This window comes from Tomitella biformata AHU 1821 (assembly GCF_000524475.1).
In the GTDB taxonomy this organism is placed as follows: Bacteria; Actinomycetota; Actinomycetes; order Mycobacteriales; family Mycobacteriaceae; genus Tomitella; species Tomitella biformata.
The window spans coordinates 169,454-225,783 of record NZ_BAVQ01000036.1 but is presented as its reverse complement, the minus strand read 5'-3'; the positions used below and the strand labels follow the sequence as shown (position 1 = coordinate 225,783).

Annotated in this window: 54 protein-coding genes (1 of these 54 cut by a window edge); 16 read left to right on the top strand and 38 right to left on the bottom strand. The window is 69.9% G+C overall.

Annotation, left to right across the window (positions count from 1 at the left end; all coding sequences use genetic code 11):
* The 7 genes from TBIF_RS13125 to TBIF_RS13095 all read right to left on the bottom strand — a co-directional run.
* Positions 1-247: the 5' portion of a 3-carboxyethylcatechol 2,3-dioxygenase gene (locus TBIF_RS13125; protein ID WP_024795254.1), read on the bottom strand. The gene continues 620 nt to the left of window position 1, outside the view; the window shows 247 of its 867 coding nt (coding positions 1-247); its start codon is at positions 245-247; its stop codon lies beyond the left edge, outside the window.
* A gap of 117 nt (positions 248-364) precedes the next feature.
* A complete protein-coding gene (locus TBIF_RS13120) occupies positions 365-1,126 on the bottom strand; it encodes an SDR family NAD(P)-dependent oxidoreductase (protein WP_024795253.1) in 762 nt (253 codons plus the stop codon).
* Positions 1,127-1,176: 50 nt separating this feature from the next.
* Positions 1,177-2,091 carry an LLM class flavin-dependent oxidoreductase gene (locus tag TBIF_RS13115; RefSeq protein WP_024795252.1) on the bottom strand — a complete coding sequence of 305 codons (915 nt, stop codon included), beginning with the start codon at positions 2,089-2,091 and terminating at the stop codon, positions 1,177-1,179.
* Positions 2,088-3,239 carry a CaiB/BaiF CoA transferase family protein gene (locus tag TBIF_RS13110; protein WP_024795251.1) on the bottom strand — a complete coding sequence of 384 codons (1,152 nt, stop codon included), beginning with the start codon at positions 3,237-3,239 and terminating at the stop codon, positions 2,088-2,090. The genes TBIF_RS13115 and TBIF_RS13110 overlap by 4 nt, the downstream gene beginning before the upstream one ends.
* Positions 3,239-3,823, bottom strand: a complete 585-nt coding sequence (locus TBIF_RS13105; protein ID WP_024795250.1) for a PaaI family thioesterase — start codon at positions 3,821-3,823, stop codon at positions 3,239-3,241. The genes TBIF_RS13110 and TBIF_RS13105 overlap by 1 nt, the downstream gene beginning before the upstream one ends.
* A gap of 171 nt (positions 3,824-3,994) precedes the next feature.
* Positions 3,995-4,159, bottom strand: coding sequence for a hypothetical protein (locus TBIF_RS25695; protein WP_158506344.1), 165 nt, complete (start codon positions 4,157-4,159; stop codon positions 3,995-3,997).
* A 257-nt stretch (positions 4,160-4,416) separates the two neighbouring features.
* A complete protein-coding gene (locus TBIF_RS13095) occupies positions 4,417-5,625 on the bottom strand; it encodes an amidohydrolase family protein (RefSeq protein ID WP_024795249.1) in 1,209 nt (402 codons plus the stop codon).
* A gap of 199 nt (positions 5,626-5,824) precedes the next feature.
* On the opposite strand from TBIF_RS13095, the gene TBIF_RS13090 reads away from it, so the two are divergent.
* Positions 5,825-6,454, top strand: a complete 630-nt coding sequence (locus TBIF_RS13090; protein WP_024795248.1) for a TetR/AcrR family transcriptional regulator — start codon at positions 5,825-5,827, stop codon at positions 6,452-6,454.
* Positions 6,455-6,464: 10 nt separating this feature from the next.
* On the opposite strand, the gene TBIF_RS13085 is transcribed toward TBIF_RS13090, so the two are convergent.
* Genes TBIF_RS13085 through TBIF_RS13070 form a run of 4 tightly spaced genes read right to left on the bottom strand, consistent with a single transcriptional unit; the run spans position 6,465 to position 10,892 of the window.
* Positions 6,465-8,021 (bottom strand): class I adenylate-forming enzyme family protein, encoded by a 1,557-nt coding sequence (locus tag TBIF_RS13085; protein ID WP_038170990.1) that lies wholly within the window; start codon positions 8,019-8,021, stop codon positions 6,465-6,467.
* Positions 8,018-8,500: a MaoC family dehydratase gene (locus tag TBIF_RS13080; protein ID WP_024795246.1), complete on the bottom strand. Its 483-nt coding sequence runs from the start codon at positions 8,498-8,500 to the stop codon at positions 8,018-8,020. The genes TBIF_RS13085 and TBIF_RS13080 overlap by 4 nt, the downstream gene beginning before the upstream one ends.
* Positions 8,497-9,654 carry a thiolase family protein gene (locus TBIF_RS13075; RefSeq protein ID WP_024795245.1) on the bottom strand — a complete coding sequence of 386 codons (1,158 nt, stop codon included), beginning with the start codon at positions 9,652-9,654 and terminating at the stop codon, positions 8,497-8,499. Before TBIF_RS13075 ends, TBIF_RS13080 begins: the two co-directional genes overlap by 4 nt.
* Positions 9,651-10,892, bottom strand: a complete 1,242-nt coding sequence (locus tag TBIF_RS13070; RefSeq protein WP_024795244.1) for a Zn-ribbon domain-containing OB-fold protein — start codon at positions 10,890-10,892, stop codon at positions 9,651-9,653. The genes TBIF_RS13075 and TBIF_RS13070 overlap by 4 nt, the downstream gene beginning before the upstream one ends.
* Positions 10,893-11,164: 272 nt before the next feature.
* Here TBIF_RS13070 and TBIF_RS13065 point away from each other — a divergent pair, with 272 nt between their 5' ends.
* The 5 genes from TBIF_RS13065 to TBIF_RS13045 are packed head-to-tail and all read left to right on the top strand — an operon-like array spanning position 11,165 to position 16,554.
* On the top strand, positions 11,165-11,965 hold the full coding sequence (locus TBIF_RS13065) for an enoyl-CoA hydratase/isomerase family protein (protein ID WP_024795243.1): 801 nt from the start codon (positions 11,165-11,167) through the stop codon (positions 11,963-11,965).
* On the top strand, positions 11,962-13,143 hold the full coding sequence (locus tag TBIF_RS13060; protein ID WP_024795242.1) for an acyl-CoA dehydrogenase family protein: 1,182 nt from the start codon (positions 11,962-11,964) through the stop codon (positions 13,141-13,143). Before TBIF_RS13065 ends, TBIF_RS13060 begins: the two co-directional genes overlap by 4 nt.
* Positions 13,140-14,132 (top strand): acyl-CoA dehydrogenase family protein, encoded by a 993-nt coding sequence (locus TBIF_RS13055; protein ID WP_024795241.1) that lies wholly within the window; start codon positions 13,140-13,142, stop codon positions 14,130-14,132. The genes TBIF_RS13060 and TBIF_RS13055 overlap by 4 nt, the downstream gene beginning before the upstream one ends.
* A gap of 11 nt (positions 14,133-14,143) precedes the next feature.
* Positions 14,144-15,433, top strand: a complete 1,290-nt coding sequence (locus TBIF_RS13050) for an acyl-CoA dehydrogenase family protein (RefSeq protein WP_024795240.1) — start codon at positions 14,144-14,146, stop codon at positions 15,431-15,433.
* A complete protein-coding gene (locus TBIF_RS13045) occupies positions 15,430-16,554 on the top strand; it encodes an acyl-CoA dehydrogenase family protein (RefSeq protein ID WP_024795239.1) in 1,125 nt (374 codons plus the stop codon). Before TBIF_RS13050 ends, TBIF_RS13045 begins: the two co-directional genes overlap by 4 nt.
* Here the strand turns inward: TBIF_RS13045 and TBIF_RS13040 are convergent, their stop codons facing one another.
* From TBIF_RS13040 to TBIF_RS13010, 7 genes are all read right to left on the bottom strand, one after another.
* The gene (locus TBIF_RS13040) at positions 16,555-17,715 is read right to left on the bottom strand and encodes an acetyl-CoA hydrolase/transferase C-terminal domain-containing protein (RefSeq protein WP_024795238.1); all 1,161 of its coding nucleotides are present in this window, start codon (positions 17,713-17,715) and stop codon (positions 16,555-16,557) included.
* Positions 17,712-18,875 carry an acyl-CoA dehydrogenase family protein gene (locus tag TBIF_RS13035; protein ID WP_024795237.1) on the bottom strand — a complete coding sequence of 388 codons (1,164 nt, stop codon included), beginning with the start codon at positions 18,873-18,875 and terminating at the stop codon, positions 17,712-17,714. The genes TBIF_RS13040 and TBIF_RS13035 overlap by 4 nt, the downstream gene beginning before the upstream one ends.
* Positions 18,872-20,023, bottom strand: a complete 1,152-nt coding sequence (locus TBIF_RS13030; protein ID WP_200182768.1) for a thiolase family protein — start codon at positions 20,021-20,023, stop codon at positions 18,872-18,874. The genes TBIF_RS13035 and TBIF_RS13030 overlap by 4 nt, the downstream gene beginning before the upstream one ends.
* Positions 20,020-20,460, bottom strand: a complete 441-nt coding sequence (locus TBIF_RS13025; protein WP_024795235.1) for a Zn-ribbon domain-containing OB-fold protein — start codon at positions 20,458-20,460, stop codon at positions 20,020-20,022. Before TBIF_RS13025 ends, TBIF_RS13030 begins: the two co-directional genes overlap by 4 nt.
* Before the next feature lie 32 nt (positions 20,461-20,492).
* Complete coding sequence (locus TBIF_RS13020) at positions 20,493-21,608, bottom strand: acyl-CoA dehydrogenase family protein (RefSeq protein ID WP_024795234.1); 1,116 nt, start codon at positions 21,606-21,608, stop codon at positions 20,493-20,495.
* 192 nt (positions 21,609-21,800) lie between these two features.
* Positions 21,801-22,730: an acyl-CoA dehydrogenase family protein gene (locus tag TBIF_RS13015; protein ID WP_024795233.1), complete on the bottom strand. Its 930-nt coding sequence runs from the start codon at positions 22,728-22,730 to the stop codon at positions 21,801-21,803.
* Positions 22,727-23,833: an acyl-CoA dehydrogenase family protein gene (locus tag TBIF_RS13010; RefSeq protein ID WP_024795232.1), complete on the bottom strand. Its 1,107-nt coding sequence runs from the start codon at positions 23,831-23,833 to the stop codon at positions 22,727-22,729. Before TBIF_RS13010 ends, TBIF_RS13015 begins: the two co-directional genes overlap by 4 nt.
* A gap of 221 nt (positions 23,834-24,054) precedes the next feature.
* Between TBIF_RS13010 and TBIF_RS13005 the strand changes: the two genes are divergently transcribed.
* Entirely contained in the window at positions 24,055-24,726 is a 672-nt protein-coding gene (locus TBIF_RS13005; RefSeq protein WP_024795231.1) for an NAD(P)H-binding protein, read from the top strand.
* An 8-nt stretch (positions 24,727-24,734) separates the two neighbouring features.
* Here TBIF_RS13005 and TBIF_RS13000 read toward each other — a convergent pair whose 3' ends face one another.
* The 17 genes from TBIF_RS13000 to TBIF_RS12920 all read right to left on the bottom strand — a co-directional run bounded on the left by TBIF_RS13000 (position 24,735) and on the right by TBIF_RS12920 (position 42,870).
* On the bottom strand, positions 24,735-25,676 hold the full coding sequence (locus TBIF_RS13000) for a VOC family protein (protein ID WP_024795230.1): 942 nt from the start codon (positions 25,674-25,676) through the stop codon (positions 24,735-24,737).
* The gene (locus TBIF_RS12995) at positions 25,673-27,250 is read right to left on the bottom strand and encodes an AMP-binding protein (RefSeq protein WP_024795229.1); all 1,578 of its coding nucleotides are present in this window, start codon (positions 27,248-27,250) and stop codon (positions 25,673-25,675) included. The genes TBIF_RS13000 and TBIF_RS12995 overlap by 4 nt, the downstream gene beginning before the upstream one ends.
* 323 nt (positions 27,251-27,573) lie before the next feature.
* Positions 27,574-28,617, bottom strand: coding sequence for an enoyl-CoA hydratase/isomerase family protein (locus tag TBIF_RS12990; RefSeq protein ID WP_024795228.1), 1,044 nt, complete (start codon positions 28,615-28,617; stop codon positions 27,574-27,576).
* 53 nt (positions 28,618-28,670) lie between these two features.
* Positions 28,671-29,582 carry an LLM class F420-dependent oxidoreductase gene (locus TBIF_RS12985; RefSeq protein ID WP_024795227.1) on the bottom strand — a complete coding sequence of 304 codons (912 nt, stop codon included), beginning with the start codon at positions 29,580-29,582 and terminating at the stop codon, positions 28,671-28,673.
* A 12-nt stretch (positions 29,583-29,594) separates the two neighbouring features.
* Positions 29,595-30,770 carry an acyl-CoA dehydrogenase family protein gene (locus TBIF_RS12980; protein ID WP_024795226.1) on the bottom strand — a complete coding sequence of 392 codons (1,176 nt, stop codon included), beginning with the start codon at positions 30,768-30,770 and terminating at the stop codon, positions 29,595-29,597.
* Positions 30,771-30,774: 4 nt separating this feature from the next.
* A complete protein-coding gene (locus TBIF_RS12975; protein WP_024795225.1) occupies positions 30,775-31,359 on the bottom strand; it encodes a flavin reductase family protein in 585 nt (194 codons plus the stop codon).
* Positions 31,356-32,288, bottom strand: coding sequence for an alpha/beta fold hydrolase (locus TBIF_RS12970; protein ID WP_024795224.1), 933 nt, complete (start codon positions 32,286-32,288; stop codon positions 31,356-31,358). The genes TBIF_RS12975 and TBIF_RS12970 overlap by 4 nt, the downstream gene beginning before the upstream one ends.
* 11 nt (positions 32,289-32,299) lie before the next feature.
* Positions 32,300-33,517, bottom strand: coding sequence for a thiolase family protein (locus TBIF_RS12965; RefSeq protein WP_084611689.1), 1,218 nt, complete (start codon positions 33,515-33,517; stop codon positions 32,300-32,302).
* Between the two features lie 55 nt (positions 33,518-33,572).
* Positions 33,573-35,039 carry an aldehyde dehydrogenase gene (locus tag TBIF_RS12960; RefSeq protein ID WP_024795222.1) on the bottom strand — a complete coding sequence of 489 codons (1,467 nt, stop codon included), beginning with the start codon at positions 35,037-35,039 and terminating at the stop codon, positions 33,573-33,575.
* Positions 35,040-35,124: 85 nt separating this feature from the next.
* Positions 35,125-35,910: an enoyl-CoA hydratase/isomerase family protein gene (locus tag TBIF_RS25870; protein WP_024795221.1), complete on the bottom strand. Its 786-nt coding sequence runs from the start codon at positions 35,908-35,910 to the stop codon at positions 35,125-35,127.
* Between the two features lie 43 nt (positions 35,911-35,953).
* Positions 35,954-37,570, bottom strand: a complete 1,617-nt coding sequence (locus tag TBIF_RS12950; RefSeq protein WP_024795220.1) for a class I adenylate-forming enzyme family protein — start codon at positions 37,568-37,570, stop codon at positions 35,954-35,956.
* Positions 37,570-39,126: a class I adenylate-forming enzyme family protein gene (locus TBIF_RS12945; RefSeq protein WP_024795219.1), complete on the bottom strand. Its 1,557-nt coding sequence runs from the start codon at positions 39,124-39,126 to the stop codon at positions 37,570-37,572. Before TBIF_RS12945 ends, TBIF_RS12950 begins: the two co-directional genes overlap by 1 nt.
* A gap of 44 nt (positions 39,127-39,170) precedes the next feature.
* On the bottom strand, positions 39,171-39,683 hold the full coding sequence (locus tag TBIF_RS12940) for an aromatic-ring-hydroxylating dioxygenase subunit beta (RefSeq protein ID WP_024795218.1): 513 nt from the start codon (positions 39,681-39,683) through the stop codon (positions 39,171-39,173).
* 2 nt (positions 39,684-39,685) lie between these two features.
* Complete coding sequence (locus TBIF_RS12935; RefSeq protein WP_024795217.1) at positions 39,686-40,981, bottom strand: aromatic ring-hydroxylating oxygenase subunit alpha; 1,296 nt, start codon at positions 40,979-40,981, stop codon at positions 39,686-39,688.
* Positions 40,968-41,438, bottom strand: coding sequence for a Zn-ribbon domain-containing OB-fold protein (locus tag TBIF_RS12930; protein WP_024795216.1), 471 nt, complete (start codon positions 41,436-41,438; stop codon positions 40,968-40,970). Before TBIF_RS12930 ends, TBIF_RS12935 begins: the two co-directional genes overlap by 14 nt.
* Complete coding sequence (locus tag TBIF_RS12925; RefSeq protein ID WP_024795215.1) at positions 41,435-42,583, bottom strand: thiolase family protein; 1,149 nt, start codon at positions 42,581-42,583, stop codon at positions 41,435-41,437. The genes TBIF_RS12930 and TBIF_RS12925 overlap by 4 nt, the downstream gene beginning before the upstream one ends.
* Positions 42,580-42,870: a hypothetical protein gene (locus TBIF_RS12920; protein WP_024795214.1), complete on the bottom strand. Its 291-nt coding sequence runs from the start codon at positions 42,868-42,870 to the stop codon at positions 42,580-42,582. Before TBIF_RS12920 ends, TBIF_RS12925 begins: the two co-directional genes overlap by 4 nt.
* 326 nt (positions 42,871-43,196) lie before the next feature.
* Between TBIF_RS12920 and TBIF_RS12915 the strand changes: the two genes are divergently transcribed.
* The 8 genes from TBIF_RS12915 (at position 43,197) to TBIF_RS12880 (ending at position 51,456) form a co-directional block, all read left to right on the top strand.
* Positions 43,197-44,093: an alpha/beta fold hydrolase gene (locus TBIF_RS12915; RefSeq protein ID WP_024795213.1), complete on the top strand. Its 897-nt coding sequence runs from the start codon at positions 43,197-43,199 to the stop codon at positions 44,091-44,093.
* Between the two features lie 11 nt (positions 44,094-44,104).
* On the top strand, positions 44,105-44,947 hold the full coding sequence (gene hpaH / locus TBIF_RS12910; RefSeq protein WP_024795212.1) for a 2-oxo-hept-4-ene-1,7-dioate hydratase: 843 nt from the start codon (positions 44,105-44,107) through the stop codon (positions 44,945-44,947).
* Entirely contained in the window at positions 44,947-45,714 is a 768-nt protein-coding gene (locus TBIF_RS12905; protein ID WP_024795211.1) for an aldolase/citrate lyase family protein, read from the top strand. Before hpaH ends, TBIF_RS12905 begins: the two co-directional genes overlap by 1 nt.
* 102 nt (positions 45,715-45,816) lie before the next feature.
* Entirely contained in the window at positions 45,817-46,989 is a 1,173-nt protein-coding gene (locus TBIF_RS12900) for an acyl-CoA dehydrogenase family protein (RefSeq protein WP_024795210.1), read from the top strand.
* A 15-nt stretch (positions 46,990-47,004) separates the two neighbouring features.
* Entirely contained in the window at positions 47,005-48,033 is a 1,029-nt protein-coding gene (locus TBIF_RS12895) for an acyl-CoA dehydrogenase family protein (protein ID WP_024795209.1), read from the top strand.
* Entirely contained in the window at positions 48,030-49,181 is a 1,152-nt protein-coding gene (locus TBIF_RS12890; protein ID WP_024795208.1) for an acetyl-CoA acetyltransferase, read from the top strand. The genes TBIF_RS12895 and TBIF_RS12890 overlap by 4 nt, the downstream gene beginning before the upstream one ends.
* Positions 49,178-50,737 carry a class I adenylate-forming enzyme family protein gene (locus TBIF_RS12885; RefSeq protein ID WP_024795207.1) on the top strand — a complete coding sequence of 520 codons (1,560 nt, stop codon included), beginning with the start codon at positions 49,178-49,180 and terminating at the stop codon, positions 50,735-50,737. Before TBIF_RS12890 ends, TBIF_RS12885 begins: the two co-directional genes overlap by 4 nt.
* The gene (locus tag TBIF_RS12880; protein ID WP_024795206.1) at positions 50,734-51,456 is read left to right on the top strand and encodes a tyrosine-protein phosphatase; all 723 of its coding nucleotides are present in this window, start codon (positions 50,734-50,736) and stop codon (positions 51,454-51,456) included. Before TBIF_RS12885 ends, TBIF_RS12880 begins: the two co-directional genes overlap by 4 nt.
* A 140-nt stretch (positions 51,457-51,596) precedes the next feature.
* Here TBIF_RS12880 and TBIF_RS12875 read toward each other — a convergent pair whose 3' ends face one another.
* Entirely contained in the window at positions 51,597-51,950 is a 354-nt protein-coding gene (locus TBIF_RS12875; protein WP_024795205.1) for a nuclear transport factor 2 family protein, read from the bottom strand.
* 79 nt (positions 51,951-52,029) lie between these two features.
* Entirely contained in the window at positions 52,030-52,872 is an 843-nt protein-coding gene (locus tag TBIF_RS12870; protein ID WP_024795204.1) for an NAD(P)-dependent oxidoreductase, read from the bottom strand.
* 570 nt (positions 52,873-53,442) lie between these two features.
* Here TBIF_RS12870 and TBIF_RS12865 point away from each other — a divergent pair.
* Positions 53,443-54,876, top strand: coding sequence for an ABC transporter substrate-binding protein (locus TBIF_RS12865; protein ID WP_235174712.1), 1,434 nt, complete (start codon positions 53,443-53,445; stop codon positions 54,874-54,876).
* Between the two features lie 67 nt (positions 54,877-54,943).
* Here TBIF_RS12865 and TBIF_RS12860 read toward each other — a convergent pair whose 3' ends face one another.
* The gene (locus tag TBIF_RS12860; RefSeq protein WP_024795202.1) at positions 54,944-56,017 is read right to left on the bottom strand and encodes a DUF2889 domain-containing protein; all 1,074 of its coding nucleotides are present in this window, start codon (positions 56,015-56,017) and stop codon (positions 54,944-54,946) included.
* Positions 56,018-56,330 lie beyond the last annotated feature (313 nt).

Here is a 56,330-nt window from a genome sequence, read left to right as displayed (position 1 = left end):
CCGCGTCGTGCCCGGCCTCCGCCATGATCCCCCCGGAGAGCACCACCGCGACCGCCGGCACCAGCTGCCGGAAGGCGCGCCGGTGGTCGCCGCCGAAGAGCACGATGTAGTCCGGGTCGAACTCCGCCACCATGGCCGTCGCCCGCGCCAGCCCGGCCCGGAACGTCGTCCCCTGCACTCGCTCGACGTCTCGCTCCATGCCCGGGCCATGGCTCGCGCACACCACGAGCCGATCTTGATTCGTCACCGCATCCTCCTTGAGGGGCCTCGCCAACCGCGGCCACCAGGCATCTCCACCGACGGGCCCGCATGTGACACTGATGTTAGATCATCTGGGGGTATCCGTCGAGGGTGTGGGCGAAGGTCAACGCAGCATCAGGGTGCCGCCGTCGACCGCGAACACCTGGCCGGTCATGAACCTCGAGCCCTCCCCCGCGAGGAATGCCACCACGGGGACGAAGTCCCGCTCGATATCGCCGAGCTTGCCGCCGATCGGGACCGCCTTCGCCATGTGCGCGTCGTGCACGCTCAGCTGCTCCGGGGTCATGGCCGCCCGCGTCGTGTCGTACATCGGCGTCCAGATCGCGGGGGCGATCGCGTTGACCGTGATGCCATGCTGCGCCCACTCGAGGGCGATCGTCCGCGTCCAGGCGAGCACCGCGCCCTTGCTGGCCGCATAGGCGGGTTTCCCCACAAGGCCCTGGACCCCGGCCGCGGACGCGAAGTTGATGATGCGCCCGCCGGCGTCCCGCAGGTGCGCGAAGACGCCCTGGTTCGTCAGGAACGTCCCCGTCGCGTTGATCGACATCACCCGATCCCACATCTCCAGGGGAGTGTCCTCCCCCGAGGCGCCCGGCGCGATCCCCGCCGCGTGGATCAGCACGTCCAGCCCCCCGAGGGTGTCCACCGCGGCGGCGAGGGCCGCGTCCACGGACCCTTTCGAGGAGACGTCGCACTGCTGGAAGCCGGCGCCTGCGCCCCGCGCGATCTCGGCCCCGGCCGCGGCGTCGCGGTCGAGCGAGACCACTCGCGCGCCGAGCGTCGGCAGGGCCCGCACGAGGCCCGCGCCCATTCCGCTGGCGCCGCCCGTGACGATGATCCGCCGTCCGGTCAATTCCTGAGACATGTTGTGCTCCTTTGCAGTTGTGACAAAATGACGAATCGCCGAATCCGGGGCTAGGCCCCCGGGCGGAAGGCCGCGATGACCTCGCGGCCGAAGAGCTCGAGCGTCTCCGCCGTCCCGAAATCGTGGAACCGGACGATGCACTGCTCGACGCCCCGCTCCCGCTCCGCGGCGAATAGCGCGACCAGCTCATCGGGCGTGCCCACCAGCGCTTGGCCCCACCCCGACTCCGGCATCCGGCGCGTGGTCGCGGCGGCGACCTCCGCCCGCTCCGCCCCCGTGCGGGCCACGCCCACCGCGTACTGGGCAGAGATCCGCGCTGCGCCACGCAACCCCGACAGCTCCTCCAGCCGATCGCGCGCCGACGCCACACAGTTCCACCAGTCCGCGTGCCGGGCCACGAGGGGCATCGTCAGCTGCCTGCCGCCCCCGCCGATATGGACCGGGATCCGCGGCTGCACCGGAACCGGCAGCCCGTACGCGCCCCGCAGTTGGAAGTGCTTGCCGTCGAAATCGAAGGCGTCCCCCGCGAACATCAGCCGCAGGATCTCCAGGGACTCGCCCAGCGCCTCGGCCCGCTCCCGCCGGGTGGACCCGCCGAATCCGAACGCGTCGAGCTCCGCCTCCACCGACCCCCAGCCCAGGCCCAGGTCCAACCGGCCCCCGCTGATCTGGTCGACGGTGGCCGCCATCTTCGCCAACAACGCGGGATGCCGGAACGGGTTGCAGCCGACCAAGTGGCCGAGGCGGATCGTCGTCGTGGAGGTTGCGAGCGCAGTCAGCAGGGTCCAACTCTCCAGGCTCTCGGTGGGCCGCGCCCCGGGGACGAACAGGTGGTCCATCAGCCAGAACGAGCTGAACCCGGCACCCTCAGCCGCCACCGCCTGAGCACGCATCGAGTCCACATCCGTCTTGAACTGCGGCACGAACACCCCGAAGTCCAGTGCGTCGCATCCTGATGGCGTCATCGGATCGCTCCCTTCTGCCGCAGAGCGGCGATCTCCTCCGTGCTGAATCCGGCCTCGCCGAGCAGCGCGCCGGAATGTTGTCCGGGCGTAGGCGGCGGGCGCCTCAGCCGGCCCGGTGTCCGAGACAGCCGGGGCGTCGGGATCGGTTGTGTCACACCGAATCTCTCGACAAATGTGCCTCGCGACTGGTGGTGCGGGTGCGCCGGAGCCTCCACCAGGTCCAGGACCGGCGTGAAGCATGCCTCGGCCCCGGCGAAGCGCGTGCACCAGTGCTCCCGCGTCCCAGTTCGGAACACCGAGGCCAGCTTCGCCGTCAGCTCCGGCCACATCTGCTGGTCCAGTTGGCGGCCCCACTCCGGGTCCTCGAGGCCCAGGATCCGTCGCAACTCGGCATAGAACCGCGGCTCGATGGCGCCGATCGCCACGTGCTTGTGGTCCGAAGTCTCGTAGACCCCATAGAAGTGGGAGCCACCGTCGAGCATGTTGGTGCCGCGCGGCAGGTTCCACGTCCTGCTCTCGAGCTTCCAGCGCAGCGTCGTCGTCAGATGCGCGGCGCCGTCGACCATCGCCGCGTCGACAACCTGACCCCGGCCGGACCTCTGCGCCTCCAGCAGCGCCGAAACCAGCCCAAACGCCAGGTACATGCCGCCGCTGGCGTAGTCGCCGAGAAGGTTGAGCGGCGGCACCGGCGGCCCTCCGCGTCGGCCGATCGGGTCGAGCGCGCCGGCCAGCGCGATGTAGTTGATGTCATGACCGGCCGCGTGGGCCATCGGACCGGACTGCCCCCAGCCGGTCACCCGCCCGTAGACCAGCTTGGGATTCGCCTTCGCGCATACCTCCGGGCCAAGGCCCAGGCGTTCCATGACCCCGGGCCGATACCCCTCGATGACCGCGTCGATGGACGGGAGCATCCGCAGCAGCACCGCTACCGCTTCCGCCCTCTTGAGATCCAGCACGATCGACCGTCGCCCGCGCAGCATCGGATTGCGCGGCGCCTCCACGCCGCCGTCCGCCTCCTGCTCATCGTCGCGGTCCACCCGGATCACCTCGGCTCCCATGTCTGCGAGCATCATGGCCGCGAACGGGCCCGGGCCCTGGCCCGCGAACTCCAATACCCGGATACCGTCGAGCGGGCCGGCCGCATCCATCAGGGCTGCCCCGGAAGCAGCCGTACGAACAGCGCGTCCGCGTCGCACAGGAGCTCGTCTCCGTCGTAGAGCCGCCCGGTCACCTTTGTCTTGCGGCCCTCGACCGAGTCGATGGACGCCTCCACGCGCAGCGGTCGGAGTATCGGTGTGATCTTGCGGTAGTTGACCTTCAGATACGCAGTCCGCGAACCAGACAGCCCGCGCTCGCTCACAAAGATCCCGAGCAGGTCGTCGAACATCAACGGGATCATGCCGCCATGCACGGCGCCGTTACCACCGAGGTGCGCCTCCGTGAACGTCGTTGTCGCCCACATCGTGCGCTCGCCCACGTCCCCCACCTGATACGGCACCAAGACCGGATGGTGATGCGTGTGCCCGCCGCCGTTGAGTCGGGACGCCCTGAGCCTGCCGACGGTGTGCAGGTCCTCAAGCTGCTCTGCGGCTGCCCGCAGCTGCTCGGCCAGCGCGAGCGACAGGGCCGCCGATGGGGCCGCGGTCGCGCTGACCGCATCCTGGAGCCGGCGGACTTCGGCGACCAGCTCCCGGAATTCGGGGGCACCGAAGTCCTCCGCGGGCGGGCCCATTGTGGGCTGTCTAGCGTGAACTCGATTTCCAGGCATCCAGTTGTCTCCCTCGTCTTGTCGTCGCGGCAATACGACACCCATGCCTTTCGCCTCCCCGGCCAGTCGGCTGCGTGCTAGGCCCAGGGCCCGGCGCCAATCACATCGGCCGGCCGTGATAGCCGTCTGGACCCATCACCGCACGACGCGCGCGGCGCACAGCGTGCGGATGACATCGCGATGGAGTTCGCCGGAGAAGGTGTCCTCGCTCCCGCGCTCCTCGGCCGGCCGCTGGCCGGAGAAATCCTCTTGAGGCTCGTCTCCCGACAACGCGAGCTCCTGCGGGTACCCGAAACGCATGTCGCCTACTCTCGCTCGCGTGTCCGCGGACCCGGCTCGGACACCGGCCGCTTAGTGACATCACTGTTAGATTAAGCACATACGGTAGGCAAAGTAAATAGCAAGCTAGTGGTCAGCTAGCCAATTTAACGCACATCGACGTCAGACCTGGCCGAATGATGCGACGAGGCCGGGCAACGACGAAGGTGGCGCCTGCGGGGGTGTCCCCCACAGGCGCCACCTCGGCGTGTGTCAGATCCTCGCGAGCTCGGCGTGTGTCAGATCCTCGCGAGCTCGGCGGGGTTCACCACCGGCAGGCCGAGCAGGCGCCGGGCATTGTCACCCATGAAGTCATAAGTCCGCTTCTCGTCCATGCCCTCGGCATACTCCCAGTAGCCCTTCGGCTCTGTGAGGCCCTCGGGGTGCGGGTAGTCGGAACCGAACATCACGCGATCCCAACCAACGGTGTTGACCACGTCGTCGACAGACCCCTCCCAGAACGGACTGATCCAGATGTTGCGCCGGAACACCTCGATGGGGTGCTCGGGGAACGCCTGCGGCATCTTCGCGTAGGCGGACTTGAAGTCGTCGAAGAGCGGGTGCAGCCACGAGCTGCCGTTCTCCACACTGGCGATGCGCAGCTTGGGGAAACGGGTCAACGTGCCGTGGCAGATCATGCTCGTGATCATGTCGGTGATCTCGCGATGCCCCAGGGCCACCCAGCGGAAGGAGCTCATCGCCGTGAAGTCGTTGGTGGTCGGCGGCTCCCACTTGTTGATGTAGCTGTCCAGCGGGGGCTGACTCGCGTGGAACACGACGGGGATGCCCGCCTGCTCCACGTCCGCCCAGAACGGGTCGAACTCCGGCAGCGCGGGCGAGCGCCACCCCCTGAAGCCCTTCACCGGCGCCGGCTTGATGAGGATCGCCCGCGCACCGTTCTCCAGGACGTAGCGCAGCTCCTCGCGGGCCTCGTCGACGAGCGCCAGGGAGATCACCGGGGTCATGTACAAGCGGTCCTTGTGCACGTAGCCCCAGGTCTCGAGCATCCAGCGATTGAGCGCGTGGATCATGGCGACGACCAGCTCCGGGTCCTCTGCCGCTGAGTGCTCAACAAGGTTGGCCAGCGTGGGATAGACGATCGAGCTGTCCACGCCCTGCTCGTCGAGCATCTTCAGCCGCGCCTCCGGGTTGCGGAAAGCCGGGAGCGCGTCGATGCCCTTGCCTCCAAGCTCCCGCAGGGACAGCCCCTCGGAGTTCTGACCGGAGAAGAACTTCTCATACGAGCCGGGAGCGGCGACCCGGTCGAAGGTGGGGTTGGGGATGTACTCGGTGATCTTGTTCAAGATCGCGATTCGAGTGTGCCGGCCGACCTCCACGTACTGCACCGCATGCCGAAACTTCTCCGGCAGGTATCGCGTCAGCGCGTCAGGGGTCTCGTACATGTGGGCATCGGCGTCGAAGATCGGCGCGCCCTTGAATTGAGTCACTGTTCTCCCTCTCGGTGTGTCACATTCTGAGCCTCACGCTACTTGATTTGACGAAAGTGTCAAGTAATTTCTCGGAGGGATTTATGGCGTGCCAACCCCCAACAACTCCAGGAAAATCGCCGACTCCGGCGGATCAAGGCACGTGAAGTAGGATGGCTCCTGGCCAGAGACCAAGGAATCAACCAGGGGATTGACGGAGATGACAGAAGACACTCAATTGGTGCCCGAGCCTGCCGCCGCAGACGGCGAGGAGGGCCCCATCGGCGAGCGCGCCAATCGGACCCGCAATGCCATTCTCGAGGCCTCGCGCACCCTTTTCCTCGAGCGCGGCTACTCGGGCACGCGCATCAACAACATCACCGACGCGTGCGGTATCTCTCGGGCCGGCTTCTACACGTACTTCAAGGACAAGCGCGAGATCTTCAACATCCTCGGCAGCACGGCGTACCACGATGTGGTCAAGGTGGTGGCGCGTTGGGATGAGATAAGCCGCCCCTGCACGGTCGAGGAGGTCACCGAGTGGGTGCGTGGCTACTTCGAATACTTGGACGTGCACGGCGCGTTCGTCTTCGCGGCTGCCCAATCGTCTGAGCTGGAAGAGCAGTTCCGCACCGACCGCCGCCGGATGCAGATGCGGGTGATGTTCATGCTCGGCGTGAACCTGCGCAGCAGGCAGTCCCGACCGATGGAGGCGCCCGAGGCCTTGGGCCTGGCCGTGATGGCGATGCTCGACCGCTCGTGGCTCGACGGGCGGATGCAGGACCTCCCGATCGGAGACCGCGACCTGGTCAAGACGCTGGCCGAGATCATCATGGCCATCATCGGCTGAGGGCCGGCCCCTACCCGGCGAATTGCCGGCGCAGCTCGGCCTTGGCGACCTTGGACAGCCCTGTCCTCGGCAGGGCGGCCAACACCTCGAGCCGCTCGGGCAGCTTCTGCCGGCTCAGTCCCTGGTCCGCCAGCCACGAGGTGAGCACGCCCAGCGTCGGAGTCTCCGCACCGGCCGCGGGGACCAGCACCGCGCAGACCAACTCCCCGCGCTCGCCGTCGGGCAGCCCGATGACGGCGATCTCGGCGATCGCGGGATGCGCCGAGAGCAATTGCTCGAGCTCCTGCGGCGCGATGTTCTCGCCCTTGCGGATGATCATGTCCTTGAGTCGGCCGACCACCTCGATATGCCCGCTCGCATGCACAACCCCCAGGTCGCCCGTGTGGAACCACCCGTCCGCCGTGAATGCCCTCCTGGTCTCTGCGGGATCCGTGTAGCCCATGCAGACGCCGACGCCGGAGACCTGGACCTCTCCCCTAGTCCCAGGCTCGCACTCCGTCCCGTCGATGTCGGCGATGCGGACCCTGTTGCCGGGCACCACGCGGCCGTCTGTGGCGGCGAGAATCGCACCGGGGTCCGCGGGGTCCGCGACGGCGACCATCGGGACCTCCGTCATCCCGTAGTCATGCGCCAGCACCACGCCCAACTCGTCCCGAGCCTGCTCGAACAGGCTCGGCGGGCATGGCGCGCCGCCGCCCTTCAGCGTGCGCAACGTCGGCACGAGCGGGGTGCCCGGCTGCAGCCGGGCCATGGCAATCAGGGCTTGGTAGAAAGGCGGCGCACCGCCTGTGGTGGTCACCGACCACTCGCGGAAGAGCCGCACGGCCTGATCCGGGACAAACGCCTCCAGGAGCAGAATGGGGAAGCCGCCGCTCAGTGCCGCGATGAGGTACTGGATGCCGCCGACGTGCGCGACGGGAAATCCCATCGCGGCGACCTCGCCCGGTAGCTCGCCGAGCCGGCCCAGCCCGGCGAAGCCTGAGCCGGTGGCGAGCAGGCTCGAGTCGGTGTGGCGGGCGCCCTTGGGCGCTCCGGTCGAGCCGGAGGTGAAGTAGATCCAGGCCACCTCGAGGGGGTCTGCGGCCACTGTGTCGAGCGGGGCCGCGCCAGGCGCCGATTCCGGTGCGTCGTGGCCGATCTCGATGATTGTGGGGGCGGGCCCCTCCAGTCGCAGGCCCGTCGCCATGGCCCCGAAGTCGAAGCCCTTCCAGACGCCGGGAATGAGGAAGAACTCGGCGGCCGAGGTCGTCAGCGCTGCGGTGACCTCGCGTTCTCGGTAGGGGGTGATGATGGACGCCTGCACAGCGCCCAGCCGGCGCAACGCCCCCATGACGAGGACGGTGCTGGACCGCGTCGGCAGCTGCCAGGCGACCACCGACCCGCGGGTCACCCCTCGCTCCGACAGCGCCTGGGCCACCCTGTCCACCCGGTCGACGTATTCCCGGTAGGACATAGTCACGCCGTGCTCGTCGATGAGGAAGGTCGCCTCCGGCGTGGCCTGCGCCCGCACCTCGAGCAATCCATCAAAGGTGTTGGCCGACAGAATCCAAGGCCATGTGCTGCTCATACGTTGTCCTCCGGGTAGTAGCGGGCGACCAGGTCGGCGACGCAGGCGGGCTTGCCTCCGTGCTCGATTTCGATGGTGGTGCGGGTGACGATCTGGACTGCGTCCTCGAGTTGCTGGAAGGAGATCATTCGAGAGCTCGCGCGGATACGGGAACCTGCCCGAACCGGCGCGGGAAAGCGCACGCGGTCCAGCCCGTAGTTGACCCCCATCCGCATGCCCTCGATCCGTCGCAGGCGGTTGACGAAGTAGGGCACCAGCGACAGCGTGAGGAATCCGTGCGCGATGGTGGCGCCGAAGGGCCCGTCCGCGGCGAGCTCGGCGTCCACGTGGATCCACTGGTGGTCGATGGTGTCCTCGGCGAAGCCGTTGATGCGGGACTGGTCCACAACCAGCCAGCCGGTGGGACCGAGCTCCTCGCCAACCGCGGCCTCCAGCGCGGCCGCACCCCGGTAGATGACCGGGCCGTCCCCGCAGCTCATTTCTCGCTGCCCAGGATCGTGACGGCAGAGACCGCGGTGGGGCCGCCTATGTTGTGTGCCAGCCCGAGCCGCGCGCCGTCGACCTGGTTGTGCCCGTCGCCACGCAACTGCTCGAACAATTCCACGCACTGGGCGACGCCGGTGGCGCCCGGCGGGTGGCCCTTGGCCTTGAGCCCGCCGCTGACGTTGACGGGCTTCGAGCCGCCGTAGGTGGTGTCGCCGTTCTCGACGAGCTTGTGGGCCTCGAAGCGCTCCGCGAAGCCGAGGTCCTCGTAGCTGATCAGCTCGACGCCGGTGAAACAATCGTGGACCTCGGCGACGTCGATGTCGGCGGGCCCGATGCCGGCCATCGTGTAGGCGGCGCGCGCGGCTTTGACCGTCGGGGGAAATGTCGTCATATCTTGTTTGTGCTGGTGCATCACCCGATCCAGGCCGAGTCCGACGCCGCGCACCCAGACCGGCCGATCGGTGTAGCGGTCCACCACGTCCTCGGCGACCAGCAGCAGCGCCGCGGCTCCGTCGCTCTGCGGAGTGCAGTCCAACAGCCCGAACGGCTCGACGACCATGGGCGCGGCGAGCACCTGCGCGACGGTGATCTCGTAGCGCAGTTGGGCCTTCGGGTTCGTCAACGCGTGCTTGTGGTTCTTCACCGCCACCATGGCCATGTGCTCCCGCGTGGCCGGCGACTCGTGCAGGTACCGCGCCACGTGGAGCGCGAAGTTCGCGGGCGCGACCAGTCCCAGCGGGTAGTCCCAGGCCATGTCGCGGGTCAGGCCGGCCCACTCCCAGAACGTGCTGCGCGAGGAGCTCTCGCGCACCTTGTCGGCGCCGACCACCAGCGCGACGTCCACCGCGCCGGACGCCACCGCATAGGTCGCGTTGCGGACCGCGTCGTTGCCTGTGGCGCAGGCGTTCTCGACGCGGGTCACGGGGATGTCCAGCAGCCCGAGGGAGTCTGCGAGGATGCCCGACGGGAAACCGTCGCTCGTGGTCAGCTCACCGAACCACGCGGCCTGGATGTCCGCGCGGTCCAACCCCTTGTCGACGGTCGCCGCCATCTCGGAGACCGCGCGGGGCACCAGGTCCTTGATGCCCAGGCCGAAGTGCTCCCGGAACTCCGTCATCCCGGCTCCGACCACTGCTACACGTCTCATCGATTTCCTCCTGGCGCACGGGCGCCGGCAGGCGCGGGCTCGGTGTCTGCGCCATCCGGCGCGGAAAGGCTGGCGTCCGGCAAGAGCGCGTAGCCGTAGTCGGGCACGCCGGAGCGCACCGCGACGCGGCGCAGCACGAGGGTGCCGCGGTCGCCGATGGAGGTCGTGCCCGCGGGCGCGCCTGTCACCTTGACCAGCGCGCGCACCCCGACCTCGTCGAGCTCGACGATCGCCAGCGAATACGGGGTGGGCAGCCCGGGCACCGGCACATGGACGTTCACCACCGAGTACACCGAGCCGGCCCGCGGCAGCGCCGTCAGGGACCAGCCGTCCTCCGAGCCGCACGCGATGCACCTGTACCGGGGAGGAAAGGCGAGCGTGCCGCAGCCATCGCAGGCCCCGGCGGCCCATCGCAGCTTCGAGTCGAACGCGCGCTCATACGCGGCGAGAGAGATCGCGATCTCCGGCCCCGGAGTCTGCGTCAACGTCAACGGCGCGCGGGCGGCGGGCTCGTCGCGGCGCACGACCGGCGCCGAACCGACGCGGACGGCCGTGGCGCTGGCCTGCTCCATCGCGAGCACCACCCCGCCGCCGGTGAGCGCGCCGATCGCGAACAGCGCCGCGCTCGCGCCGGTGACCGGCAGCGCCGGCGGGTCCGCCGCCAGGGCCCGCGCCTGCTTCAACGCCACCCCCGCCACCACGACGGGCGGCTCGACAAGCCCAAGCCGCTCCACCGCGACCCCGCCGCCACGCTGGGACTCCAGTCGCGGGTCGTGATAGTCCCGGCCGATGCCGTCGGCCCCGCGGCTGCGGATTGGGAGGCTGCGCACGATCCGGCCCACCAGCTCCGCCTCGGCGCCGTCGGCCCCGATCAGCGCGGCCGCGGCGCCGGCCGGGACGAGGTCCGCGCCGATCACGAGGGTCCCGGGCGCGGCCGCGACCACGGCATCCAGCGCCGCGGGCGCCCCGCCGACCTGCTCGACCACCTGGACGTCGTCGGGCAGACCCAGCCCGGCGAGCAGCGGGGCGCTGTTGCCGCCCTCGAGCAGCGGCAGGTCCCGGGAGACCAGGACCACCGTCGTGACGCCCGCTCCGGCGCCCCCGGCAGGGTGGCGCGAGAGCGCCGCCCGCCCCGCCGCGACGGCGAGCGTGACGACGTCCTCGTCGGGCCCGGCCTCCCGTCTCCACTGCTGGCCCCACGGCGGCAGGTAGGTCCCGACGGTTTCGATCCGGCTCATCGCACTCCATTTCCTGGACATAGCTGACTGCGGGCGGCGACAACGTCGCGAAAGGGCGAGATGCCGGCCATGTTGACGACCTCGTCGACTCCCGCGACGCAGCGCGCGAACTTTGCCACCGGCGGCCCCACCGCGAGCGCCAGCCCGCCGACACCGGCTGGGACTCCCCGCAGCCTTCGGTATATTTCATGACCCTAGTCACACTTGACAATGTCGTCAAGTGTCGATGAAATGTGGCCATGGAACACAACCCTGAAGAACGAGGAGCACCCATGGCGCAGCAATTCGGGCCCGAGCTCTTGATCGAGTCGAGGGGCCCAGTCCGATTGCTCACCCTGAACCGACCCGAGGTCCTCAACGCCACGAATGAGGCCCTCCACGATGCCCTGATCCGGGTATGGCGCCACCTCGCCGAGGACCCCGAGGCGCGCGCCGTGGTCATCACCGGGGCCGGCCGCGCGTTCAGCGCCGGCGGGGACATGGGCCACTTCGTCGAGCTCTGGGAGAACCGCGAGATGCGGCGCAAGGAGATCGACGCGGCGGGGCGGCTGCTCAACGAGATGCTCGATTTCCCGCTGCCCGTGGTCGCGGCCGTCAACGGCGCGGCCGTCGGCCTCGGCGCCAACCTCGCGGTGTGCAGCGATATCGTGCTGATCGCGGAGTCCGCCTACATGGCCGACCCGCACGTGGGGGTGGGCCTCACCGCCGCGGACGGCGGCGCCCCCACCTGGCCGATGCTCATGGGCATGCTCAAGGCAAAGGAGTACCTGCTCACAAGTGCGCGGATCCCGTCCGCCCTGGCCGTCGAGCTCGGCCTCGCCAACCGCGCGGTCCCGGACGCAGAGCTCCTCGACGCGGCGCTCGCTCTCGCCGCCAAGCTCGCCGCGCAGCCGGCGCACGCGGTGCAGACCACGAAGCGGGCATTGAACATGCACCTCAAACGCGCCGTCGCGGGGGTGCTCGAGTACGCGCTCGCGGAGGAGTTCGCCTCCTTCGACACCCCGGAGCACCAAGCCCTGGTCAACGGCTTCCTCGAGCGTTCCCGCGCGCGGGCCGCGCAGGCCCCGGCGTGACCACCACTGCCGGGGCCGTCGGGGCCGATCCGGCCGCAGACCTCGACGCCTACCGCCGCGGACTCCGTGCGCACCTGGCCGCCCCGTCCCTCGACCGCTGGCGCGGCCGATTCCACCCGACCACCGAGGCGCGCATCCACGACCACGGCGCACTGCTCGCCGCGTTGCACGGCGCGGGCTGGAACCGCTATGGCTGGCCCGAATCCGCCGGCGGCCTCGGCGGGGACGTCCTGCACCGTGCCGTGTTGTACGACGAGCTCTCGCGCGCCGGCCTGCCAGTCCCGGACCCGTGCCTGATGTTGGAGACGCTCGCGCCGGCCCTGCTGCGGTTCGCCCCCGACCTCGCCGACGCGTATCTGCCCCGGTACCTGCGGGGCGAGGAATGGTGGGGGCAGGGGTTCTCGGAGCCCGAGGCCGGCAGCGACCTGGCGGCCCTGCGCTGCCGCGCCCACTGGGACGGGGAGAGCTACATCGTGTCCGGGCAAAAGCTCTGGACCACCCACGGCGCCACCGCGAGCCGCCTCGTCTGCCTCGTGCGCACCGGCACGCCCGAGTCCCGGCACCGCGGACTGTCGATGATCATGATCGACGTGGACAGCCCGGGCGTGGCAATCCGGCCGATCGCCATCGCGAGCGGGCTCAATGAGCTCGCCGAGGTGTTCTTCGACGACGTCGCGGTCCCCGCGTCCCGGCTCATCGGCGCCGAGAACGACGGTTGGGCCGTCGCGATGCACCTGATGCAATTCGAGCGATCCATGTACGCCTGGCAGAGCGCCGCCGTCGCGTTGCGCCGGATCCGCGAGTTGCGGGACCAGGCCGCGACGCTCGACAAACTGCCCGATGGCGCCGTGCGCCGGCTCGGCGAGACGTACGCGGACGTGGTCTCCCTGCGGGCCCGCAGCGCCGACACGCTGCGGCGATTGGCCGCGGGGCAGTCCGTCGGCCCCGAGGCCAGCGTCGACAAGGTGTTGCTCGCCCGCGTCGAGATCGGCCTGTTCGACTTGGCCCGGGACGTCTTCGGGCCGGCGTTCCTCCTCTCCAGCTCGGATGAGATGCGCGAGTGGCGCGCCGACTGGTGGTTCAGCCGCTCCGCGACGATCCTGGGCGGCTCCGCCGAGGTGCAGCGCACCATCCTCGCCGACCAGGTCCTCGGACTACCCCGGGAGCAGAGCGCATGAGCCTGGACATCGACACCAGAAAGGTGGTCGCAGCGTCACTGCGGGAGGTGTTCGCACGCCGCGCCGCCGCGGGCGAGGCCGACGCCAGATCCCTGTCCGCGGCGCTCGACGACCTCGGCTGGGACGAGGTCGCGGCGGCCGAGCCGGCCGATGCCACCACGATGCTGTTCACCGAACAGGGCCGCTCGCTCACCTGCTCGCGGCTGCTCGACCAGGTCCTGCTGGCCGAGCTGACCGAATTGCTGCCCCCGCCCGACGGGCCGCGCGCGGTGCTCTACCCGGTCTCCGGGGCCACCGGTCTCCCCGGGCAGCCGCGCGACGGCGTGCTGCTCGGCGGGCTCGACGCGATAGCCCAGGTCGTCACCCCCAGCGCGGACGGGGTCTGGCTTCTCGTGCTGCCCGCCGCGGCGCTGGCAACCACCCCTGTGCGCGGATTCGACAGCGGCACAACATGGCTCGCCGCCGCCCCCGATCCTGCCCTGGCCACGGCCACCGTCCCCGCGGGCGACGGCTGGTGCCGGGCCCTGGCCGCGGGCCGCAGGGCCGCGGCCGCGGAGATCATCGGCGTCTGCCAGGGCGCCCTCGACATTGCCGTGGCGCACACCAGCGCCCGCGAGCAGTACGGTCGGCCGCTCGCGTCGTTCCAGGCGGTCCGCCACCAGCTCGCGGAATCCCACGCCGCCATCGAGTCCGCCCGCGTGACGCTGGCCGCCGCGTGGGCCGCCGCCGCGGACCCGAGCCGAGTCGCGGACCCCGGTTGGGCCGCGGCCCTCGCCAAACAGCGAGCGGGGCACGCGCAGGCCCTGGTCACCAGCCGCACCGTCCAGGTGCTGGGCGCGATGGGACTGACGCTCGAGAACGACATGCACCGGCACGTGACCCGTGCGGCAGCGCTCGACCTGCTGTTGGGCGGCCACGCGGAGCTGGGCGAGACCCTCGGCGCGGCCCTGCTGGCCGGCGCCGATCCGCTGCCTGTGGCAGACATCTGAGAAGGGGAACCATGCCAGACGAGATCAGACCGCCCGAGGAGATGGACTCGTTCACCGCGGAGGCGCGCGCATTCCTGGACGCGCACGCGACCCGCCGGGCCGGTGCCGAGTCGAGTTTCCGGTGGGGCGAGGGCGAGGACCACACCGGCTATTTCACCGACGACCCGCCGGCCGTCGAGATGGGCAAGGTCGACGCCGCACGCGCCTGGCAGCGCGCCCGCCACGAGGCGGGGTTCGGCTGGATCACCGGGCCGGAGGCGTACGGCGGGCGCGGGCTGACACCCATCCACGACCTCGTCTACGACCTCGTGGAGTCCGAGTACGTGGTCCCCGACACGGGCGTGCTCTCGCTGATCGGGCTCGGGATGATCGGGCCGACGATCCTGGCGCACGCCCAGGACGCGGTCAAGGAGCGCTACCTGCCGGCGATGTACGCGGGCGAGGTGATCGCCTGCCAGCTGTTCAGCGAGCCCGGCGCCGGCTCCGACCTCGCCAGCGTGCAGACGCGGGCGACCCGCGAGGGCGACGGGTGGCGGCTGCAGGGGCAGAAGGTGTGGACCTCCGTCGCGCAGCACTCGCAACTCGGCATGGCGTTGTGCCGCACCAACCCCGACCAGCCCAAGCACCGCGGCATCACCGCGTTCCTCGTCGACATGTCCGCGCCCGGCGTCGACGTGCGGCCGCTGCGCCAGATGAGCGGCGGTGCGGAGTTCAACGAGGTGTTCCTCGACGGGGTCCTCGTGCCCGACGACCATCGCCTCGGCGCGGTCGACGACGGTTGGCGGGTCGCGCTCACGACGCTGATGAACGAGCGGGCGAGCGTCAGCGGTGAGAGCGACGGCCCAGTCGCCCGCGTCCTGTCCCCGCAGTTTCTCGCGACGCTGCTGCAGGAGAGCGGCCACCGCCACGACGGCGCGGCGCGGCGCCGGCTCGGCGAGGTCGTCGCGGACGTCATCGCCGCGGACTACCTAGGCCGCCAATCGGTGCGCAAGCTCCGGGCCGGCGCGCAACCCGGCCCGGAGGCCTCGGTCTCCAAGCTGTTCTGGGCTCAAAACCTCACGCGCATAGCGCATCTCGCCACAGAGCTGGTCGGCACGATGATCACTGCCGACACCGGCGAGTGGGGCACGTTCTCCTGGACCGAGCTGCTGCTGTCCTCCCCCGCGTTCCGCATCCTCGGCGGCACCGAGGAGATCATGAAGAACATTCTGGGAGAGCGGGTGCTAGGCCTGCCCAAGGAGCCGAGCGGCGACTCGAAGGTCCCATTCAGCGAATCGCGCCATACCGGAGGAGCATCATGACCGAGACCACCACCGAAGTCGAGAGGGCCGACCTGCGGGCGTCCATCCGGGCCCTCTTGACGGCGAAGTCCACTGGCGAGCAGGTGCTGCGGGCCGTCGAGCAGCCGCACGGCCACGACGAGCTGCTGTGGAAGCGGATGTCGGAAGACCTTGGGCTGCAGTCGTTGTCACTACCCGAGGCCCACGGCGGGGACGGCTTCGGCCAGCTCGAGCTGAGCGTGGTGCTCGGCGAGCTGGGCCGCGCCGTCCTGCCCGGCCCGTTCTTCTCGTCCGTGGTCCTCGCCGGCTCGGCTCTCGTCGCGTCTGGCGACGAGGCCGCGCAGGCCGCGCACCTGCCCGGCATCGCGTCCGGCGAGGTGATCGCGACCCTGGCGGTCATCGAGCACGACGGCGGGTGGCGCACCGACGGCTTCCTGACCAGCGCGGTCTCCACGCCTGGCGGCTGGCTCCTGCGCGGGGAGAAGGCGCTGGTGCCGGACGGCGACATCGCCGACCTGCTGCTGGTCGCGGCCGACACCGAGTCCGGGCCCACCCTGTTCGCGATCGACGCGCGCGATCCGGGCCTGACCCGCACGCCGCTGCGGACCCTGGACCTCACCCGCCGCACCGCGCAGGTGCGGTTCCGCGATGTGGCCGCCGTGCCGGTTGGGCCGCTGGGCGGTGCGACCGAGATCCTCGATCAGGTGCTGGACCGGGCCAGCATCGCCCTCGCCGCGGAACAGGTCGGCGCTGCCAGGGCGTGCCTGGAGATGAGCACCGCCTATGCGCGCGAGCGGATGCAGTTCGGTCGTGCGATCGGCTCGTTCCAGGCGATCAAGCACAAGTGCGCGGACATGTTCGCTCGGATCGAGCTCGCGGAGGCCGCCGTGGTCGAGGCGGTCCGGGCGGCCGACGGCGCGGACGACGCGCCCCCGCTTGGCGTCGCCGCGGCGGTCGCGCACTCGGTGTGCTCGGACGCGTTCATGTTCGTCGCCACCGAGAATATCCAGGTGCACGGCGGCATCGGATTCACGTGGGACCACCCGGCCCACCTGTATTTCCGGCGGGCCAAGGCCACCCAGATGATGTTCGGCGGGCCGGGCGTGTATTTCGAGCGGCTGCTGGCCCAGCTGGGCGTGTGATCAGGACCGATCCCACAGGCGGCGGATCGCGCGGGCCCGACCGGCACGGTCGAGCCCGCGCAGGTCCACGGCCCCGTGCTCGGTGACCACGATGTCGACGTCGTGCCCGGGGGTGGTGACCGGTCCGGACAGCCGATCCACGAGCGTCGGCCGCCCGCGGTGCGCGGCCGGGAGCGCGATGACGCTCAGTCCGCCCACCGAGCGCGCGCCGGCCGCGCAATAGTCCGGGTGCCCGCCGATGCCCGCCACGATGGAGGTGGCGCTCGACTCGACATTGATCTGGGCCTGGTCGTCGATCTCCAGCGCGGTGTTCACGGCGATCAGCGGCGCACCGCGGCTGAGCCGGCTGGGGTCGTGCGAGTGCTCGATGGGGTGCAGGACGCCGCGGCCGTCGGCCCAGTCGAGCAGCTCCGCGCCGCCCGCCAGATAGGTGCCCACCGGGGCGCCGAGCAACAGGCCCCGGCGATCGAGGTCCACGACGCCGTCGGGCAGCATCCCGGAGTCCACGGCGACCGGACACGCCAGGGCGGAGATGATCGCGCCGCCGAGAGCGCCGGGACCCACCTGGACCCGGGCGCCGGCCGGCACGCGTGCCACCACATGCTCGGCGATCGCGTGGTGGACGTCCCCCGGGCTGGTGAAAGAGATCGGCGGGACCGCCGCGTCGGTCTCGCCGACGATGCGCACCTGCCCTGCGGGCAGGGCTGGACCCGCGGCGCAGTGCGGCGCGCGGTGCGTGAGCACGCCCGCCACTACCGCCCCGCTCGCGACCGCCGCCTGCATCCAGGACACCTCCGTGCCGAAGGCATATCCGCCGTCCGCGGTGCGGACGACCGTGCTCACGAGCACATCGGGCCGCATCGGCCCGTGCAGTAGGGCCGGCACGGCCGACCAGCGCACCGGCACGCCGCGGACGTCCCCCGCGCGCATGGCCGAACGCACACCCCAGCCCGACATCAGCGCGGCGACGTCGGCGAACTTCGCGAAGTCCAGGCCGGGGTCCGGCGTCGGCAACCAGCCGAGGACCAGGCGCACGCCCCCCGCCTCCCCCGCCGCCGCCGAGAGCTCGGCGGACACGGAGCGCGGCGCGCCCATGCCGTCGCCCACCGCCACCCTCGAGCCCGGCGTGACCAGGTCCCGCAGCCTCGCCTCAGCGCTCATGACGGCGCCGCCGCGGCGCTCACGACGGGCTCGCGGGGCAGCCCCAGGATCCGCTCCGCCAAGATGTTGCGTTGGATCTCGCTGGTGCCGCCCAGGATCGTCTGCGCGTGGCTGACGAGCATGCGGCGCACCAGCGGCTCGTCCTCCTCGGAGGCCAGCGCGTCGGCCCCCAGAGCCTCGAGGGTGAGGTCCCCGATGGCGCGTTGGGTCTCGGAGGTCAGCAACTTGAGCACGGAGAACGACGCGTCGCCCGGCTCCGCGCCCTCGGCTATCGCGCGCTCCCACGTGGTGCGCAGCAGCCAGACCCGCACCCATTGGTCGGCGACGGCGGTGCGGAGTTGGGCGTCGAGGCGCCCGCGCCGGTCCGCCGCCTCGACGAGCTCGTCGAGGCTTCGGAACATGGCGACGGCGTTCGCGCCCAGGGAGAGCCGCTCGCGCCCGAGGGTCGCGGTCGCGACGCGCCACCCGCCGCCGACCTCGCCGATGACCGCGTCGGCCGCCAACTCGACGCCGTCGAGGAAGACCTCGTTGAACTTGCTCTCGCCGTCCATCTGCCGCAGCGGGCGCACCGTGATCCCCGGCGCGCCCATCGGGACGATGAACACGGAGAGGCCGCCGTGGCCTGGGCCGCCGGTCCGGGCCAGGAGGAGCCCATAGTCGGCGCCCACGCCGCCGCTGGTCCACACCTTCTGGCCGTCGACCACCCAGCCGCGATCCGTCCGCCGGGCACGGGTGCGCACGGCGGCGAGGTCCGAGCCCGCGTCGGGCTCGGAGAACAGTTGGCACCACAGGTCCGCGCCGGAGTGGATGCGCGGCAGCAGCCGCGCGTTCTGCCCCTCGGAGCCGAAGGACATGAGCACGGGGCCCACGAGGTCGGGGCCCACGATGTTCAGCTGTCTCGGCACCCCCGCGCGCGCCGACTCCTCCGCGAACGCGGCCTGCTCGGCCACCGTCGCATCGCGCCCGCCCCACCGCGCGGGCCAGTGCAGGCAGGCGTACCCCGCCGAGGCGAGGATCGCCTGCCATTCGCGGCCCGCGGGGACATCCTCGGGCTGCGGCGTCGGGCCGTAGTCGTAGAGCCCGGCGGGCCGCTCGACCGTGGCCAGCCACCGACGCGCCGCCGCCCGGAAGGCTCCAGGCGGCGGTCCGTCCGCGGTCATGTGGACAGGATCGTCACGGCGGCGGTGCCGGGGGCGCCGTACAGCTGGGCGTAGCCCACCTTCGCGCCCTCGACCTGGCGGTCGCCGACCCGGCCCCGGAGCTGGTTGACCAGCTCGTAGATCTGCCGCAGCCCCGACGCCCCGACCGGCTCGCCGTTGGCGATCAGCCCGCCGTCGGTGTTGATCGGCAGCCGGCCGCCGATCTCCGTCGCGCCCTCGAGCAGGAGCTTCTCCTGGTCGCCGTCCGCGCAGAACCCGTTCTCCGCCATGTGGATGATCTCGGAGCCCGCGTCCGTGTCTTGCAGCTGGATCACGTCGACGTCCTCCGGCCCGATGCCGGCGATCTCATAGGCCGCCTGCGAGGCGAACACTGTGGGGCTCGGTGCGGACTCGATCGGCAGGGACGGGCTGAGCAGCTCGAACGCGCCCTCGCGCCGGGAGAACAGCGTGCTCGCCTTGATGATGACCGGCGTGTCCGTGTACTTGTGCGCCTGGTCGGCGCGGCACAGCACTGCGGCCGCGCCGCCCTCGTCGGGGCCGCAGTACATGTATTGGCGCAGCGGGTAGTTCAGCACCGGCGAGGCCAGGATCTCCGCCATCGACTTGGGCTGGCGCCGCCAGGCGTGCGGGTTGGCCGCGCCGTTGCGGAAGGCCTTCTCCGCGACCCGGGCCAGCGTCTCGTGGCTGATGTCGTGATCGTGCATGTAGCGGTTGATCTTCATCCCGAAGAAGTGCGTGGTCAGGAACAGCCCCGCCTCGCCGTACCAGTCCGGCAGCCCGGACACCGACGGGTGGTCGGAGAACGCCCCGCGCGGGTGCTTGTCGAGCCCGACCGCCACCGCGATGTCCGCCTCTCCCAGCTTGATGGCGTTGGCGGCCTGCGCGAGGACGGAGCCGCCCGACGCGCAGCCGGTGAACACGGAGCGTGCCGGGATCCCGGTCATGCCCAGCAGGCCCGTGATGGCCTCCGGGTTCTTGACCTCCATGCTGGAGGCCCACAGGCCCTGCACGTCGGACCACGGGACCCCCGCGTCCTTGAGCGCCTCGATCACGGCGTCCTCGCCCATCTGGAGCGCGGACTTGCCGGGGTAGCGGCCGAACGGGTGCAGCCCGACGCCGATGATGGCGATATCGTCGGTGCTCATCAGTGGTCTCCTCCATCGGTCACGGGTGCGAACGCGTAAATCATGGTCTGATTGCCGTCCGCGTCAATGCCGAAGGGCACGATGCGCAGCTCCATCTCCTGGCCGATCCGGAGCTTGTCCGGATCGGGCTCCGTCAGCCGCGACTCGACCCGCAGGGCGCCCTCCAGCTCGACGTAGCCCACGGAGAACGGCACGAAACTCTTGGCGTCGTCGTCTCCCGCGTAGGGCGGGGCCGGTGGGCGGAACACCTGAGAGGTGAAGGTCCACAGCGTGCCGCGGCGCGGCAGCTCCACCTTCTCCAGCTCCTCGCGCACCCCGCCCACGAGACGGTGTGTGCGGTACGGGAATTCGAGCTTTCCGTCGGAGGACCGGCCGGCGATGAGCGCGGGGCTCTCCGACGGCCAGGTGAATAGGTCCTCGGCGATGGGGACTTGGGACATCTGGCAACTCCTCAGTGGTGATCGGTGGTGGCTCAAGGGGTTCCGGCCGGCGCGCGCAGCGTCGGCACACGGTTGGCGAGCGAGGCCCGGCGCTCATTGGGGGTGCCGAAGAGCACCGCGGATCCGCGAGAGCGCTTGACGTGAAGCTGGGCGGGGTGTTCCCAGGTGAAGCCGATGCCGCCGTGGATTTGGACGTTGTCCGAGGCACACCGGACGTAGGCCTCACCGCACACCACCGAGGCGATGTCGGTGATCAGCGGCAGATCCGGCGCCGACGAGTCCGCGGCGCACGCGGCTGCCCACGCCGCGGACTCCGCGGACTCCAGCGCCACCAGCATGTCGGCGCAGCGGTGTTTGACGGCCTGGAAGGAGCCGATGACGCGGCCGAACTGCCGCCTGGTCTTCGCGTAGCCCACCGCCATGTCCACGGTGGCCGCGGCGCCGCCGATCTGCTCGTGGGCCAGGGCCACCCGCGCCAGCCGCCCAGCCGCCTCGGCGATCTCGGCGCCGGCTCCACGTTCGCCGACAAGCACCGCGGGAGCGCCGTCCAGGGCTACCGCCGCCACCCGGCGGGTGAGGTCCGACGTGCGGATCGTCCCCGGCCGACGATGCTCTGGATCGGGGACCGCGAACAGGCTCACCCCGCCCGCCGTGCGGGCGGGGACGAGCAACAGGCCTGCGGTCGCGCCGTCGAGCACCCCTGCCACGTTCCCGGACAGGAGCCAGTCGCCTCCGCTCGGGCGGGCGGTGACCGCGTCGGGGTTGCCGAAGATCGCGGCCGTGGCCGTCGACTCCCCCGCCGCGATCCCGGGAAGCCAACGGGCGCAAGCAGTCTCGTCTTCCGATGCCAGCAGCGTCGCCGCGCCGAGCCCGACGGTGGACAGGAATGGCACGCAGGCGAGGGAGCGGCCCAGCTCCCGGAACACCACTCCGAGGTCCGCCCAACCCGCGCCGGCGCCCCCGAACCGCTCCGGCACCGCCATCGCGGCCAGGCCCATCTCGCGGGTGAGAGTCGACCAGAGCGCCGCGTCGTGCCCAGGCCCGGATGCCATGGCGGCGCGCACCGCGGGCTCCGGTGACCGCTGATCGAGCAGGGCGCGGATCGCGGCCGCCAACTCTTGCCGCTCGCCCAGCGAAGTGGTGTCCACTCGCGGTTCGCCTCCTCTGTCGACGTTCGCCGGAATCTGATGCTGACCGACACGTTAGGGCCGACCGAACACTTCTGTCAACATTATCGTCAACTTCTATCGAATTCACTCAGAGATGCCCGTAATATTGGAGGAATGATGAGGCTCAACCTGGGGATTCATTCACAAATAGCGATGATGACGCTTTCGTCATCAATGGTCTCTCCCCCTGCTTGCCGGCGAGCCTGAGCCCGTGGCCAACGCCCACAGCGCATCGTCGCTCTCGCCGCCGAGCACGCGCTCCCCCAGAGCCACCTCCCACCGCCGCTGGCTCCGGTCGGCATCGCGCCAGGCCCACAGCAGCGCCGTCGAGCGGTGCAGCCGGTGCTCCTGGGTGATGCCCATGGCGCCGTGCAGCTGGTGCGCCGCGGCCGCCACGTTCCCCGCGCACCGCCCGGCGATGGCCCGCGCCGCCGCCGCGGTGCCGGAAGACGGCCGGTCGAGCGCCTCGTGGACCGCCCCCGCGAGCCGGTCGCGCTCCATGACGAGATCGGCGACGCCGTGCGCGACGGCCTGGAACGCGGCCAGCGGGCGGCCGAACTGCTGGCGGGTCGTGACGTGCTCGACGGTGAGCTCGCACGCCCGCTCCACCGCGCCGAGAATGGCCGCCGAGCGCAGCACCGCCATGCGGTCCACGACGGCGCCGAGCAGCGCCGCGGGACCGGATCCGGATCGCGCCGCGCCGGGGCCGCGCCAGAGCACCCGGGTCTCGTCTGCGGTCGCATCGACCCGCAGCGCCGGCTCCGGCCCCGACGCTGCGGCCCCGCCCGCCACCACCGTCGCGCCGCGGGCGACGGTGCCGATTGGCAGCCCGACCTCGGCGAGGACCCAGGCCGCGAGAGCGGTCTCCCACAACGGAATCGGGGCGGCATGCCGCCCCGCCCCGGCCGCGAGCTCCGCGCAGTCGGCGAGGTCTCCGCCGACTCCGCCGTCGGCCTCGGCGACCCCGACCTGGTCCCAACCCAAGTCGACCACGGCCGGCCACAGCGCGTCGCGGCCCAGTTCACTCGCCGCGGCACGGCCCAGCACGTCCTCGACCACCCCCCGTAGATCGGCGCTGAACGGCGCGCCTTGAGCACTCATCGTCCCAGCTCCGCTCGGGCGATCACGGTGCGCATAACCTCGCTGGCCCCGCCCCTGATGGCGCCGCCAGGCACTGCCGCGAGCCCGTCGAGCAGCAGCTCCCCGTCCCCGTCCTCGGTTCCGCACACGTCGAACACATAGCGCGCGTCCTCCACCACATCCCGCTCGAAATCCGTGCCGAGCAACTTCAGCTCGGCGGCCAGCCGCGTCGTCGCGTGGCCGCCGTCGATGGCCCGCGCGAGGTCCAGAGCCAGCCGTCGCAGCGCCACGAGCCGAGCCGCGAGGGCGCCGACCCGCTCCGTCGCCGCCCGATCCGGGGTGCGGCGGGCGGCCCTCGTCAACGCCCGCAACACCGGATAGGTGCTCAAATAGCGCTCCACTCCCCCACGCTCGAACGCCAACTGCTCGGTGACCTGCGCCCAGCCCTCGCCGACCACCCCGAGCACTCGGGCCTCCGGCACGAACACCGACTCGAGCAGCAACTCGTTGAAATGGTGCTCCCCCACCAGATCCAGGATGGGGCGCACCGTGATGCCGGGCGTGTCCATGTCCACGAGGAACTCGGTCAACCCCGCGTGCCGCGCCGAGCCGGCGTCCGTGCGCGCCAGGACGTAGGCGTGGGTGGCGTGGTGCGCCGAGGTCGTCCAGATCTTGGCCCCGTCGATCTCCCAGCCGCCGGCCACCCGGCTGGCCCGGGTCCGGACGGCCGCGAGGTCCGAGCCCGCCTCGCTCTCGCTCAGCCCCAGGCAGAACACGGTGTCGCCGCGGCGGATCGCGGGCAGGAGCTCCGCCCGCAGCTCGGGGGTCCCGTGCCGGAGCACCGACGGCCCGATCTGGCGGTCCGCGGTCCAGTGGCCGGCCACCGGCGCGCCCGCGCGGAGCAACTCCTCCGTGACCACAAGGCGTGCCACATTCGTCCGCCCGCCCCCACCGTGCTCGCGCGGCCAGGACATGCCGATCCAGCCCCGCTCGGCCACCGCCCGGCTGAAGTCGCGGTCGACGCCGCGCATCCAGTTGTCGCACCGGGGGGTGAACACCGCCTCGGCGAGGAACCCACGCACCTCCGCCCGCAGTCCGTCGAGCTCCCGGCAGTCGTCGACCATGGCTTCTCCTCCGTGCTGTGCGCGTCCCGTGCTAGACGGCTGAGAATGAGACTTCTATACTTTGACGTAAATGACAACTATGATTGGCACGACGCTCCGGCATGGGTCGCAAGCGGGACCCATATCGTCGATAACGCCAGTTGGAATGGGCTTTCATCGACCACATTCCGCACGCCTGCCAACATGTCGAGTATGTCAAATACAGCAACGCAGGAGGTCAAGTGACCACATCTATCGCAGTCATCGGCGGCACCGGAGACATCGGCCGCGGGGTCGTCTCGGACGCGCTCGCGCGTGGCTGGGACGTCCTCGCCGTCGGCCGCGACGGCTCGCGCCTCGCCGATCTGGCCTCGCCGGCCGGGGCCGGCCGCCTCCGGGTGGTCACCGGCAGCATCGCGACGGCAGAGGACGCCCGGCTGCTCGCCGCACAGCTGCCGCTGGCGGAGTTGGCGGCCGTCGTCGTCGCGATCAACGCGGCCTGGGAGCCGCAACCCGCGCTGGCCGTGGAGTACGCGCGCCTGGACGCGCACTTCACCGCGTACCTGCGCCCGCACATGGCGGCGGCGACGGCCTTCATCCCCCGGCTGTCGGCGGGGGCGATGTTCGTCGCGCTCGGCGGCGGAATGGCGGACTTCCCCGCCCGCGGGATGAGCGTCGTGTCGATGGCCCAGGCGGCACAGCGGATGTGGATTCGCCACCTGGAGAAGGAGTCCCGCCTAACGCATCAGGTCGTGGTCAAGGAGGTCATGGTCCACGCGATGGTCATGGGCGATGGCGCCCCCGCGCCGGCCGGCGCCATGACCGGAGCCGATGTCGGCGCTCGCGTGTGCGATGTCATATCGGGCGCGGACGAGACCGCCGGGCCGATCGTCTCGATCGGGCCCGGCGACTGACGCCCGCCCTACGCGGGCGCGCTCGGGCGGCGCACCGCGGACCGTGGCCGGGAGACCAGCTCGACCACCGCGCCGTCCGGGTCCTTCAGGACCATCACGGTGAACCCGCCCGTGGGCGTGTCCGGCATCGGGATGAACGACGGCTCGGCGACCGCCGCCCCCGCCTCGAGCTGCGCCTGGTGGGCTGCATGGACATCCTCGACGGCGAGGGCGATGCGGAACAGGCCCTGGGTGTTCGCCACGGCGGTCACCGGGTCCGCATCCGGGTCGAGATCGAACTCCAGGGAGAAGGTGGGGTCCTCCGGCAGCACCAGGGCGACACCGTCAGCGCGCGGGGAGTCCCCGGCCCGGACGCGGAATCCGATTCGCGCGTACCACGCCACCGTGGCGGCCAGATCGCTCGATCGCAGCCGGACGTGGGAGAAGCGGCCATCGTCGCCGTCCGCGTCGGGCACCTCGACCACGTCGACGGCCACCCCGTCCGGTCCCATGGTCCGCAGCGTCGGGCGCGGGGCGCCTCGCACCCAGGTCGACGCCGACTCCAGCGTCTCGGCGCCGTCCGCGAGCAGCGCGCGCGCGTCCTCGAGGGCGGTCACGCGCAGCCCCAGGGTGGTAAATCCCAGCGACCGGCCCGTCGGCCCCGCGGTCTGCGGCCGGGTCGCCGGCCGACGCCACTCGACAAACTCGATGGCGGGCGCGGACCGGGGCCCCCGCGAGTCGTAGAGGAAGGTCGTCTCCGACGCGGTGCTGCCCGCGATCCCGAGCGCGCTGGCATCGGTGTCGGTGGACAGCGAGCGCATCCGCTGGACGAAGGCGAAGCGCTCGTAGAACGCCTCGGCCGCGCGCACCGCCACGGTGTTGACGTTGCAGTGCAGCACCGCGTGGGCGTGCCGCAGGATCGGGGCCGCCGAGTCGGCCGCGAGATCTGTGTTCGATCGTGCTGAGGTCATGGGGTTCTGCGCTCCTCTGGTCGGGATTGCCACTCGCGCAGCAGTTTCTTGTCGATTTTTCCGGTGGGCAGTTTCGGCAGTTCCTCGACGATGACCAGGCGCCTCGGCGTCTTGAACCGGGCCAGCCGCGTCTCGAGGTGGCGGCCGATCGCGGCCAGGGTGAGCGTCGCGTTCGGGACCAGCACCACCGTGGCGCAGACCGCCTCGCCCCATTTCTCATCGGGCACGCCGATCACGGCGCATTCGGCGACCGCGGGATGGGCGGACACCGCCTCCTCCACCTCCAGGCTGGCGACGTTCTCCCCGCCGGTGATGATGAGGTCCTTCTTGCGGTCGAGCAGGCGCAGGAGCCCCTCGTCGTCCACCAGCCCGATATCCCCGGTGTGGCACCAGCCGTCGCGGATGGTGTCGACCGTCGCGGCAGATCTGTTCCAGTAGCCCCGGAACATCGACGCCGACCGGACGGCGATCTCGCCCTGCCCGCCGGCCGGGAGCGGCCGCCCCTGCTCGTCCACGATGCGCACCTCGGTGCCGGGAAACGGGAATCCCACCGTGCTCAGGCGACGCTCGTTCGCCGGCTCTGCCAGGTCGTGGAACTCGCGGGGCAGGCCCGACGTGATGACCTCGGTCTGCCCGTACAAGTTGAGGAAGCCGGCGTCCGGCATGACCGCCAACGCCCTCTTCAGCGTCGCGATCGGCATCGGGGCCGCCGAGTAGACCACCGTGCGCACGCTGGACAGCCCCGCCGGCGAGCCCGACGCCGCGCCAACGAGCGAGTGGAGCATCGTCGGCGCCAGGTGCAGGACGTCGATCCGCTCCCGCTGGACCGCCCGGAGCACGTCGGCGGGGTCGAACTGCGCGCGCAGCACGGCGGTGCCGCCGCGCTCGTGCGCGCCCATCGCGATCGCCATCGCCCCGATGTGGAACATCGGCATGGTCAGCAGCACGCGGTCGCGGCTGCCCGTCCGCATCTCGTTGCTCATGGTCGCCGCGACCTGTCGCAGCTCGCGTTGGCCGAGCACACAGCCCTTGGGGCTGCCTGTGGTCCCGCTGGTGTAGATCAGGCAGGCGATGTCGTCCGCGGTGGCCTGGAACGGCAGGCCTGCGCCCGCCGCGGATTCGACGAGCTCCTCGTAGTCGAGGACCTGGCCGCCGGGCGCAGCTGTCGATCCCGGGGGGAGCCGGACGATCAGGTCGATGCCCGGGACCCGTGCGCGGAGGTCCGGGACCAGCGACAGGTACTCGTCCTGGAGGAACAGCGCGCGCGGCTCGGAGTCCTGCAGGATCGCGATCATCTCGTCCGGGGCCAGGCGGAAGTTCACGGTCGCGGCGATCAGCCCGCTCAGGTGCGCGGCCGCCAGCACCTCCCCGAACTGCACGCTGTTCTTGCTCAGCACCGCGACCCGGTCCTGACGTCGCAGCCCCGCTCGGGCAAGCGCCGCGGCCAGCGCGGAGCCTCGCCGGCGCAGCTCGGCATGGGTCACCCCGTGCTGGCCGAGCAGATAGGCCGGCACGTCGCCAAAACGCGACGCGTTGTCGCTGATCATCGCCCCGAGGGTCGAACCCGTGGCCACTGCCACCTCCGTGTGCGTCGCGAACATCGATGGTCCCGTTCCCGTCACACTAGAGCATAGTTGACGATTCCGTAAACAACTTCCCGGATTCCATCTCACCCCTCAAAACTGACCACCGAGAACACGGAATAACGCCGGGTTGTCCTCGCGATTCCACATAGAGCGTGGAAGATTTCCAGTTTGACAGTATCGACAAATGGATCGGGAGGCGGCAGATGGCGACACCCCTGTCCGAGACCGCCGTCCGCGGGAGTGCCCACCCGAAAAAGACCTGGCCGCCGTCCAGAGGACGGCGACCAGGCGTGAGAGACGGGCGAGAACCGTTAGGCGACCTCGTCGACCAGGCCCCAGAGCAAGGCCGCGTCCGCGTCGAGAACCTGCCCGGTCAACACCATCCAGGCGGTGCGCCACCGGCCGATTCGGCGCGGCACGCTGACGGTGCCGCCGGCGCCGGGGACCAGCCCCATCGACAGCTCGGGCAGCAGGAATCGCGAGTCCGGCCGGGCCCGAATGTGTCCGGCGAACGCGGCGACCTCGAGGCCGCCGCCCATCACCGCGCCGTGCACGTGCGCCACGCAGTCGGCGCCCAGCCGCTGGGCGAGCAGATGCAGTTGCTCGCCCGGCCGGTGCTCGGTGCGGACCAGATGCGCCCGCGCGGGGTCCTGGGCGGTTCCGAACTCCGCCAGATCGCCTCCGCTGCAGAAGGATCGGCCGCGGCCGGTGAGCTCCAGCCGGCCGATCGAGTCGTCCGCGATCGCGACGTGCAGGGCCTCCACGAGGGCGTCCCGCATGCCCGCGCTCAGCGCGTTGTGCCGGTCCGGCCGGGTCAGCTCGATCGCCAGCACCGCGTCCCGCCGCTCCACCTGAATGGGTGGGCCGGCCTCGGGCTTGACCGGGTAGTCGGCCGCCGCCAGCCAGGCCGCGTACTCCGGGCCCGCCTGCAGGGTGGAGTAGGCGAGCGATTCCGCGACGAGACCGTCGTGCACGCTCAGCCGCTCCGACATCTGCAGCAGTCCGGCCAGCGTCACGGCGGCGACCGGCGCCGCGTCGATCCCGGCGACCAGTTCCGCTGCGGCGACGGCCGCCGAGGGCGCCGACACGACGCGCCGGTCCCAGTCCCACTCGCCCTCGCCCACCACCGTCACGGTCAGGGCGTCCAGCAGTTCGGAGGCCTCGTGCCCGGGCCAGCCGACGCCGATGAGGACGCGATGCGAGGCTCTGGCCGCCACGGCCGCGGCCGCCAGCGCCTCCGGCCCGAGGCCCGCGGCCGATCGCAGGTCAACGCAGCGATGCGGCTCCCCGGGGCTGACGGGGCCAACCTCGCCAAACGCGAGCTCCTCGACACCGATCATCGACCCATCCACCATGTCCTCCTCAGACTTCGACGCGACCGGAGCCGGGCGTCACTGGTTGCACATCGTCACTTATTGATCAGGCGGGCACTGAGCATCTCGACGTCCCGCTTGAAGTCGTCGATGCTGCGGCTGGCCGGCTCGAGGTTGATCCAGGTGACGCCGGCCTCCGCGTACTCGTCCAACCGCGGAGCCACCGCGGCGCAGAACGGCGCCGCGTCGCCGGTGGTGAGCAGGCCCTTCTCGAAGGGCACGAACGACACGTCCGCCGCAGCCTTGCCGGCGGCGGCACGCCGCTCGTTCTGCGAGGCGATCATCTGTGCGAGGACGCCGATGTCCTCCAGCGGCGGCGACTTCGTGATCGCCGCGACCGTCGCGGACTGGGCCATCGGCATCCAGCCGTCGGCCACCTCGACCACCCGGCGCTGCGCGGCCTTGCTGTTGCCGCCGATCCAGATCGGCGGCCCACCCGGCTGCGCCGGCAGCGGCAGCGCGATATGGCCGCTGCGCCCAAACTCCGGGCCGTCGTGCTCCTCGCCGACCCACGTCGCGCGCATCGCGGCGATCGCCTCGTCCATCAGCTTCCCGCGGCGCGTGAAGTCCGCGCCGAGCGCCTCGAACTCGGTCTTCAGGTAGCCGGCGGCCATGCCCAGCGTCAGCCGCCCGCCGGAGAGCAGGTCGAGGCTGGCGGCGGCCTTCGCGCCCACATACGGGCTGCGGTAGCCCGCCACCATCACGTAGGTCATCACCCGCAGCCGCGTGGTCGCCTCGGCGGCGATGCTCAGCGAGACGAACGGGTCGAACGCGTGGTGCCCGCCATTGCCGAGCCACTGCCGGTCGGGGTACGGGTGCTCGCTCATCGCGAACGCGCCGAATCCCGCGTCCTCCACGAATCGCGCGACCTCGCCGAGGCTGCTGTCGCCGATCCACGTCGGATAGTGCTTGACCGCACCCATGGGGAACATCAAACTGAACTTCATCTTCGACTCCAGTCAGCTGAGCAGGTCGCGGGCGATTACCACGCGTTGGACCTCGGTGGCGCCCTCACCGAGCCGTTTGACGCGCAGGTCGCGGAACCACCGCTCCAGGGGCAGCTCCTGCGCCAAACCCAAGGCGCCGTGGATCTGGATGCAGCGGTCGATGACCTTGTAGGCCGCCTCCGTGCCGTACATCTTGGCCACGGAGGCGTCGACCCTGACGTTCTTCCCGAGGTCCGCGTTCCAGGCCGCCTGGTACATCAGCATCCGGGCCGCGCGCAGTTCCACCTCGCAATCGACCAGCATCCACTGGATGCCCTGCTTCTCTGCGAGCGTGCCGCCGAACACCGAGCGCTCCTTGGCCCACTCGATCGCCATGTCCAGCGCCATCTGGGCGATGCCGATGGGGCCGGCCGCGTACATGATCCGGCCGTAGACGAGGAAGTCGCTGGCCAGCGAGAATCCGCCCCCCTCGGCGCCGATCAGGTTCGCCGCGGGAATCCGCACGTTGTCGAAGTGCAGCTCGTACGGGGCAAACGAGGCGACCACGCCGATCCGGTGGAAGGTCAGCCCGGGCACGCCCTTCTCGACGATGAAGCACGAGATGCCGCCGCGGCCCTCCCCGGTCCTGGCGTAGACGACGCCCCAGTCCGCGTTCTCGCCGTGGCTGGTCCACATCTTGCTGCCGTCGAGCACGTAGTCGTCGCCGTCGCGCACGGCCTTGAGCTGGATCGCGCGTGCGGGGTCGGAGCCGCCCGAGGCCTCGCTGATGGAGGTGTAGGCCTTGGTCATCGTGCCGTCGAGGATCGGCTGCGCGAATTTCGCGAACTGCTCCTCGCTGGCCTTGAACATGACGTTGGGCGGGTTGCCGCCGAATGCGCCCAGCGCCGGGAAGAAGGCGCCCATGCGGCATTTGGCCGCCTCCTCCGCCACGACGAGCTGGCCGAGGACGCTGAGCCCGGCGCCGCCGAACTCCTCCGGGGTCTGCAGCGCCCACAGTCCGAGCGCCCGCGCCTTGGCCTGCAGCTGCACGAGCTGCTCGCGCGGCAGGCCCGCCGCGTCGTGCGGCAGCGTGGCCTCCAGTGGATGCACCTCCGCCTCCATGAAGCGCCGAACCGTGTCGCGGAGCATCACGAACTCTTCGGGCAGCTCCCACGCGCCGGTCGTCGACGTCTGTTCCGTCGTGGTCATCGCGTTAGGCCTGCTCGCCGAATCGGCGCGCCCGGGCGTTGGCGAGCTGCGGCTCATGGTTCGCGTCGTACTGGGCGACCCAATCGGCCGGCAGCTTGCCCCACGCCTCGCCGATGCGCAGGCGCTGCCCCTCGGAGAAGACCTCCGCGGCCACGATGTCGCCGACGAAGATGGTGCTCTCCTGCACGTCCAACGATCCGCTGACCCGGCACTCCACGTAGCTGTGCGCGTCGAGCAGGATCGGCGCGCCGGTGACACCGGTCTTGGTGCGCAGCTTCGACATCTTGTCGCCGTCCCGGCCCGAGCTGCCGCCGAGGGTCATGAGGATCTCGAGCGAGGCCTCCACGTCCTCATCCGCCGCGCTGAGCATGTGCATGACGAAGATCCCGGAATTGAGGACCATGTCATGGGTCTTGTTGTACTTCGTCAGGCTGATCGTGGCGCGGGGCGCCTCGGGGATGATGCTGGCCGCGCCGGCCGACAGGGACATCAGCCCGTTGGCGAAGCCGCCGTCGATGGTGGTGATGGCGACGGGGAAGGGGCGCAGACCCGCGAGGACACGGTTCGCGGCATCGTTGTCGACAGTCATGATTGGCTCTTTCGGTTGGAGGGAATGCACGGTGAAAGCGACTGGTCGAGGAACCCGACCAGGCTTGCGGTGAAGATGTCGTTGTCGTCGCCGGCCACCATGTGCCCGGCGTCCCGCACGTCGACGTACGTCCCATGCGGGACCAGCCTGCGCATCTCGGCGACGCCAGCGTCCGAGACGACGTCGGACTTCATGCCCCGCACCAGCAGCACCGGGCAGGTGATGGCCTGGGCGGCCAGCTTGGAGCGCTCGTAGATGACCTCGCTCAGCGGCGAGGCCGACGGGTCTTCGGGCGCCTCCGGCGGGGTCATGACCCGGGGGTCCCAGTGCCAGTGCCAGCGGCCCGCGCGCAGTCGGAGGTTCTTCTTCAGCCCCTCGAGGCTGCCGGAGCGGGGCCGGTTCGGGTTGTATGCCGCGATGGACGACGCGGCCTCCTCGAGCGACGCGAACCCGTTGGGCGCGCTCCGCATGAAGTCGAAGACCCTGCGGCCGCCGGCAGCCTCCACGCGGACGGCGATGTCCACGAGCACCAGCGCCTGCGCCAATCCGGGGCTCTCGCCGAGCGCGATCATCGACGTCTTGCCGCCGAGGGATGCCCCGACGAGCGCCACCGGCAGCCCTGGGGCCTGGGCCTTGGCGTGGGCCACCATCTCCTGGATGTCCGCGGCGATGGCGGACATCCCGTAATCGCCGGCCGGGTCCCAGTCGCTGTCGCCGTGGCCCCGCAGGTCCACCGCGTACGTGTCCCAGCCCTCGGATCCGAGCCGGGCGCCGGTGTGGTGCCAGGAGTGTCGGGTCTGCCCGCCGCCGTGCAGCAGCAGCACCACGCCCTTGCCCGCCTGGCCGACCGGTCGCCAGCGGTCGGCGGCCAGGCTGAGGCCAGCCCCCGACATGCGGATGGCCTCGGATTCCGTCGTCTCGAATTCCATGGGCTGCGGACCTAGGCCTGCGGTGCCGGCACTTCGATGACCACAGCGCCAGCCTGGCCGCCGCCGGCGCACATCGCCGCGACCGCGTAGCCGCCGCCGCGCCGCCGCAGCTCGTTCATCAGCGTGACGACCATGCGCGCGCCGGACGCCGCGACGGGGTGCCCCAGGCTGCAGCCGCTGCCCGCGGTGTTGACGATCGCCTCGTCGATGCCGAGCTTCTTGCAGGCGGCCACCGGGACCGACGCGAACGCCTCGTTGATCTCCCACAGCGCGACATCGCCGATCGCGATGCCGGCGCGGTCGAGCGCCTTGGGGATCACGTCGAGCACCGCCATCCCGGTGCGCGCGGGGTCCACCGCGGACGCGGCCCACGACCGGACCACGGCCAGCGTCTCCAGGCCCTGCTCTGCGGCGAAGTCGCTGCCCACGACGACCACCGCGGCCGCGGCGTCGTTGATGCCGCTCGCGTTGCCGGCCGTGATGGAGAAGCCCTCGATCTCGGGGTGCAGCGTCTTCAGACCCGCCAGCTTCTCCAGCGTGGAGCCGCGTCGGGGGTGCTCGTCCACCGCGAACTCGACCCGGGAGCCGTCCGCCTGCAGGGCCTGCACCGGCACGATCTCCTCGTCGAAGACCCCCGAGTCGATGGCGGCGATGGCACGCTCCTGCGAGCGCGCCGACCACGCGTCCATCTCCTCGCGGGTGATGTCCGCCTCGACCGCGGTGTTCCAGCCCACCGTGATGGACATGTCCATGTTGGGCGCGTCGGGGGTGTTGGGGTGCGTCGGCGGCATCCAGCGGTCGGTGAACTCGTCCACGGTGCCGGGCGTGCGGAACTTCTGCAGCGGGCCGGTCGAGGTGGACTGCGTCCCGCCCGCGATGACCGCCCGGTCCGCGCCGGCGATGACGGATGCGGCCGCGTTGCCGATGGCGGTGAGGCTGCCCGCGCAATGCCGGTTCACGGCCTGGCCTGGGACCTGCGTCATGCCCGCGGTCACCGCGGCGTGCCGGGCGATGTCGCCGCCGCCGTAGTTCGACTCGGCCAGGATGATGTCGTCAATCTGGGACACGTCCAGACCGGAGCGCCGCTGCGCCTCCTTGACGACGACCTCGGCGAGCTCCATCGCCGTGGTGTCTCGCAGGGCGCCCTTGAAGGCGGAGCCGATCGCGGTCCTGGCCCCAGCGACGATGACGGCCTCGATCTTGCCTGTGCTTGGTGCTGCTGTGCTCACTGTGGATTCCTTCTTCGCTAGTGGTATTGCTGGGGCAATGCGGGATCTGGCCTGGTCAGCCGAGGGTGAACGGGTCCCGGGTGTCGCCGGTGAGCTCCACCCAGATGGCCTTGGTCTCCGTGAAATCCTTGACCGCGTCGATGCCGTTCTCACGGCCGATGCCGCTGGATCCCATGCCGCCGAACGGCACGCTCGGAGAGACCGCGCGGTACGAGTTGATCCAGATCGTGCCCGCCCGCAGATTGCCGGCGACCCGGTGCGCACGGTGCACGTCCTTAGTCCAGACCGAGCCCGCGAGCCCGAACTCGGTGCCGTTGGCCATCGCGACGGCCTCGTCCTCGTCGGCGAACGTCAGCACCACCAGCACCGGGCCGAAGACCTCCTCGGCGACGGCCCGCATCTCGGGGGTGACGTCGGTGAGGATGGTGGGCTTGACGAAGAAGCCGCCGAGCTCGGCCACCGGCTCTGCGCCGTACGCGATGGTCGCGCCGTCCGCCCGGGCGGACGCGAAGTGCGAGAGGACCTTCTGGTACTGCTGCTCGTTGGACACCGGCCCCATCTCGGTCGCCGGATCGTGGGGGTCCCCCACCACGATCGTCGACGCCCGGGCGACGATCTTGGCGACCAGCTCCTCCGCGACGCTCTCATGCACCAGCAGCCGGGAGCCGGCCAGGCAGGTCTGGCCGGTGGCCGCGAACACGCCGGCGATCACGCCGTTGGCGGCCGCGTCGAGGTCCGCGTCGGGGAACACCACTTGCGCAGACTTGCCGCCCAGCTCCAGCGTCAGCCTCGTCATGCTGGCCAGCGCCGCCTGTCCGACCTTGATGCCGGTCTCCGTCGAGCCTGTGAACGCGATCTTGTCCACGCCGGGGTGCGCGGCCAGCGCGGCGCCGGTCTCGGGCCCCCAGCCGGTCACCACGTTGACGACGCCCGGCGGGAACCCGGCCTCCTCGAAAAGCCGCGCGAAGGCCAACGTCGACGCGGGCGTGTGGTCGCTGGGCTTGATCACGAACGTGCAGCCCGCGGCGAGGCCGGCCGCCAACTTCCACGTCAGCAGCAGCAGCGGCGAGTTCCACGGCGTGATCGCGCCGACGACGCCGACTGGCTCATGCTTGGTGTAGATCAAGAAGTTCGGCTTGTCCGAGGGGATGACGCTGCCCTCGAGCTTGTCCGCCATGCCGGCGAAATAGCGGTAGTAGTCCGGCAGGCTGGCCATCTGGCCGGACATCTCCCGCAGCAGCTTCCCGCCGTCGCGGACCTCGAGATCCGCGAGGTTCTCGGCCTCGCGGCCGATGATCTCGCTCAACCGCCACAGCAGCTTTCCGCGCGCGGTGGCGGTCAGTTGCCCCCACGGACCGTTCAGCGCGGCTCGCGCCGCGCGCACAGCGCGGTCGATGTCCACGGCACCGCCGTCCGGCACCTGCACCCACGCCTGCCCGGTGAACGGGTCCACGCTCTCGTAGGTGGCACCGGATGCGGCGGGCACCGCGACGCCGCCGATCAGCAGCGGAAACGTGCGAATTGCCTCGGTCGCCGCGCCGCTATTGTCCACTTCGCTGTTGTCCACAATCAGATTCACAGCTTGCTCCTTGCTCGATGGAAGGCGGTCAGCGGAAACGCGGTTCGCGCTTGTTCTTGCGCGAGTCCGTCCGGCCTTCGCCTTGGTTGCCGATCTGGGTGTAGGACAGCCCATTGCGCATCGCCGTCGTCGGCGTCATGTCCAGCGACTCCCAGATCGCCCGGACCGTGCCTTGGATGGCCTCCGGCCGACGCGCCGCGATCTCCGTCGCCAACTGGTGCGCGCGAGCTCGCAGCTCGCCCGGCTCCGTCACCTCGGTGACGATCCCGGCCCGGAGCGCCGATTGCGCGGTCATCCGCTCATCACTGCCCAGCAGCGCCCAACGCAACACTTCGCCGAGGGGAATGCCCCGGTTGAGCATGCCGATCGGCTCCAGCGCCGAGACGATGCCGCCGTTGGCGTGCGGGTCGAAGAAGGTGGCGTCCGAGGAGCAGATGACGATGTCGGACTCGTTGATGAAGTACATCGCGCCGCCGGCGGCCATGCCCTGGACCGCGCACACCACCGGCTTCCACACCCGATGCTGTTTGGGGCCCAGTTGGATGCCCGGATCCTCCTGATTCCACGTGTTCAGGTGCGACCACCAGGCGCCGGCGCTGAGATCCACGCCGGTGCAGAACGCCCGGTCGCCGTTCGCCCGGAGCACGGCGACGTGAATGTCGTCGTCATCGCGGACCCGGGCCCACACGGCCGCGATCTCGTCCGCCATCGCCTCGTTGAAGCAGTTCAAGCGGTCTGGGCGGTTGAGCGTGATCGTCGCGATGTGGTCCGCCACCTCGAATTCAATGGTGGTGAAGCAATCCTCTGCGGCCATTTCTCGCACGCCTCCTTCGTTGTCGGTCACTGCTAGTTGGTGTTCAGCTTGTACCGGCATATCGCCTCCGCAGTGCTGGCTTGGAGATCTTGCCCAGCGAGTTGCGCGGAATCGTGTCGACGATCTCGACTTGCTCCGGATACTTGCGCTGGTTCAACGTGGTGGTCCGCAGGTATGCCCGCACCGAGTCCAGGGTCGGAGGCGCCGCGGGATCCGCCGGCACCAGGACGGCGCAGACCCGCTCCCCGCTCACGGGATCGGGGAGCCCGATCACGGTCAGGTCCCCGATTGCCGGGTCCCCGACCAGGGCCTCCTCCACCTCCCGGGCGGAGATGTTCTCCATTTTGCGGACGATCGTGTCCTTGATGCGCCCGGTCACCCCGAGGCGTCCGTCTGCGTCGAGGAAGCCAAGGTCGCCGCTGCGGAAGAACCCCTCCTCGTCGAGCGCGTCGTTGTTCAGCGCCTCGTCCACATAGCCGAGGAACAGCTGCGGGCCCCGCACGCGGATCTCGCCGATCTCGCCCACGGCGAGCACCCGCTCGTCCGGCCCGACGATCCGCACCTCCGCGCCCTCCCCCGGGACGCCCTCGCATTCCGCGTGCTGCGCGTCGGTGTCGTGCGGCGTCCCCCAGGTGACGTACGGGCACTCGGTCATGCCGTACCCGGAGATGACGCCGACCCCGCCGAGCCGCTCACGCGTCGCGGCGCTCAGCGACGCGGGCCTGCCCGAGCCGCCCCCGAGGGTGCCCCTCGAGTGTGGGAACAGCGGTGAGACGCCCCGCTCGGCGGCGATCCGCAGATACTCGTTGGTGAAGGGGAGGCCCGAGCCGATCAATGTGGCCCGCTCCTCGATGAGCTGGTTCGCGTTGTCCTCGGGGTTGAACACCGCGCTGACGATCAGCACGTGCCCCACGAGCAGCGCGTGCAGCATGTGGGCGATGCCACCGACGTGCGCGATCGGCACATATGCGGCGCAGCGATCCTGTGGCCCGACCTCCAGATTCGTGTTGAAGGTCCGCGCGGCGGCGATCAATCCGAGGTCGTTGTGCTTGACGCCCTTGGGCGCGGCGGTGGTGCCGGAGGTGTAGAAGACCCAGCCCGCCTCGTCCGCGGGCCGGCGCACCGGCTCGCCCGGCCCCGCCGCGTCGCCGCGGCGGGCGTCGGGCGCGAGGTCCGAGAGGTCCGAAAGCACCATCACGTCCAGGCCGGGCACGTTCGCGGCCACCCGATGGGCCATCTCGCCGTGCGAGTACCCGCGGAACGTGCTCGGCACGATCAACAGATTCGCCCGCACCTGAACCACGATGAACTCGACCTCGGAGTCCCGCAGCATGGGGATGATCGGGTTCTGCACGGCGCCCAGCCGCGAGAGCGCGACGGCCAACGCCATCACGTCCACGGTGTTGGGCAGCTGCCATGACACGACGTCGCCGGGGCGCACACCGCGCCGGCGCAGCGTCGCGGCGGTGGCCTCGACCAGGTCGCGGAACTGCGCGAACGTGAAGCGCCGGCCCTGTTCATCGACCGCGAACTCGAGGTCCGGCGTCGCTTCGGCGCGGGCGCTCGCCAGCTCCCACAGCGTCTCCGCACGCAGTCCGGCGAACCGGGGGTCGGCGGGCGGGCCGAGGATCGTCGCCTCGGCGGCCCCGGAGTCGGCCATCACCGCGCCGCGGATCCCACGGCGAGGAGCAGATCCTCGACGATCGCGCGCTTGAGGATCTTGCCCGCCGGGCCCAGCGGGAGCTCCCCACGGAAGAGGAAGTCGCTGGGCTGCTTATAGCCGGCGAGCTCGTCGCGGCACAGCGACCGCAACTCCTCGGCCAGCGCGGCCTCGTCGACGCCGGCCTCGCGCGGCACCACGACCGCCACCGGGGTCTCGCCCCACTTGGCGTCTGGCTTGCCGACCACGGCCACCATGTACACCCCGGGGTGCTGCCCGATGACGCGCTCGATCTCGGCCGGGTACACGTTGAAGCCGCCCGAGATGATCATGTCGGTCTTGCGCCCGGTGATGTGCAGGTACCGTTCCTCGTCCAGGTATCCGAGGTCGCCGGACCACAGCCCGGTCGGCCGGAACGCCTCGGCGGTCTGCGACGGGTTGTTCCAGTACCGGACGGCGTTGGCGGGGCTCTCGATGACGATCTCCCCCACCTCGCCCGCGGGCAGGTCGTGGCCGTCCGCGTCGACGATGCGGATTTCGCACATCGGGGTCTCCTGGCCGCATGAGGTCATGATCGAGGTCTTGCCCGCGACCATGTCCCGATGATCCTGCGGGGTGAGAATCGTCGCCTGGCCGCCGCACTCGGTCAGCCCGTAGCGCTGCTGCAGGTCGCAGCCGAGCAGGTCCATCGCCTGGCGCGCCAGGCCGGGCGGCACCGGCGAGGACCCGTAGCTGATCCGGCGCAGGCTCGACATGTCCCGCGCCGGGCCCTCCTCGAGGATCCGGAGGGTCCGCTGCAGCATCGTCGGGATGAACGTGGTGAAGGTGACGCCGCTGCGCTCGATCTCGTCGATCACCGCCTGGGGGTCGAAGCGCTTGTGGATCACCATCGTCTGGCCGAGGTACGTCCACGACACCGTGCGCACCATCCCGCCGGCCGTGAAGAACGGCGTGGTCGCCAGGAAGACGTCCGACCGGTTGCCCTCTGTGACCAGGTTCGTGTCGACCGCCTGCGCCAGGTTGGTCCGATGGGTGTTCACGACGCCCTTCGAGCGCCCCGTGGTGCCGGAGGTGTAGAGGATGAACGAGACATCGTCCGGCGTCAGGTCCGCCGGCGTCGGATCCGCGGTCGACGCTGCCGCCAGCGACTCCTCGTAGTCGACTCCGATGGCCCCATCGCCGATCCGCACCACCGCGCGCAGCCCGGCCAGCTCGTCCGCGAACCTCTCCAACTGCTCGCTGTGCACGATCGCGCCCGCGACGTCGGCGTCGTCCCGGACGTGCGCGAGCTCATGCGGCGCGAGCCGGATGTTGACCGGCACCGCGATGATCCCGGCCTTCGCCAGGCCGAACGCGATCTCGGGCCACTCGGCGCAGTTCCTGGCGATCACCAGGACGCGGTCGCCCTTGACCAGTCCGCTGGTGGTCAGGTGGTTCGCCAGCCGCCGGGCCCGCTCGTCCACCATCGGCCAGGTGAAGGTGCGGTCCCCCTCCACGATGGCCGGCTTGAGCGGGTACCGCCGCGCGTTGTTGCGCGGGATGTCTCCTATGAGCACGATTCCTCATATCCTTCTGCAGGAAGGTCGCAACCTTCGGTTTCTCAGATCAGGAACGCCAGGGTGTCGACGGCGCCCGCAGCGTTGATCAGGTGGACGGTCTTGCTCACCAGCAGGAACCCGTCGTCCGTGCGCCGCACCTTGTGGACCACCCGGCCCGCCCAGACCCGCTGGTTGTAGCGGAACTCGAACAGCGCGAAGTTCGACGCGACCGTCACCGTGTCCGCGTCGGCCGCCAGGACCTCCTGGTTGGAGAGCATCCGGCGCATCACCGACGGCGGCGTCTGGGAGTGCCTGTTGCCCGTGTTGAGCTGGGCGACGCGGCTCTTGATCCGGTGCCGGTTGTCGTAGATGTACGAGAGGTTGACCGCGGGGTCGTCCTCCGGGCGCATCGGCACCCAGTACAGGGCGTCCTCGGCCCACAGCTCCTCCCAATCGGAGTAGCGGGCCTCGTCGGCGAGCCGCGCCTCCAGGTTCAGGAAGGCGGCGACGTCCGCGTCGGGGGCGGGCAGGACCCTGGGCGCGTCGTTCTCGACGTCGTAATCCATGGTGGTCATGTTCAGATCTCCTGTCCGACGACGGCCGCCCACTGGCGGTAGAAGCCTCGCTGCGGGGTCTCCGCGCTCTTGTCGTTGTTCACGATTCCGGTCTCATCCTCAAAATCGGTCTCCAGCCCGCGCGCGAGCACCAGCCATTTCGGGTTCGTCGCCGCGAGCCCCGCCTGGTTGCGCATGCCGATCTCGCCGTCGTCGGCGATGAGGAAGCCGGCCGGGCCCATCGCGCCCTCCGCACGGCGGATGGTGCGCTGGTTCAGCTTGTCCTGGCCCGGGATCAGCACCGGCGTGGTGTACGCGATGGTCATCTCCGGCCCGATCGGCTCGACGTACATCACGTTCATCTCGGCAAGGAACAGGTTCGGCCAGATCAGCGTGTGCGGGGGCCCGACCACAAGCGCGTCGTGCAGCTCCTCCGGCGACTTGCTCGCCTCCATGGCCGCGGCGTACTCGGGGAGCCTCTCCCGCGTGGTGCGGCCGTACCAGATGAACTCCTCATCCAGCTTGCGGTACTCCTCGGCGTAGTCGATCTCCGAGTGGCCCTCGCCTAGGTCGCGAACCACGACCTTCACCTTCGAGGGAATGTGCGAGACCTTGGCCGGGCGGATCGCGTCGTAGACCGACTTGTGGGTGAACAGCGCGTGGTAGCCGTCGACGTTGTTCTCCACCACCATCTTCCAGTTGGCCAGGTGGCGGTGCTTCATCCAGTTCGCGCGCAGGTCGATCTCCCCGGTCGGGGACAAGGCCAGCAGTCGGTCGATCGCCTTGGTGGAGCGGCCGAGGTGCTCGAGCAGCGTGATGCCCTCCGGCGCCATCGACGCGAAAATGAAGCCGCCATAGCTGTCCACGCGCGGCGCCTCCGCGAGCGCCAGCTCGTCCCGCACCGCCTGGAAGGCGTCGCCGTAGCCCTCGCGCATCGGGACCGCGGTGAGCGAGCCGTCGTTGCTGAAGTTCCAGCCGTGGTAGGGGCAGCGGAAGTTCGTGGCGTTGCCCTTCTCCGCGTTGCACAGCTTGTTGGCACGGTGGGTGCACCGGTTCAGCAGGACGCGGACCTCACCGTCCTTGCCGTGCGCGACGATCACCGGGTTCGTGCCGATCTTGCGGGTCAGGTAGTCGCCGCGCTCGGTGACCTCGCTCTCGTGGGCGACGTACACCCAGCCCTTGCTGTAGATGGTGTCCAGCTCGCGCTGGTAGATCGCCGGCGAGGTGTAGACGGCGCCATCAACGCGGGCCTCCTGCACGAAGTCCGTAACGTCGAACTCGTCCGCGGCCGGTGTCGGCGCCGATTCAATGCTTGTCATGGTGGGCCTCCGTATCAATTGAGGGGTTGGACTGGGCGGCGGGGACAGCAATACCGCCGAGGTATCGGAATGCGATGGCTACGGGCTCCCCGATGTCCGGGGGCACGCGCTGGTGCTCGAGCGTCGTCATGATCAGCCGGTGACCGCTGCGCAGTTCGACATCGACGATCGGGTAGGGCTCGCTGGCGCGCACCAATCCGGGCTCGAATCGGTGCATGGTGGTGGCGGAGTGGACCACGCCGGCGAGCGCCACGGCCCGCCACACGATCTCCCGCTGCCCACACCCGTCGCAGACGAGCTGCTCCAGATCCAGTGGCAGCCCGCAGCCGCCGCACGCCGGCAGCACCAGCTCGCCGCGCGCCGCGCCCGCATACAGCGGAGCCAGCAGGTCGCCGTCGACCACGGGGGCGAGCGCCGGCTCCAGCAGCCAGTCCGCAGCCTGCGCGCCCGCGCTCATGCCGCACGCTCGAGGATCATCGCCGCGTGGTGGTCGGCCCGGCCGCCGATGCCGCCGACCAAAGCGGTCGCCGCGTCGGGGACCTGCCTGGCCCCACCCTGCCCGCGGAGCTGCAGCATCGCCTCCGCCAGCGGGGTCATCCCCTGCAGATAGAAGCCGGACAACTGGCCCCCACCGGTGTTCGTGGGCAACTTCCCGCCCGGCCCGGTCTCCCCCGCGCGAACGAAGTCGCCGGCCCGAGCCCCGTCGGTGAGCCCGTACTCCTCGAGCAACATCAGCGTCACCACCGAGAAGGGGTCGTACAACTGCGCCACGTCGAGGTCCGCCCGGGACATCCCGGCCTGCCCGCACGCGTCGTCCACGGCTCGCCGTCCGCCGCCGAACCAGGACTCGGCCCCGGCGCGTCGATGGCGGACGGGATGGCATCGACCGGTGCCGCGCACGACCAGCCGGGGCTGGGCGCCCACCTGCGGATCATCGCTGACGATCACCGCGACGGCCCCGTTGACGGGGCGCGCGCAGTCGAGCCTGCGCAGCGGGTCGGAGATCATGGGGCTCGCGAGGTAGCCCTCGTCGTCGAGAGGCGTGCGCACCACCGCGTCGGGGTTGCCCAGCGCCCACGACCTCGTGGTGGTCGCCACCGCTCGCAAATCATCTGGGCGGCCACCGGACACGTGCATCCACCGGTGGGCCAGCAGGGCATAGGTGGGGACGGAGCCCAGCACGCCGGAGGCCCGCTCCAGCCCCCGCGCGCCAGACTGGCCGCCGCTGAGCGCGTAGGTCGAGCCCGCGCCCTTGCCCGCCACCAACGGGGCGTCGGCGAACACGCACATGACGGTGCGCGCGGCGCCGGACTCGATCGCGAGCACGGCGCGCTGAATCATCGCGATCGTCGTCGCGCCCTTGATCTCAACGTGCTCGAGCAGGCGCAGATCGGAGAACCCGCCCTGCGCCGCGAATGCCACGCCGAGCCGGTCCGGCCGCACGCCCTGAGAGGATCCGACCAGCAGCCCGTCGACATCCGCGTGCGCGATGCCGGCATCGGCGAGGGCCGCCGCGGCCGCGTCGCAGGCGAGCCCCAGCGGGGTGGCCCCGGGCGTCAGCGACATCGCCGTCATCCCGAGGCCGACGAGCGCGGTCGTCACGATTCCGCTCCGCCCGGCACCGTCCGGAGCCTGCCCATCGAGGGATCGCGTGAGCCCCGGTACGCGCCCACCCGGATCCACTGCTCGCGGTCCTCCGGGCTCGCCAGGCACAGGCTCGCCAACTCCAGCGGCGACAGGAAGATCTCGCCCTCGCCCTCCGCGTCCTCCACCAGCAGGCGCGGGCCGTTGCCGCTCACATCCAGCGAGACCCGCACCGCGGCGAACTCATTCGCCAACTCCGCCAGCAGCTTCCGCTTGCCTGGACGGGTTCCATCGTTTTCAGCCATCACCCTCAGCTCTTCCCATGACCGGCCCAGGGGCCTCTCGCTGCCGCCGGCATGCCAGACCACTCCTCCGACGGCTTGCCCTTCGCCCTAACGTCCCTCATAGTCTTATCGTATACGAGTGTCAGAAACAAGAGCCACGGAATTAACTAGTCCACCTCAATGACTAGCGATAGCGCAGTTCAAGACACTAGATTACGTTTAGACCAAGATGCACACTGTGGGCAGATGCGCGGTGACCGGACGGAGAATCCACCACCCCGCGACGCGATCACGACCGCGTCTGCGTCCACTTCGACATCGAACTCGAGACCACCGGAAGGCACCCCATGACCGAGACACCTGATTTCGCACCCGCCAGCGCAGCGGAGGGACACCGCAGCATCTGGGGATACCTCCGGGAACTCGAGTTCCGCCAAGGATTCATCGAGGTGGAGGGCGTGCGCACCCGATTCGCGGAGGCCGGCTCCCCCGACAAGCCGCACGCGATCCTCCTGCACGGCACCGGCGGGCACTGGGAGACCTTCGCCCCGAACCTGGCCGCGCTCAGCGAGCAGTACCACTGTGTGGCCATCGACATGGTCGGCAACGGCTTCTCAGACAAGCCCGACTACGACTACGAGATCGACGTCTACGTGCGCCAGGTCCTCGCGGTCATGGACCAGTTCGGGATGGACAAGGCACACCTCATCGGGATGTCGCTCGGCGCGTGGGTCAGCGCGGCGCTCGCCGTCCAGCACCCCGGCCGAGTGGACAAGGTCATCCTCATGTCCCCGGCGGGGCTGATCGCCACCGCGTCGAACATGGCCCGCATCCGGGCCGAGCGCACGGCCGCAGTCAACAACCCCACCTGGGAGTCGATCCACAAGATCTTCGAGCACCTCCTGGCCGACGAGAGCAACCGCCTGCCCGACCTCATCGCACTGCGCCAGGCGATCTACCAGCGTGAGGACACCCGCAGTACGATCGATCACCTACTGATCTTGCAGGAGGCCGGGGCCAGAGACCGGAACCTCATCCCCGAGGAGAAGTGGGCGACGATCACCGCCCCCGTCATGGTCGTCGCCTCCGGCAAGGACCACGGCGAGTACCAGAACACCGCGCGCACGGTCGCCCGCGTGATCCCCAACTCGGAGATCTTCGAGATGGCGGAGGTCCGGCACTGGCCCCACTTCGAAGACCCCGAGGCCTTCAATCCCGCGGCGCTCGCCTTTCTCGCGAAGTAGGAGTGGACGACATGCCAGAGAAAAACTTGCCGACGAGCGGGATTGACGACGCGGTGCTCCGCGAGACCGCCCGGCGCCTATACGAGGCCGAGAAGACGCGGACCCCGATCCCCCAGCTGTCGCTGCAGTATCCGGCGATGACGATCGAGGACGCGTATGCGGTGCAGCGCGCGCTGACCGACCTGAAGGTGGCGGACGGCCGCACCGTCCGCGGCCGCAAGATCGGCCTGACCTCGAAGGTGATGCAGCGCAACGCCGGCATCACGGAGCCCGATTACGGCGTGCTCTTCGACGACATGTTCGTCGACGACGGCGGGGTCGTCGCCGCGCGCCGGTTCATCCAGCCCCGCATCGAGGTGGAGCTCGCGTTCATCCTCGGCGAGGACCTCAGCGGCCCCGGCGTCACTCTGTACGACGTGCTGCGCGCCAGCGAGTACGTCACCCCCGCGCTCGAGATCCTCGATTCGCGGGTGCAGATGACCGACCCCGCCACCGGGCACCGCCGGACCATCGTCGACACGATCGCGGACAACGCCGCGGACGCGGGCATCGTGCTCGGCGGCCGCGTGGTCCGCCCCCTCGACATCGACCTGCGCTGGGTGTCCGCGCTGCTGCTGCGCAACGCGGCCATCGAGGAGTCGGGGGTGGCCGCCGCGGTGCTGGGCCATCCCGCGCACGGCGTGGCCTGGCTGGCCAACCGCCTCGCGCCCCACGGCGTCAGCCTCAAGGCCGGCGAGGTGATCCTCGCGGGCTCGTTCACCACCCCCATCTTCGCCGAGCCCGGCGACACCTTCGTTGCCGACTACGGGCCCCTGGGCACCGTGTCCTGCACATTCGCGAAAGAGGAGGACTGATGTCCGCCAACAGTTGGATTGAGCGGCTGCGCACAGGCGACACGCAGTTCGGCATGTGGATCGCGTTGGGCAACGCCTACAGCGCGGAGGTCTGCGCCGGGGCCGGCCTGGACTGGCTGATGCTCGACCAGGAGCACGTCCCCAACGACATCCGGTCGACGCTGTCCCAGCTGCAGGCGGTGGCCGCCTACCCCGTCGAGGTCCTGATCCGCCCCGCCTCCGGCGACCCGGTGGCGATCAAGCAGCTCCTCGATATCGGCGCCACCAACCTGATCGTGCCGATGGTCGACTCGGCGGAGCAGGCCCGGGCCCTGGTCGCAGCGACCCGGTATCCCCCGGTCGGCATCCGGGGCGTGGGCAGCGCCCTGGCCCGCGCCTCCAGATGGAATCGAACATCTGACTATCTCATCACCGCAGACGACGGGATCACCCTCACCGTCCAGGTCGAGTCCGTCGCCGGGCTCGCCGAGCTCGAGCAGATCGTCGCGGTCGACGGGGTCGACGCGGTCTTCATCGGCCCGGCCGACCTCGCCGCGTCGATGGGCTACCTGGGCCAGCCGGAGGCGCCAGAGGTTGTTAGCGTGATTGAACAGGCGATATCCACCATCGTCGCCAGCGGAAAGTTCGCTGGGGTGAACGCCTTCAACGAGCAGACGGCACGCCGGTACATGGCGGCCGGCGCCCGGTTCGTGCTCGTCGGCGCGGATATCGCGATCCTCGCGCGAGGCAGCGAGGCCCTGGCCTCCCGCTACGCGGAAACACCGTAAGGATTCACTGACAAGACTTCCATCTGACGCTCCCGTCACTTAGGATGGGAGGGACGGCGTTCCGCAACGCCCACTACAACCCGGCACTACGGAAGGTCTCCCATGGATTTGGACTTCACGAGAGAGCAGGTGGAGTTCCGCGACCAGGTGCGCACATGGCTGGCAGAGCACAAGCCGCGCGAACCTCGGCCTCGGGACAGCGCGGGCATCCGCGAATACGACACCGCATGGCAGCGCACCCAGTGGGAAGGCGGCTGGGCCGGTATCGCCTGGCCCAAGGAGTACGGAGGCGGCGGGCTCACCCTGCTGCAGCAGCTCATCTGGTACGAGGAGTATGCCGCGCAGGGCTTCCCCGGGATCGACGCGAACTTCGTGGGGCTGAGCCACGCCGGCCCCACCCTGATCACCCGGGCCACCGAGGAGCAGAAGTCGTTCCACCTGCCGCGGATCCTCCAGGGCGAGTCCGTGTGGTGCCAGGGCTTCTCGGAGCCGGACGCCGGCTCCGACCTCGCCTCGCTCCGGACCAAGGCGGTGATCGACGGCGAGGACCTGGTGGTGACGGGGCAGAAGATCTGGACCAGCTTCGCCACGGGCGCCGATTACCAGGAGCTGCTCGTCCGCACCGACAACTCCGGCTCGAAGCACCAGGGCATCACGTGGGTCATCTGCGACATGCACAGCCCCGGCATCGAGGTGCGCCCGATCCAGACGATCGAGGGCAGCGAGGAGTTCTGCGAGGTCTTCTACGACGAGGTCCGCATCCCGCTGGCCAATGTCGTCGGCGAGGTCGACGCCGGGTGGAGCGTCGCGATGTCCACCCTCTCGTTCGAGCGCGGCACCGCGTTCACCGCGAATCAGGTCCGCCTCGCGAAGGTCGTCGAAGACCTCATCTCGTTCGCCAAGGAGCATGTCGGCCCCGACGGCCGCAGGCCCGCCATCGCCGACGACGAGATCTCGCGACGGCTCGCCCGGGCCCGCGCCTCGGTGGCGTCGCTGCGCGCGATGACCTATGTCGGCATCTGCCAGAACTTGAAGACGGACACCCCCGGACCACGCGGTTCCATGCTCAAGCTGCACTACGGCGACCTGTGCAAGGAGGTGGCCGCGCTGGCGATGGAAATCGTCGGCCCGGACGCGCTGCGGGACTCGTCCCGCTGGGACAGCGGCGGCTGGGTCGGCAACTACTTCTACTCGTTCTCCCAGTCCATCGGCGGCGGCACGTCGGAAATCCAGCGCAACATCATCGGGGATCGCATCCTCGGTCTCCCTCGGTGACAGGAAGCAGGGATCATGGATCTTCTCCCCTCTGAAGAGCAGCTAGAAATTGTCGCGGCGGCCGAGGACTTCGTCTCCTCGCGGATGCCCTCCACAGACATCAGGCTTCGCCGCACCGAGGCGTCGGCCATCGACGCGGACGTGTGGCGGGAGGGCGCGGAGCTCGGCCTGCTAACCCTGGGCCTCGACGAGGCCTCCGGCGGCGCCGGCCTCAAGCTAGATGACGAGGTGCTGATGTTCGCCGCGCTCGCCCGCAACCTCGCGACGGGCCCGTTCCTCGCGTCCACTCTCGCGGCTCGAGTTGCCGCGCACTGCGGCGACGCGCGACTGTCGAAGCTAATCGGCGCCGGCGACGCGATGGTCGGGCTCGCCGAGCCGCGCGGGGACGCGGCGATCGGCCCCGACGGGTTCAAGGGCGCCTTCGACCTCCTGGACTGCGCTGGGGCGACCCACGCCCTCGCCGTCTCCGAGCACGGCGCCGCACTGCTCGAGTTGTCCGAGTTTGGCGACATCACCACGGTGGAATCGGTCGACCCCGGCACCAGGCTGGGCGCCGCCACCGTGGTTGCGGGAACGGTGTTGCACTGGCTCCCCGCCGACGTCGAGTCCATCTGGGACCGGGCCGTCCTCCTCACCACCGCCGGCCTGGCCGGGCTGGCCGAGGCCACGACCGCCACCTCCACCCTCCATGCCAAGACCCGGGTCCAGTTCGGCCGCCCGATCGGCGTCAACCAGGCCATCAAACACGCCTGCGCCGACATGGCCGTGGGCGCCGACGCCGCGATATCCCAGACCCTGTTCGCCGCGGTGTGCCTGCAGTCCGGCCGCCCCGACGCGCGCTTCCAGCTCTTGGCCGCGAAATCCGTGGCCTCGCGCGCGGCAATCGCCAACGCCGAGGCGAACATCCACATCCACGGCGGCATGGGATACACGTACGAGCACGACGCGCACCTGTATCTCAAGCGCGCACATGTCCTCAACCAATTGTTCGGGGAGCCCAATGCTGTGCTCGCCGACCTCCTCGCACAGGAGCCCGCTCAGTGAACAGAAGAGTCGCTATCGCCGGAGTCGCCCTCTCCGATGTCGGCCGCGTAGACAACAAGAACGCCTACGAGCTCATGGCCCAGGCGAGCCGGCGCGCGCTGGCCGAGGCCGGCCTGACACCCCAGGACGTCGACGGACTGGCCTCCACAGGACAAGGCACCCTGCCGCCGACCGATGTCGGCGAATACCTGGGGCTCAAACCGCGGTGGATCGACTCCACCTCCGTGGGCGGCGCGTCGTGGGAGGTCATGCTGGCGCACGCGACGGACGCGATCGCCGCGGGCCACGCGAATGTCGTGCTGCTGACATACGGCTCCACCGCCCGGGCCGACATCCGCAAGGGCCTGCGCGGGGCCAACATCAACTGGGGCTCGCGCGGGCCGCTGCAGTGGGACTCCCCCTACGGGCACACCCTGATCTCCAAGTACGCGATGGCCGCCCGGCGCCATATGCACCAGTACGGCACCACCATCGAGCAGTTGGCCGAGGTCGCCGTGTCCGCGCGCTTCAACGCCGCCGACAACCCCGAGGCCATGTTCCGGGACCCCATCACCATCGACGACGTGCTGTCGGGGCCCATGATCGCGGACCCGTTCACCAAGCTGCACTGCTGCATCCGGTCGGATGGCGGCGCCGCCGTCGTGCTGGTCGCGGAGGATCGCGTCAAGGACCTCAAGTCCGACCCCGTGTGGGTCCTCGGCTCCGGCGAGGCCACCTCGCACATGCTCACCAGCCAGTGGGACGACATGACGGTGGGACCGGCGTCGGTCACCGGCCCCATGGCGTTCGCGCGGGCCGGCCTCACCCCAGCCGACGTGGACGTGGCCCAGGTATACGACGCCTTCACCTACATGCTGCTGCTCACCATGGAGGACCTCGGATTCTGCGCCAAGGGCGAGGGCGGGGCCTTCGTCGAGTCTGGCGCCCTCCGGCTCGGCGGCTCATTGCCGACCAACACCGACGGCGGCGGGCTCTCCGCCTGCCACCCGGGTCAGCGCGGGTTGTTCCTCATCGTCGAGGCAGCCCGTCAGTTGCGGGGCCAGTCCGGCCTGCGGCAGGTCGAGGACGCCAAGATCGCCCTTGTCAGCGGCACCGGCGGATGGTTCTGCTCCAGCGGAACGGTGCTGCTCGGCGCTGAGCAGCCATGACCCCGGTGCTCAGCGGATGGTTCGCCAACGTCCCCGCGGCACTCGACGCCGCGGGGCACGAGCACGGCGCTAGAGACGCCTATGTGGAGGCGGACGGCACGCGGATCAGCTTCGCGGACTGGGTATCCCGCGCCCGCGGCCTGGCCGCGCACCTCGCTGGACGAGGTGTGGCCACAGGCGACGTCGTCGCGCTGATGCTGCCGTCCGGCATCGACTACGCGGTCTGTTACGCGGCTATCGCCATGGCCGGGGCGGTCACCGCCGGCGTGAACCCGCGCCTCGGACCTCGTGAGACCTCGGCGGTGCTTGCCGCCGCGAGGCCGAGTCTGATCATCCGCGATGCGGACGCCGGCCTGCCCGCCGCGCCCGCAGGCGTCCCCGTGCTGGCCCGCTCGGACCTCGAAACCGCGTGCTCGACGGCGCCCGTTCCGCCGCCCCAGCTCACCCGGCAAGATCCGGTTGCGATCATCTTCACCAGCGGCACCACCGGAATGCCGAAGGGCGCGTGGTTCGACGCCGACAATCTCGCCGCGTCGGCGGCCGCGTCCGGAGCCATGAGCGCACCCTATGACCGCCGCCTGTCCGCCACCCCATTCCCCCATGCCGGCTACATGTCCAAGCTCTGGGACCAGCTGATCTGGGGCACCACGGTGGTGATCTCCCCCGCGCCCTGGTCGGCGTCCCGCATGTTCGAGGTGCTGCAGACGGAGCGGATCACCGTCGGCGGCGGGGTCCCCACCCAGTGGGCGAAGCTGCTCGAGGAACCCGGCGTCAGTCGCGACTCACTGCCCCACCTCCGAGTGGGAGTGGTCGCCAGCGCGCCCGCCTCACCCGACCTCGTCTCCCGCACCGCCGAGCTGATCGGGGTGCCCCTAGTCGTGCGATATGCGATGACGGAGTCCCCGACGATCTGCGGCACCGAGCCCGGGGACCCCGCCGACGTGGCGTTCCGGACCGTCGGACGTCCCCAAGCGGGCATGTCCATCCGCATCACCGACGACGACGGCCACGACGCGCCCCCCGGCCAAATCGGCACCGTGCGCGTGCGGGGCGGCTGCGTCATGCGCGGCTATTGGGGTGACCCGGAGTCCACCCGGGCCGCGTTCGACGCCGACGGATATCTCGTTAGCGGAGACCTCGGCATGCTCACCGAGGACGGCAATCTCGCGTTGTCCGGCCGTTCCGGAGACCTCTACATCCGCGGCGGCTTCAATATCCACCCAGTGGAGGTCGAACAGGTCCTCGCGGAGCATCCCGCGGTGCGGTCCGCCGCGGTGGTCGGATACCCCGCCCCCGTCATCGGCGAGATCGGCGTGGCGTTCGTGGTTCCCGAAAACCCAGCCGCACCACCCGAACTGCGAGACCTGCGCGCGTGGTCCCGGGACCGGCTGGCCGACTACAAGTCTCCCGACCATCTGATCCTGCTCGATGCTCTCCCGCTCACCGCCATGTCCAAAACCGACCGCAATCGCCTGCGCGAGCTAGCCCGGGAGAATCCGCCGGCCCCGCGCGCCCAGCGGCGAACTGCCCCCGCCACAGCAGAGGACTCGACGTGACAGCAGAGCCTTTATCAGCCCGCACCGACCGGCTCGCCAATCTCCGCGACACCGCCGGGCTGCCCTTCGCCGATGGTGCCCGGACGCTGCCGGGGATCCTCTACCGCGGCGACGCGCCCTACCCCGGGGACACGCTGCCCACAGAGGTTCCCACCTGGCCCCCGGCGGCCGTGCTGGATCTGCGCTCCGTCGGCGAGCGCGAGCGGGCGCCGTTCGACTGGCCCGGCCGCACCGCCGCCCACCATCGACCGCTGCACGACGCCGCCGCCCCGACGGCCGAGCTGCCGCCCGACCTGACGACCCTCTACGACAACATCGTGGACACCGCCGCCGAGCGGATCGCTGGCCTACTGCCCATCGTCGCCCACGCCGACGGTCCCGTGTTCGTGCACTGCTCGGCGGGCAAGGACCGCACCGGGGTGGTCGTCGCCGCGCTGCTCCTGGCCGTCGAAGTGGAACCCTCCGCAGTCATCACCGACTACCTCCGCACCGGCCCGAACATGTCCCCACTGCAGAGCCGATGGAAGGCCAAGGGGCATAAGGGGAGCCGGCCGATTCCCGACAGTTGGCTGCTTGCTCCCGAGGAGGCAATCACCAGCGTCGTCGACCGCCTGCTCGGCTGGCCGACTGGGCCGTCTGGATGGTTGCTCGACCATGGCGCCAGCGCTTCCGATCTCCAGCGGTGGCGGGACCGCCTGCGAGGCCCACAGCGCGCCTGACATCCCACACAACCGAGCAGAGTCACCCATCGCCAGCAGGAGAAGGCCTCGCCCAGCATATTGGGCGAGGCCTTCCTCGATATTTCTACGATCGTTGAGCTCGTCATTGACAGATCACAACGCCTGGATCTCGGCAGGTATCAGGCGTCAGCTCTACCCGGCTGAAACTTCGCACCGTCCCAGTAATCTCGGTTCGACGAAATCTTGCCGTCGACCAGGGTGCCGACGGAGGAACCGCGCAGGCCCTGGGGCTGCATGATCCACTCGGCCGCATATGCGGTCGCCGTGCTGTGCCCGCTCACGACCTCGTAACTCACATCGGGCACGGCCTTGTTGGAGAGCCGGACGAAGTTCGCCACCTGACGGCGGCCTCGAGAAATGTGCCCAGCGCTCACGTCCTCGTAGACGCAGTCCTCGGTGACATAGCTGGCAACCTTCTCAGGGTCCTCTGCGCTCCATGCGGCAAAGTAGTCCAAAATCCATTGTTCGACCACGCTATTCCTCCATCACATTGGTTTGACAAATCAACTGCACAGCTACGCCGCTTCCCAGGCGCCAAGCTGATCCAGATCCTTATGGCGCACGGCGAGGGTCGTCGGTATCCGACGGATCGAAGTCGAACAGGCCCTCACGAACCACCGCTCCCAGGAGACCGATATCGGTCTTCCCCTTCTCTGCGGCCTCCACGCAGGCCTCGAAATCCTTCTGTAAGAAAGGGCCTGCGATCTCTGCGAAACGCTCGACACCTCCTGTCTGCAGAGCACGCTCAGACGCCCCGCTGGAGCCACTGCACACGGCTAGAGCGGCCAGCAATGCGTCCTGGTCAACGTCCAGTCCGCGGGCTATTCGGACCGCGTCCGCCACCAGTTGGACGTTGGCAGCGAAGAGCAGGTTGTTTATCAGCTTCACGTTGAGCGCGGAACCAAGCCCTCCGCTCCAGAGGATCGAGTCTGCGTACGCAGACAATATTGGCTTGACCAGGTCCACCGAGCCCTGAGCGCCACCAATCAGCACGGTGAGTCCCCCCTGCGAGATTTCCTCCGCGGTGCCGCTGACTGGCGCGTCCAGCACTTCGACCCTGCTCCCCGCCTCCTCCTGAATCCGGAGAACGGCGTCGACGCTCCCCGTTGTATGCGAGATGAGGATGGACCCCGGCCTCATATGTCGGGCCACACCATTTTCGCCGAGCGTCACCTCAAAGAGTTGCGCATCCGAGAACAGGCAACAGATCACGATATCGGCGGTGCTGGCCAATTCGGCCAAAGTGTCCGCAACCACCGCGCCCCGCTTCTGCAACCGTGCGGCGGTATCTGCGTTGCGGACATATACCTGCGTGCGATGACCTGACTCCAAGAGCCGAACAACCATTGGCTCCCCCATCTGGCCAGCACCGATAAATCCCACCTGCAACGTCATACGACCTCCCCGGATGAGACTCCTCCACCTCCGGAGGAGTCGATGGCGCCAAGATAGATACACCTAACATGTATGTCAGATTTACCCCATTAACGCTCGCGCAAAAGCCCTTCGGAGCAACCAGCGCCAGCCACACGCACGAAACTGTCAGGTAGCAGGCACCCCCGAACAGCGCCGGAGGTGACCACCCTCGACGGAAGCAGCGGGCCCCATTGACATGAGTGATTCAGGTCACCTATGTTCAGGCTGTCAGAATACCATTCGAGTCAACATCTGGCCCAACCATCCGCGGATCGAGCCCTCTCCCCGAGGGCTCCCGAATCCGAGTCTGATGATCGTGCCGTCGGCCCAGGTTTCCAGCGACGGTTTCCGAGCAAGTTCCCACAGTGCATCACCCGAGAAAGGTGGCCGGCTATGCCCGGAAAATCCCCAGGATGGCCCCCCGCATTCAAACTAAGGTCTAGCGCGCTCCTCGCGATAATCGCCATTGCCGCCACCGCGTGCGGCAGCAGCGCGGGAGATTCCGCAGCCGAGTCGACGGGGGAGATTGACAGAAACGCCAAGTTCTCCATGGCCTGGACCCTCGGTCCCACCAACCTCGACCCCCACCAATCCACGAACTACTCGGTCGACTTCAACTACCTGTCCCCCGTCTACGACCGCCTGACCCAGGCCGTGACCGGCCCCGAGGTCACGCCAATGCTCGCGGAGTCCTGGGATTTCGCGGACGACGGGATGTCCGTCACCTTTCACCTGCGCGACGACGCCACCTTCCACGACGGCACCCCCGTCGACGCGACGGCAGTCGCCCGCAGCCTGGACCGCGCCCGCGACCCCAAACAGGCCCGCGTCGCCGGCTCCCTGTCGATGATCTCCGCCGTCGACGCGGTCGATCCGGCAACGGTCAAGATCAGCACCAATCGCCTCGCGGCAGACCTGCCCGCCGTCCTCACCTCGACCGAGGCCTCCATCATCAATCCGCTGGCACTCGACGGCGGCGTGGACCTCACCGTGGACACGGCCGGCTCCGGACCGTATATCCCTGAGACCATCCGCCCCGGCGACCGCATCACCTACAAGCGTCACGACGGATATTGGGACCCCGAGGCCCAGAAGCCGGCAACCCTCGAGATCGTGGGCATCACCGACGACAATGCCCGGCTCAACGCGTTTCGCAGCGGCCAGGTCGACGCCATCCTCGTGAAGGCCGGCCAGGCCGACGACGTCAAGACGCTGATCGCGCAGCCGAAATACAAGCTGCACACCTTCCCTGTGGGGCAGTTCTACGCGCTCCAGCTAGACATCGGCCAGCCAGGGCTAGAAGACGCCCGCGTGCGACAGGCGCTCAATTACGCCGTCGACCGAGAGGGCATCAACGAGGGCCTGCTCAACGGAATCTGCGAGCCGGTCACACAGCCGCTGCCGGCCGGCGTGGACGGGCACAGCGAGAAGGTCGACGACCTTTACAACTACGACCCGGCGAAGGCTCGCGAGTTGCTTGTCGCGGCGAACGCGCCCAGCGACCTGACTATCAACCTCACCCACACCGCCGGGCTCTCACCGCAGCAGGAGATGGCCACGGCGCTGCAGGCGCAGCTGGGCGAGGTCGGCGTCAAGGTCAATATCATGCCGATGGCGTCCAACGACGCAGCGCTAAAGTTTGCGGAGGGCGGGCACTCGCTCCTCAACCCCCGTCTCCCATTCCCCTTCTCGTCCCAGACACTGCGCACGAACTACATGGTGCCGCAGCGATTCCCCACCCTCGCGCCGCAGAACTTCCAGGACCTGGTGACAGCGTCGTTTGACCCGAACATCAGCGATGACGAGCGGACCGACCTGTATTCACAGGCGTCCGGAATCGCGGCGCAAGACGCGTTCGACGTGTTCCTCTGCGGCGTGCCGACACAGATGGCCTACACCGACGATGTCGTTGGGATCACCACCGCCGGCCAGGGAGACTTCGTCGGCATCGTGGACATGAGGTACGTGGGCAAGACTTCGTAGCCGCCACGAGTCTGGCACCGGCTGCGGGCCGGCCTCCGCGACCCCGGAGGCCGGCCCGTTTCCACGCCTAGCGGCCGCGGAGCAGGAATTCTGACAGGATAGTCACGTCCCCGAGCGAGCGCAGCAGGTCATTCAGGTGGGTGCAGCTAGACACTCCTCGGAATTCCTGGCCCACGAGTTCGCCGGCGGCGGCGACCGTGTGGCCAACGAGCCGCTGGGCGCCGGCGACCGCGCCCGGGCACTCCGGCCAGGGCAGCACCCGCGGTGTGACGACCAACCTGTCTAGCACCTTCGAATCCGCCCGCAGCTCGAGATCGACCTGGTATTCGTGGACCACCATCTCGTCCCCGCCTGCGTCGACGTAGCTATCCCGGAACATCGCGTCTACCCGCACCCGGCCGGCTGGAGCCGGACCATCCATCCAGACATCCATGCGCCGCAGCCGCCGCATCGACTTCACGGGCATCCGCGACATCGAATGCCACGCTTCAGGATCGGCCCCGTTCACGACGTCTGGCGCAGGAGGCCCGATGATGAGCGGTGAAACCCCGGCCCGCTCAACGCCCCTCATCATGGTGCCGCCCGACACGAATCCCGCGCAGTAGTCCGCCGGCGATCCGGAGCGCCGCTGCCGCTCGCCACCACGGCTGATCCTCGCTAAATCCTCGGCCGGCAACTCATGGGTCAACGCGAAACCGGAGATCACGGTGGCCACAGGCACATCGTCCAGCAGTCGATGCAGGACGCTTATCGCATTCGAGCCCGCCCGGCTCCCCTGCGCCGGTGAGCCGTCGAGACCGAGCGCGCCGCTGAGCGCCTTACGGAAACCCGAGGAGGCTCTGGCCCCCACAAGCGCGCCCAGCCCCGTCACCATCGGCGTGCAATCGACCCTCCTGACGATCTGGCCCGGCGCGAAGTCGATGTCGACCGCCATCCGGGCCTCAGCCACCGCCTCAGTGACGCCGTCGGCAGATGTGGACAGGTCCCGACCAGAGCCGACCAGCTCGAGGACCCCCGTCGGGCCCGCCGGCCGAAGAATGTCGACCGAGGTGGTGCGCCGAATCGAGCGCGGCCGCCGATTCGGCGTGTCTGGAGCCGGCTCCTGGATCCCGGGGGTTGGCGCTAGCAGGTTCTCGGCCATTCGTCGTTCTCCTTGTCTGCCAGCAGATCTGCGCTTCGGCACCCCCGAATCTAACACCGATATCTAGATTCGGACGGCGTCGGCGGGGATAGCAGCGGCGCGCTCAGCCCCGACCCCGGAGAGCACAGGGCCGCGCCCGATGATTGACACAGGTGAGCCACATCACTTATGTTCAATACTGTCAGAATGTGATTGCTGCGGATACAGCGCGTGGACCAGCTCGGTCGCCAAATACGGTGAATATGCTGATAATAGGCGTCTTCAACCCAGAGAATGGGGCGGATTCCCGCTTCAATCCCCAAACCCATAGTGA

Excerpts from the sequence above, each read along its gene's own strand:
- TBIF_RS13120 (WP_024795253.1), bottom strand. The coding sequence starts at position 1,126 with ATGTCTCAGGAATTGACCGGACGGCGGATCATCGTCACGGGCGGCGCC.
- TBIF_RS13115 (WP_024795252.1), bottom strand. The coding sequence starts at position 2,091 with ATGACGCCATCAGGATGCGACGCACTGGACTTCGGGGTGTTCGTGCCG.
- TBIF_RS13110 (WP_024795251.1), bottom strand. The coding sequence starts at position 3,239 with ATGGATGCGGCCGGCCCGCTCGACGGTATCCGGGTATTGGAGTTCGCG.
- TBIF_RS13105 (WP_024795250.1), bottom strand. The coding sequence starts at position 3,823 with ATGGGCCCGCCCGCGGAGGACTTCGGTGCCCCCGAATTCCGGGAGCTG.
- TBIF_RS25695 (WP_158506344.1), bottom strand. The coding sequence starts at position 4,159 with ATGCGTTTCGGGTACCCGCAGGAGCTCGCGTTGTCGGGAGACGAGCCT.
- TBIF_RS13090 (WP_024795248.1), top strand. The coding sequence starts at position 5,825 with ATGACAGAAGACACTCAATTGGTGCCCGAGCCTGCCGCCGCAGACGGC.
- TBIF_RS13085 (WP_038170990.1), bottom strand. The coding sequence starts at position 8,021 with ATGAGCAGCACATGGCCTTGGATTCTGTCGGCCAACACCTTTGATGGA.
- TBIF_RS13080 (WP_024795246.1), bottom strand. The coding sequence starts at position 8,500 with ATGAGCTGCGGGGACGGCCCGGTCATCTACCGGGGTGCGGCCGCGCTG.
- TBIF_RS13075 (WP_024795245.1), bottom strand. The coding sequence starts at position 9,654 with ATGAGACGTGTAGCAGTGGTCGGAGCCGGGATGACGGAGTTCCGGGAG.
- TBIF_RS13070 (WP_024795244.1), bottom strand. The coding sequence starts at position 10,892 with ATGAGCCGGATCGAAACCGTCGGGACCTACCTGCCGCCGTGGGGCCAG.
- TBIF_RS13065 (WP_024795243.1), top strand. The coding sequence starts at position 11,165 with ATGGCGCAGCAATTCGGGCCCGAGCTCTTGATCGAGTCGAGGGGCCCA.
- TBIF_RS13055 (WP_024795241.1), top strand. The coding sequence starts at position 13,140 with ATGAGCCTGGACATCGACACCAGAAAGGTGGTCGCAGCGTCACTGCGG.
- TBIF_RS13050 (WP_024795240.1), top strand. The coding sequence starts at position 14,144 with ATGCCAGACGAGATCAGACCGCCCGAGGAGATGGACTCGTTCACCGCG.
- TBIF_RS13045 (WP_024795239.1), top strand. The coding sequence starts at position 15,430 with ATGACCGAGACCACCACCGAAGTCGAGAGGGCCGACCTGCGGGCGTCC.
- TBIF_RS13040 (WP_024795238.1), bottom strand. The coding sequence starts at position 17,715 with ATGAGCGCTGAGGCGAGGCTGCGGGACCTGGTCACGCCGGGCTCGAGG.
- TBIF_RS13035 (WP_024795237.1), bottom strand. The coding sequence starts at position 18,875 with ATGACCGCGGACGGACCGCCGCCTGGAGCCTTCCGGGCGGCGGCGCGT.
- TBIF_RS13025 (WP_024795235.1), bottom strand. The coding sequence starts at position 20,460 with ATGTCCCAAGTCCCCATCGCCGAGGACCTATTCACCTGGCCGTCGGAG.
- TBIF_RS13015 (WP_024795233.1), bottom strand. The coding sequence starts at position 22,730 with ATGAGTGCTCAAGGCGCGCCGTTCAGCGCCGATCTACGGGGGGTGGTC.
- TBIF_RS13010 (WP_024795232.1), bottom strand. The coding sequence starts at position 23,833 with ATGGTCGACGACTGCCGGGAGCTCGACGGACTGCGGGCGGAGGTGCGT.
- TBIF_RS13000 (WP_024795230.1), bottom strand. The coding sequence starts at position 25,676 with ATGACCTCAGCACGATCGAACACAGATCTCGCGGCCGACTCGGCGGCC.
- TBIF_RS12990 (WP_024795228.1), bottom strand. The coding sequence starts at position 28,617 with ATGGTGGATGGGTCGATGATCGGTGTCGAGGAGCTCGCGTTTGGCGAG.
- TBIF_RS12985 (WP_024795227.1), bottom strand. The coding sequence starts at position 29,582 with ATGAAGTTCAGTTTGATGTTCCCCATGGGTGCGGTCAAGCACTATCCG.
- TBIF_RS12980 (WP_024795226.1), bottom strand. The coding sequence starts at position 30,770 with ATGACCACGACGGAACAGACGTCGACGACCGGCGCGTGGGAGCTGCCC.
- TBIF_RS12975 (WP_024795225.1), bottom strand. The coding sequence starts at position 31,359 with ATGACTGTCGACAACGATGCCGCGAACCGTGTCCTCGCGGGTCTGCGC.
- TBIF_RS12970 (WP_024795224.1), bottom strand. The coding sequence starts at position 32,288 with ATGGAATTCGAGACGACGGAATCCGAGGCCATCCGCATGTCGGGGGCT.
- TBIF_RS25870 (WP_024795221.1), bottom strand. The coding sequence starts at position 35,910 with ATGGCCGCAGAGGATTGCTTCACCACCATTGAATTCGAGGTGGCGGAC.
- TBIF_RS12950 (WP_024795220.1), bottom strand. The coding sequence starts at position 37,570 with ATGGCCGACTCCGGGGCCGCCGAGGCGACGATCCTCGGCCCGCCCGCC.
- TBIF_RS12940 (WP_024795218.1), bottom strand. The coding sequence starts at position 39,683 with ATGACCACCATGGATTACGACGTCGAGAACGACGCGCCCAGGGTCCTG.
- TBIF_RS12935 (WP_024795217.1), bottom strand. The coding sequence starts at position 40,981 with ATGACAAGCATTGAATCGGCGCCGACACCGGCCGCGGACGAGTTCGAC.
- TBIF_RS12930 (WP_024795216.1), bottom strand. The coding sequence starts at position 41,438 with ATGAGCGCGGGCGCGCAGGCTGCGGACTGGCTGCTGGAGCCGGCGCTC.
- TBIF_RS12920 (WP_024795214.1), bottom strand. The coding sequence starts at position 42,870 with ATGGCTGAAAACGATGGAACCCGTCCAGGCAAGCGGAAGCTGCTGGCG.
- TBIF_RS12915 (WP_024795213.1), top strand. The coding sequence starts at position 43,197 with ATGACCGAGACACCTGATTTCGCACCCGCCAGCGCAGCGGAGGGACAC.
- hpaH (WP_024795212.1), top strand. The coding sequence starts at position 44,105 with ATGCCAGAGAAAAACTTGCCGACGAGCGGGATTGACGACGCGGTGCTC.
- TBIF_RS12905 (WP_024795211.1), top strand. The coding sequence starts at position 44,947 with ATGTCCGCCAACAGTTGGATTGAGCGGCTGCGCACAGGCGACACGCAG.
- TBIF_RS12900 (WP_024795210.1), top strand. The coding sequence starts at position 45,817 with ATGGATTTGGACTTCACGAGAGAGCAGGTGGAGTTCCGCGACCAGGTG.
- TBIF_RS12895 (WP_024795209.1), top strand. The coding sequence starts at position 47,005 with ATGGATCTTCTCCCCTCTGAAGAGCAGCTAGAAATTGTCGCGGCGGCC.
- TBIF_RS12885 (WP_024795207.1), top strand. The coding sequence starts at position 49,178 with ATGACCCCGGTGCTCAGCGGATGGTTCGCCAACGTCCCCGCGGCACTC.
- TBIF_RS12870 (WP_024795204.1), bottom strand. The coding sequence starts at position 52,872 with ATGACGTTGCAGGTGGGATTTATCGGTGCTGGCCAGATGGGGGAGCCA.
- TBIF_RS12865 (WP_235174712.1), top strand. The coding sequence starts at position 53,443 with ATGGCCTGGACCCTCGGTCCCACCAACCTCGACCCCCACCAATCCACG.
- TBIF_RS12860 (WP_024795202.1), bottom strand. The coding sequence starts at position 56,017 with ATGGCCGAGAACCTGCTAGCGCCAACCCCCGGGATCCAGGAGCCGGCT.